33 protein-coding genes are annotated in these 49,133 nt (G+C 57.7%); 16 read left to right on the top strand and 17 right to left on the bottom strand.

Features of this window, described 5'->3' with window-relative positions; translation table 11 throughout:
• Positions 1-159: 159 nt before the first annotated feature.
• Entirely contained in the window at positions 160-1,761 is a 1,602-nt protein-coding gene (locus NHH03_RS10310) for an arylsulfatase (protein ID WP_315861442.1), read from the bottom strand.
• A gap of 202 nt (positions 1,762-1,963) precedes the next feature.
• On the bottom strand, positions 1,964-3,262 hold the full coding sequence (locus tag NHH03_RS10305) for an outer membrane protein assembly factor BamB family protein (RefSeq protein ID WP_253155870.1): 1,299 nt from the start codon (positions 3,260-3,262) through the stop codon (positions 1,964-1,966).
• A 118-nt stretch (positions 3,263-3,380) separates the two neighbouring features.
• On the opposite strand from NHH03_RS10305, the gene NHH03_RS10300 reads away from it, so the two are divergent.
• Positions 3,381-5,039: a ThuA domain-containing protein gene (locus tag NHH03_RS10300; protein WP_253155868.1), complete on the top strand. Its 1,659-nt coding sequence runs from the start codon at positions 3,381-3,383 to the stop codon at positions 5,037-5,039.
• Between the two features lies 1 nt (position 5,040).
• On the opposite strand, the gene NHH03_RS10295 is transcribed toward NHH03_RS10300, so the two are convergent.
• The 5 genes from NHH03_RS10295 to murQ form a co-directional block, all read right to left on the bottom strand.
• Entirely contained in the window at positions 5,041-7,542 is a 2,502-nt protein-coding gene (locus NHH03_RS10295) for a serine/threonine-protein kinase (RefSeq protein ID WP_253155866.1), read from the bottom strand.
• Positions 7,543-7,590: 48 nt separating this feature from the next.
• Entirely contained in the window at positions 7,591-11,145 is a 3,555-nt protein-coding gene (locus tag NHH03_RS10290; protein WP_253155864.1) for an efflux RND transporter permease subunit, read from the bottom strand.
• 6 nt (positions 11,146-11,151) lie between these two features.
• Complete coding sequence (locus NHH03_RS10285) at positions 11,152-12,480, bottom strand: efflux RND transporter periplasmic adaptor subunit (protein ID WP_253155862.1); 1,329 nt, start codon at positions 12,478-12,480, stop codon at positions 11,152-11,154.
• 215 nt (positions 12,481-12,695) lie between these two features.
• A complete protein-coding gene (locus tag NHH03_RS10280; protein ID WP_253155860.1) occupies positions 12,696-13,661 on the bottom strand; it encodes an N-acetylglucosamine kinase in 966 nt (321 codons plus the stop codon).
• On the bottom strand, positions 13,658-14,593 hold the full coding sequence (gene murQ, locus NHH03_RS10275; RefSeq protein WP_253155858.1) for an N-acetylmuramic acid 6-phosphate etherase: 936 nt from the start codon (positions 14,591-14,593) through the stop codon (positions 13,658-13,660). Before murQ ends, NHH03_RS10280 begins: the two co-directional genes overlap by 4 nt.
• 83 nt (positions 14,594-14,676) lie before the next feature.
• Here murQ and NHH03_RS10270 point away from each other — a divergent pair, with 83 nt between their 5' ends.
• Genes NHH03_RS10270 through NHH03_RS10260 form a run of 3 tightly spaced genes read left to right on the top strand, consistent with a single transcriptional unit; the run spans position 14,677 to position 18,505 of the window.
• Entirely contained in the window at positions 14,677-16,170 is a 1,494-nt protein-coding gene (locus NHH03_RS10270) for a sodium:solute symporter (RefSeq protein WP_253155856.1), read from the top strand.
• On the top strand, positions 16,167-17,459 hold the full coding sequence (locus NHH03_RS10265; RefSeq protein ID WP_253155854.1) for an exo-beta-N-acetylmuramidase NamZ family protein: 1,293 nt from the start codon (positions 16,167-16,169) through the stop codon (positions 17,457-17,459). Before NHH03_RS10270 ends, NHH03_RS10265 begins: the two co-directional genes overlap by 4 nt.
• A 50-nt stretch (positions 17,460-17,509) precedes the next feature.
• On the top strand, positions 17,510-18,505 hold the full coding sequence (locus NHH03_RS10260; RefSeq protein WP_253155851.1) for a sugar phosphate isomerase/epimerase family protein: 996 nt from the start codon (positions 17,510-17,512) through the stop codon (positions 18,503-18,505).
• A 643-nt stretch (positions 18,506-19,148) separates the two neighbouring features.
• Here NHH03_RS10260 and NHH03_RS10255 read toward each other — a convergent pair.
• Positions 19,149-19,511 carry a hypothetical protein gene (locus NHH03_RS10255; protein ID WP_253155849.1) on the bottom strand — a complete coding sequence of 121 codons (363 nt, stop codon included), beginning with the start codon at positions 19,509-19,511 and terminating at the stop codon, positions 19,149-19,151.
• Positions 19,512-19,844: 333 nt separating this feature from the next.
• Between NHH03_RS10255 and NHH03_RS10250 the strand changes: the two genes are divergently transcribed.
• A complete protein-coding gene (locus NHH03_RS10250) occupies positions 19,845-21,203 on the top strand; it encodes a TMEM43 family protein (protein ID WP_253155847.1) in 1,359 nt (452 codons plus the stop codon).
• A gap of 41 nt (positions 21,204-21,244) precedes the next feature.
• On the top strand, positions 21,245-23,416 hold the full coding sequence (locus tag NHH03_RS10245; RefSeq protein WP_253155846.1) for a M3 family metallopeptidase: 2,172 nt from the start codon (positions 21,245-21,247) through the stop codon (positions 23,414-23,416).
• A gap of 209 nt (positions 23,417-23,625) precedes the next feature.
• On the opposite strand, the gene rnc is transcribed toward NHH03_RS10245, so the two are convergent.
• On the bottom strand, positions 23,626-24,543 hold the full coding sequence (rnc, locus tag NHH03_RS10240) for a ribonuclease III (protein ID WP_390895553.1): 918 nt from the start codon (positions 24,541-24,543) through the stop codon (positions 23,626-23,628).
• A 462-nt stretch (positions 24,544-25,005) separates the two neighbouring features.
• Between rnc and NHH03_RS10235 the strand changes: the two genes are divergently transcribed.
• Entirely contained in the window at positions 25,006-27,108 is a 2,103-nt protein-coding gene (locus NHH03_RS10235) for an RNA polymerase sigma factor (protein ID WP_253155845.1), read from the top strand.
• A 157-nt stretch (positions 27,109-27,265) separates the two neighbouring features.
• On the opposite strand, the gene NHH03_RS10230 is transcribed toward NHH03_RS10235, so the two are convergent.
• Positions 27,266-28,543 carry a hypothetical protein gene (locus NHH03_RS10230; protein WP_253155843.1) on the bottom strand — a complete coding sequence of 426 codons (1,278 nt, stop codon included), beginning with the start codon at positions 28,541-28,543 and terminating at the stop codon, positions 27,266-27,268.
• Between the two features lie 169 nt (positions 28,544-28,712).
• On the opposite strand from NHH03_RS10230, the gene NHH03_RS10225 reads away from it, so the two are divergent.
• Positions 28,713-29,072, top strand: coding sequence for a hypothetical protein (locus NHH03_RS10225; RefSeq protein WP_253155842.1), 360 nt, complete (start codon positions 28,713-28,715; stop codon positions 29,070-29,072).
• Complete coding sequence (locus NHH03_RS10220; RefSeq protein ID WP_253155840.1) at positions 29,069-29,932, top strand: hypothetical protein; 864 nt, start codon at positions 29,069-29,071, stop codon at positions 29,930-29,932. The genes NHH03_RS10225 and NHH03_RS10220 overlap by 4 nt, the downstream gene beginning before the upstream one ends.
• 4 nt (positions 29,933-29,936) lie before the next feature.
• Here the strand turns inward: NHH03_RS10220 and NHH03_RS10215 are convergent, their stop codons facing one another.
• The 5 genes from NHH03_RS10215 to mnmA form a co-directional block, all read right to left on the bottom strand.
• A complete protein-coding gene (locus tag NHH03_RS10215; protein ID WP_253155838.1) occupies positions 29,937-30,824 on the bottom strand; it encodes an NAD(+)/NADH kinase in 888 nt (295 codons plus the stop codon).
• A gap of 123 nt (positions 30,825-30,947) precedes the next feature.
• Positions 30,948-32,873, bottom strand: coding sequence for a 1-deoxy-D-xylulose-5-phosphate synthase (gene dxs, locus NHH03_RS10210; RefSeq protein WP_253155837.1), 1,926 nt, complete (start codon positions 32,871-32,873; stop codon positions 30,948-30,950).
• A 28-nt stretch (positions 32,874-32,901) separates the two neighbouring features.
• On the bottom strand, positions 32,902-33,873 hold the full coding sequence (locus tag NHH03_RS10205) for a polyprenyl synthetase family protein (protein ID WP_253155835.1): 972 nt from the start codon (positions 33,871-33,873) through the stop codon (positions 32,902-32,904).
• A gap of 182 nt (positions 33,874-34,055) precedes the next feature.
• A complete protein-coding gene (xseB, locus tag NHH03_RS10200) occupies positions 34,056-34,442 on the bottom strand; it encodes an exodeoxyribonuclease VII small subunit (protein ID WP_253155833.1) in 387 nt (128 codons plus the stop codon).
• 84 nt (positions 34,443-34,526) lie between these two features.
• Positions 34,527-35,693, bottom strand: coding sequence for a tRNA 2-thiouridine(34) synthase MnmA (gene mnmA / locus NHH03_RS10195; protein ID WP_253155831.1), 1,167 nt, complete (start codon positions 35,691-35,693; stop codon positions 34,527-34,529).
• 72 nt (positions 35,694-35,765) lie between these two features.
• On the opposite strand from mnmA, the gene prfB reads away from it, so the two are divergent.
• Positions 35,766-36,887: a peptide chain release factor 2 gene (prfB, locus tag NHH03_RS10190; RefSeq protein ID WP_390895552.1), complete on the top strand. Its 1,122-nt coding sequence runs from the start codon at positions 35,766-35,768 to the stop codon at positions 36,885-36,887.
• A 14-nt stretch (positions 36,888-36,901) separates the two neighbouring features.
• Here the strand turns inward: prfB and NHH03_RS10185 are convergent, their stop codons facing one another.
• Together NHH03_RS10185 and NHH03_RS10180 are read right to left on the bottom strand one after the other, a co-directional pair.
• Positions 36,902-37,234, bottom strand: coding sequence for a hypothetical protein (locus NHH03_RS10185; protein ID WP_253155829.1), 333 nt, complete (start codon positions 37,232-37,234; stop codon positions 36,902-36,904).
• Between the two features lie 323 nt (positions 37,235-37,557).
• Positions 37,558-39,450 (bottom strand): SLC13 family permease, encoded by a 1,893-nt coding sequence (locus tag NHH03_RS10180; RefSeq protein ID WP_315861441.1) that lies wholly within the window; start codon positions 39,448-39,450, stop codon positions 37,558-37,560.
• A 153-nt stretch (positions 39,451-39,603) separates the two neighbouring features.
• Between NHH03_RS10180 and NHH03_RS10175 the strand changes: the two genes are divergently transcribed.
• The 6 genes from NHH03_RS10175 (at position 39,604) to NHH03_RS10150 (ending at position 49,021) form a co-directional block, all read left to right on the top strand.
• Positions 39,604-40,329 carry a two-component system sensor histidine kinase NtrB gene (locus NHH03_RS10175; RefSeq protein ID WP_253155828.1) on the top strand — a complete coding sequence of 242 codons (726 nt, stop codon included), beginning with the start codon at positions 39,604-39,606 and terminating at the stop codon, positions 40,327-40,329.
• A 7-nt stretch (positions 40,330-40,336) separates the two neighbouring features.
• On the top strand, positions 40,337-43,855 hold the full coding sequence (locus NHH03_RS10170; protein WP_253155826.1) for an ABC transporter permease: 3,519 nt from the start codon (positions 40,337-40,339) through the stop codon (positions 43,853-43,855).
• Complete coding sequence (locus tag NHH03_RS10165; protein WP_253155825.1) at positions 43,852-44,598, top strand: lipoate--protein ligase family protein; 747 nt, start codon at positions 43,852-43,854, stop codon at positions 44,596-44,598. Before NHH03_RS10170 ends, NHH03_RS10165 begins: the two co-directional genes overlap by 4 nt.
• 353 nt (positions 44,599-44,951) lie before the next feature.
• Positions 44,952-46,859, top strand: coding sequence for an efflux RND transporter periplasmic adaptor subunit (locus NHH03_RS10160; protein ID WP_390895551.1), 1,908 nt, complete (start codon positions 44,952-44,954; stop codon positions 46,857-46,859).
• Positions 46,860-46,872: 13 nt separating this feature from the next.
• A complete protein-coding gene (locus NHH03_RS10155; RefSeq protein WP_253155823.1) occupies positions 46,873-47,688 on the top strand; it encodes an ABC transporter ATP-binding protein in 816 nt (271 codons plus the stop codon).
• Position 47,689: 1 nt separating this feature from the next.
• Entirely contained in the window at positions 47,690-49,021 is a 1,332-nt protein-coding gene (locus NHH03_RS10150; protein WP_253155821.1) for an ABC transporter permease, read from the top strand.
• Positions 49,022-49,133: the final 112 nt, after the last annotated feature.

Here is a 49,133-nt window from a genome sequence, read left to right as displayed (position 1 = left end):
TCAACCTCACCCTGAAAACCCGCCCTATTGAGCCGTGAGCGAAGCTGGACGACCTGCAAGCGGGCGAGTGAATTGCAAATGCGCTGGCTTCAAAACTGACGCGTCGGGTTACCAACAACCAATGCCACACGCATCAACCTGCGAGCACCCGATCCTTCTCTATTTCTTGTTCTTCAAGAACTCGTACATGTTGAATCGGACGGGAAAGCGAACGCCGGTTTCGGTGGCCCAGGTCTCCCATTGCTTGATCATCTCTGCACGCCGCTGAGGCTGCTGTTGAGACAAATCATGCAGTTCGGTCCGGTCGTTGGACAGGTCGTACAGTTCCCAGGGGTGCTCGTACTCGCGGACCAATTTCCATTGTCCGTCGCGGACCGCCGCGTTGCCTTCGTGTTCCCAAAACAACGGTTCGCTATGGATCGGTTCTCGGACGCCTGAGAGCAGTGGCACGATCGATTTGCCTTGACAGGCGGGCACGCTGTCTGGGTAGCTGCCCCCGGACAGATCGATCAACGTCGTCATGAAGTCCTGCAAGTAGGCCGGTTGCTGGATCAGCGTGCCGCGGTCCTGAGCCGCGATTCCGCGTGGCCAATGTGCGATCATCGGCGTGCAAGCACCGCCTTCGTGGACATAGTGTTTGTACTTGCGATACGGCGTGTTGCAGGCGCCGGCCCAATGCATCCCGATTCGGACTCCGTCAACAGTTTCCAGCGGTGGGTTCTTGACCATCGCCTCGCCACCCTTGCCAAACGGTCCGCCCTCTTGGCAGGCACCATTGTCTGACAGAAAGAAAATCACGGTGTCGTCAAACTGGTCGATCGATTTCAGATGGTCGACCAATTTGCCGATGTTCTGATCGATTGAATCCACGCACCCGGCATAGGCTGCCATCACGGCGTCCAAGCGGTCACGCTGTTTCTGCGGGAGGCTGTCCCACTTGGGGCCCGGATGCGGCGCTGGTTGAGTGCCCTCGGCCAGGATCCCCAGTTCACGCTGGCGGCGGTTGCGCGCTTCGATCAACTGATCCCAGCCGCCCTGGTACTTGCCACGATACTTTTGAAAGTCCTCCCACTTGGCGTTCAGTGGCCAGTGCGGCGCATTGTAGGCCAGGTACAGAAAGAAGGGCTGGTCCTCCTGTTGGACGGCTTCGTCGATGTATCCGATGGCTTTGTCGGTGAACGTGTCCGTTGCATAAAAGTCATCCGGCACCTCAGTGGCTTGTTCGCCTTCGGTCAGGCCGCGGTCGCCGCCGGGTTTGAAATAATTGATCGCGCCGCTGATGCATCCGTAGTAACGATCGAACCCTCGTTGCAGCGGCCAGCAAGCTTTGTTTTCAGCTCCCAAGTGCCATTTACCGGTCATCAGCGTTTGATAGCCCGCTGATTTCAAGACGCTAGCGATCGTTGTGCAGTTGTCGTTCAAATAGCCTTGGTAGGGGCCTTCAAATCCGAGGGGTTTCCCCGGTGATGCCGTCATGTGACCGATGCCGACTTGGTGCGGCTGCAGACCTGTGATCAGACTGGCACGTGTTGGACAACAACGTCCCTGGTTGTAGAACTGCGTGAATCGCAAACCGCCGGCGGCCAAGGCATCAATATTTGGTGTTTCAATCTCGCCGCCATAACATCCCAAATCGGAATAACCCATGTCGTCCACCAGCACGATGATGACGTTCGGGCGGGTTCCAGAGAGTCTATTCGCGGCGCAGGCGTGGTCGCTGTGGCACGCCGTGAAACCGCAGGCAACAAGTGCAGCGGCCACAAGCAATGGGCGGCAAGGGAGGAATCGAAACAAGGTGGCGCTCCGGTAGGCAACGTGAATGAGAAAGGAGGGGGATTGTCGCTTTGAGATTCGCAGCGGGGCAAGGCATTGTCATGGCCAACCGATCGCAATTCCACCTTATTCGGTGGAAATGAATGATTGCTGAGTTTCTTTACTTAGCCGATTGATTTCCGTCGGATCGCTAGCGAATCGCCAGCAGGTATTCTTGACGATGGCCGACTTGTTTGGCCACACGCAGATACAGGGTGTCGTCGACAAACACAGGGGACGCAAAAATTTCGTCACCCAGTTTGCTTTGGCCGCGATCCTTGTAACCGTCGGGTGAAGCGGCGAAAGCAAATCCGTTTCCGGTTTCACTGAACACATACAGGGTGTCACCAACCAACAGCGGGGAACTGCTGTATTTGCCACCGAGTCGTTGACGCCACATCAGTTCCCCATCGCGACATCGCCAGCAAAACGCCACGCCGCTATCTGCGACGGCAAACAACAATCCGTCGTGAGCCAGCAACGATTGCTCGTAACATTTGCTTGAATTGGACCAGCGCTCGGAACGCTTGCCATCGTCCGTCGTTCCGTTGGCCGCGATGCAAACGGTTTTATTTCCTGGGTAGCCGCCGCTGGCAAAGACCAGGTCGTTGTCCCAAACCATCGTGCCACAGGTCGCCATCGTCGCAGCGCCGTCGACTTTCCATAGCATCGTTCCATCATCGGGCGAGTAGGCGGCGACCATCTCGCCACCACTCAGTAACAGTTGGTCCCGCTGGGCAATGTTGGCAACGATCGGAGACGAAAAACTGGTTTTGCCAGGGCGTTTCACTTTCCAAATCGGTTTGCCAGTTCGGCGATCGACGGCTGCCAAAAACGATTGACCATCGAAGTCGGCGTTGATGATGACGCTGTCGCGGTAAACCAACGGCGAAGCGGCATAGCCGTATTTGTATTGGTTGGGGTGATAGCGACCGATGTTCTGTTGCCAGATGATTTTGCCCGTGGTCGATAGTTTGGTCAGCCAAATCGCATCCGAGTTATAAAACGCGGCAAACAACCCTTCGCCGTCATAGGCCAGTGTCGGAGACGCCTCGGTATTGTTGCGATGGTTATCGCCAGGGATGCCGCCGTCGTGCACGACTTGCGTCCAGTCCGGTTTGCCGTCGCGGCGGAAGGCCAACACCGACTGGGTGCCGGCGGTTTTGTCCGCCGTCGTCAAATAGATCGAATCGTCCACCACGATCGGCGAGCTATGCCCACGACCCGGGACCTCAACTGACCAAGCGACGTTCTGGTCGGCGATGCCCGCCGGCGGGGTGGCGCCCGCGGCGGCGGTGTTTTTCCCATCTGGCCCGCGCCAGCCCCACCACTGCCTCGGGCCCGAACCGGCCGCGGACGCTCTGCCAGCCAGCGCGGCGGTGGATAGCGACGCACCGGCAATCATTGCCGCGCGGCGATTGAAGCAATGGGTTTCTGTTGATCGTGCCATGTGGAGTTTCCTGCGGATGCCGTGGCAATCGTATTCGAGTATGGCCATGCTGGGATCGGTTAGACTGGGAATCCCTTCCTGGTCCTCCGTCCCGCCGCCAACCCACTTTGATTCTGTGATGAAATCGCTTTTTTTCCTTTTGGGAATTCTGTCGGCTTTGGCCGGAAGCTCAAGTGGTCTGCTCTGGGCTCAATCGATTGAACTCGAGCTGCGATCCCAACAGCCCACCGCGGCAGATTCTAACCGATTTCATCGTCTGACTCGCGACGAGCAGTGGGTCCCGGCACAGACGGCGGTGATCGTGTGTGACATGTGGGATGCCCATCATTGTCTGAATGCGGTGCGACGAGTCACTCAATTGGCACCTCGGATGAATGCCTTTTGTGAACTTCTGCGCGACCAAGGGGTGACGATCATTCACGCACCAAGTGGTTGTATGGATGCCTATCGCAACCATCCCGCGCGTCTGCGGATCGAACGGGTCGCGGCGGCCAAATCACAGCCCGATCAAATCGATGATTGGTGTGATCAAATCCCCAGCGAGGAAGTCGCCGCCTATCCGATCGATCAATCCGACGGCGGAGAAGACGACGATCCCGAGCAGCATCAGCAATGGGCCGAGCGATTGGCCGCAATCGGCCGCAACCCCAAAGCACCTTGGCAGCAGCAAACCGACGTCATTCGGATTGACCCACAGCGAGATTACATCAGCGACAGCGGCAGTGAGATTTGGAGCGTTTTAGATGCCAATCAAATTCGCAATGTGATTCTGGTCGGCGTGCACACCAACATGTGTGTCCTTGGTCGTCCCTTTGGTTTGCGACGTCTGGCTGCGGCAGGAAAAAACGTGGTTCTGGCACGGGATTTAACCGACACAATGTACAACCCTGGTGCCTGGCCCTACGCCAATCATTTCACGGGTACCGATTTGATCATCAACCATGTCGAGCGCTATGTCTGTCCGACGATCACCAGTGATCAGGTCCTAGGTGACCAGCCCTTTCGTTTTGCCGGTGACCAGCGCACGCGATTGTTGATGCTAATCGCGGAAGACGAATACGAAACCCAACGCACATTGCCGGCATTTGCCGCGACCCATTTGAGCCAACACTTCAGCGTCGATGTGGCTTGGGGAAGTGACAGCGAGCGAAATGAAATGGTGGGGGTGCAGCAGTTGGCCGCTGCGGATGCATTGTTGGTCAGTGTCCGTCGTCGCGCGCTGCCGGCGGCGGACCTAGCCTTGATTCGTCAGTTCATTGCCGAGGGAAAACCCGTGATCGGAATTCGCACGGCCAGTCATGCGTTTTCGTTGCGGGGCAAGGAACCGCCAGCGGGGACTGCGGTTTGGCCGACGTTTGACGGCGACGTGTTCGGCGGAAACTACAGCAACCATTTTGGCAATTCATTGCAAACGAATGTTCTGCCGCTCGCTGATGGTGCCGAACATCCGATCTTGGACGCCACTGATGTGGTAGCGATCAAACCCGCCGGGTCGCTCTACAAGGTGACCCCGTTGGCCGCCGGGACACGTGTATTGTTTTCCGGGCAAGTCGATGGAAACGACGCCCAACCGCTGGCGTGGACGTTTGTTCGCAATGATGGCGGCCGTTCTTTCTACACCTCGCTCGGTCACCCCGGCGATTTTCGCCAACCGGAATTCCAGGCGCTCTTAGCGGCCGGGATTCATTGGGCATGCGGGCGACCGGCTGAATCGCTGGACCATATCAATCGACAAAGCAAACGCTACGCTGCGGGCGGCGGCAAGCAACGCAATTGAATCAGCGAGGCTCTAAAATGCGGGTTACGATTCCGATTCGGGCTCGCTCGCCGGTGGAACCGAGTTGGACGCGGGTGGCAAAAAACGTTTTGCCGTCACCGATTTCCATCAACTTGGAATCGGCCGTGTAGAAATCTTTGAGTTGCGGGATCTCTTGTGTGATTTGTTCTTCGTTGACCAAATCCGTGATCTTGCCATTCTCATAGCGCATCACTGTGATGCCGTTGGCGTCGGTGATGCGAACGTCGACGTTTTCGCGTGCCTCGGCAGAGAGCAACTGTTCCAGGCGATGACGCAGATCAAGTTCGATGACGTTGATTCCAAAGAACTCACCGTCGCTGTCATGCACCGCGCTGATCCCGCTGAGTACCAATGGCGAGCGGTGGTTGGTCGGTACATCGGGAGCAATTTGGTCGTTCGTGACCAGCACCACCACGCCGGGACGCATCGCTTCGAGCAATTCGAAATTGGCTTCCGAGTCGTCACTGGGACTGGAAATCAGTAGTTGTTTTCGAGGGACCTGCATGGTTCGCTGGCCGGCTGCAATTCGCTCGGTGCGGACCAATTCCCGATACGAGAAATCCGGTTGGCGAATGCAACTGGTCATCATCAAGTAGGACGGGTTGGCGTTGAGCAAACCGGCAAACAAATCGCCTTGACGCCGCAGCCACTGTTTGGGGCTGAGCAATCGGAGTTCCGCTTCGTACAACCCGTCTGCGCCGGCGCTGTCGGCTGGTTGATCGATTGACTGGCTGGATTGGTTTTCAGCCGCCGGGCGATCTGGTGTGGCATCCGAGGCGGTCAGCCCGCGCTGGGACTGTGTGATCGCTTGCATCAGCGGCAATTCGGTGATGAACCGCAGGTCGCGCTCCAACTCGTTGGCTTCTAATTTCAAGTGGATCTGCAGGTCACGGGCGGATTCTTTCACCGACGCGTAGCGCGCGTCGATCAGCGATTGACGTCCCTGACGCGCCGCAAACGCCACGATCAGTCCGGCGACGACAACCAACGAGATCAACAGCATCAGCGATTGTGCCAGTGTCGGGTGATTGGCCATCCACCGACTCAAACGACGTTTCATCGGAGCTTCATAGGCGGTCACCGGAGTGCCAGCCATGTAGCGTTGGACGTCTTCGGCCAATTCGGTGGCTGTCTCGTACCGCAAGTAGCGTTTTGTCGACAGCGCTTTCAAACAGATCGCGTTGAGTTCTGGTGACACGCTCGGGCGCACGGTCTGGGGTGCCGGCACGGGTTGGGAAACGATTCGCGACAGGATTTCGGTGGCGGCGACGTGTGTGTTCAATGACTCGACGGTCGATTGGTGCGGACCGACGCCGGTCAAAATGGCGTACAAAATACCGCCCAGGCCGTAGATGTCCGTCAGCTCGTCGACTTCGTCCAGTCGACCAGCGGCCTGTTCGGGTGCCATGTACAGCGGCGTCCCGATCACACGGGCGGCGGCCAGTGAACCGGTGCTGTGCAGATCGGCCGGTTCGGTGCGTCCGTTGACGTTGTACACGCCCGTTTCGTCATTGACTTTGGCCAGTCCCCAGTCCAATAAGGTGACTTTATCGAATCGGTCCAACGCAATATTGGCGGGTTTCAAATCGCGATGGATTACACGTCGGGAATGGGCGTGTCCTACCGACTGGCAGATGCTGACGAACGCTGTCAACATCCGGTGCAGTGCCATCGGGTCATCGTTGCCCAAACCACGTCGCTCGTGGTATTCGGACAATGCGTCTTGCAGTGTCTTGCGTCCCAGGAAACGCATCACATAAAACACCTTGCCCGTCGTTTCATCGCGACCATATTGATAGATCGGCACGATGCCGGGATGTTCCAACCGGCCCGTGATTTCGGCTTCACGGCGAAAGTGTTCCAGCGCGACATCATCCGGGGCGATGTCACGATTGATCTCTTTGATCGCGACATATCGCTGCAGATTCTCGTCACGCGCCAACCACACCACGCCCAGCCCGCCCTGCCCCAGTTTGCGCAGCAGCGTGTATCTGGCGTCGACTTGACGGTCCTGGACCTCGATTCCCTGCATCATGCTGGAATCTGCGATCCCCAGCAACTTGGCCAGCCGGCCGTCTGGATCCAAATCCACCAGCCACTTTGTGCTGTCGGTCGCAGCGGAACCGTTGGTCGCGGTGCGGTCGGCCAACCGGGTCAACAGACTTTGCGCGGATTGTTCGATCTCGTTGGCTTTTTGAATCGAAAGCAGCCCACAGGCGACGATGTGATCTGCCAAGCTCGCCGCACCAAATGCTGTCCAGCTTTTGGCGACGGCAGCCAAACGACGCTCGGTCACCCAACCGGTTCGCAGCAGCGCCGCGGCAAACGCCAAATCGCATTCTTGCTTGGAAACCGTGTGGGTGCCGATCTTCACCACCGGCTGCGATTCCAATTCCTCCTGCAGCAGTGTGGCGTCTAGTTCGGCGGACATCCGCGGCTCCGGCGTGGGCCGGGTGTGCGGATCGGTGGCGGGTTCACTCATTCGGCAGAGGGGGGGCAAGCTGGCGGCACGATCAGAGTTTGGTTGGACTCAATATAGTCCCTGGATTTCCTTCGTCGCGTCAACTTTTTCGTCCGGGTCCAGATCAGCGAGCAGACTGCTCGGGCGCGGCGGATTCAACGCAGCCTGGTCCGATAATTGCGATTGGCTATCCCAGGACGTGGGACGCATCGTCGCGGCGGGACTGAGGAACGCTTTTAGATCCATCAGCAAAACGAACACAACCGGGACCAACACCAACGTGAAACAGGTCGAGACGATCATCCCCCCCAGGAAAACGACCCCCAGTCCGCGATAAAGTTCACTCCCGGCACCCGGAAACAGCACCAGCGGCAGCAAACCCAACACAGTGGTCAGCGTCGTGATGCAAATCGGCCGAATCCGCGTCCGCACGCTTTCCGGAACCGCTTGGATCGGTTTCAAGTTCTCTTCACGCATGTGCACCAGCGATTGATGGACAATCAAGATCGCATTATTGACCACCGTCCCGATCAAGATGATGAATCCCAGCATGGTTAGCACGTCGAGTGATTGGGTGACAAAAAAGTTCAACACCCAAAGTCCGATGATGCCACCAACAGCACCTAGTGGCACGCTAAAGATCACGACCAGCGGATACAGCCAGGATTCAAACAGAGCCGCCATCAACAGGTAGGTGATCAATAACGCCAGCAGAAAGTTGAACTGCAACGCGTCCCACGCCTCTCGCAATTTATCCGCCGTCCCTGAAAGCGCAACAAAGTACTCGCTGCCGATCATGCCCTCGTCGATCAGTGGGCCAATGATTTCGCCGTTGACCAGTTCCATCGCGGCTTCCAATGGCATCTCCGGTGGCGGGCTGACCTGCACGGTGATTGCCCGCAATCGTTCGCGGCGTTGGATCTGTTCCGGCCCGCTGCCGTAACTCATATCGGCCACCGCCATCAACGGCACGACTTCACCATCGCCGGTTGCCAACGGAAGCGACATTAAATCCTGGGGTTCGATACTGCCATTGTCTCTGCCTTTGATCGTCATGTCGATCTTTTCGCCACCGACGAAGTAGTCGCCGGCATAGGCACCGTCGACCAGTGCGTTGACCACGTATCCCAAATCGGTCGTGTCGATTCCCATTTCCGAGGAAGCCAACAATCGAGGCTTCAAATGAATTTCGGGGCTGGCGAGTTCCAGACTGGGTTCGGCGGAGGCTTGGCCGCCGGGCATCAAGCGATCGACATCGTCCAAAACACGTGCGGCGATCTCCACCATGCGTTCCAGTTCTGGACCCGAGATTTCGATATCGATCGTCCGCCCGCTCGTGAGTCCGCGTCCGAACAGGCTGGACTGGGCACCGATCACACGAACACCCGGCAACCCTCTGCCAGCGCTGCGAACCAATGGGATCAGTTCCGCGGCGCGTGAGTCGTCGCGGGCGCGGAATCCCATGAACAGACTGCGATCACGGATCGAGCAAAAATAATAATCAATCGCGGGAGCGTCGGACCCGTCGGTCGGTCCACTGTCCTGGTCGATGTCCCAGTACGGACGCAGGCGTTCTTCGACGGTGGCACCGATGTCGGACAATTCGTCCAGGTTGTAACCCGGCGGCAACGAAAAACGTGCGAAAACGAAGTTTCGATTTCCGGTTGGCAAGTACTCGACTTTCGGCCACAGCAAGTAACTGATTCCGATCGAGGCTGTGGTCATCAACAATGCCACCGCGATCGAGCGCAGCCGTGACCCAAGAATCCAAGTGTTTAAACCAACGATCGCGTTGACCAAGCCGGATGCCGCCCCCTGGACCAGTCGCTCCAGGGGGCCTGATTTCGACTGCGCTTTCTGTGGACGCAGAAACAGTCGCGAGGCGGCGGTGGGGATCACCGTGAACGAAACCAGCAGGGAAAACGCGATCCCGCAACTGATCGCCAACGCGATGTCACGAAACAATTGCCCGGCGGTCGCCTGGACAAAAATCACAGGCAAGAACACGGCGATCGTGGTCAGGGTCGAAGCAACGATGGCGCCGGCGACTTCGCTGACACCGCGTGTGGAAGCAACAAAAGCGGATTCGCCCAGTTGCCGACGACGGGTGATGTTCTCCAAGACCACGACGGCGTTGTCGACCAACATCCCCACGGCAAACGCCATTCCGGCCAGTGAAATCACGTTCAGCGATCGGCCCAACAAAGTCATGCACAAGAACGCGCCGGCGATACTGATAGGGATGGCTACCGCAGCAACCAACGCCCCCCGTGCGACGCGAAATCCGAACCCAAAAATCAATGCCATGGTGGCCAGGTAAAACCAAGGCGAAACATACACCGATGCGACCGCGGTCGCCGCGATCACCACACTGGCCAGCATCGTGGTGCGTCCAAAGTGCAAGAACAACATCAAAACGATGATGGTCGCCGCACTGCCGATCAGCATGTTTTGGACGACCAAGTCGATCGACGATTCGATGTATTCGGTTTCGTCGTAGTATTGAAATAACTCCAGGCCTTCGCGAGCCAAAAAGCCTTCGTTCAATTCAAGCTCTGCGGCGCGCAATCCCTTCATCACCTCCAAAACATTTGCTCCAGTGACACGACTGACGCTGATCCCAATGCTTTCGGTGCCATAGCGACGGGAAATGCTGTCGCGATCCTTGTAACCCAGTTTGACTTCGGCGACATCGCCGATGTAGACACGGGTGTTGCCGTCAGAAACCAACAGTTGGCGGGCGACTTGTTGGGGATCGCGAAACTGACCCAGCGTGCGGATCACCCAACTGCGTTTGCCTTGGAAAATGTCTCCGGCGGTGGTGTCGCTGTTCTGGCGATTCAGCGCGTCTCGGACTTGGCCGATGGTGATTTGCCGCGTCGCCAGTTTTTCCGGATCGACGATCACCTGCAACTCTTCTTCACGGCCGCCCCGCGTTTCGGCATCCGACACGCCACCGACACGTTCCAGTCTCGGTTCGACAAAGTTCTCCGAAAACTTGCGCAGTTTTTCCAGGTTGATCGGCGGTGGACGCAGCGTTTCCAATTCAGGGTGCTCGGCCAAATGTTCGTCCAAACAGTTATTCAGTCGGAACACGCGGAGTGCCGAATTACTGGCCTGCTTGGCCGGTTCCAACAGTTCGGCGATCGCCGGGTTGGCGGATTGGAACGACGCGATTTGCTCGGTTCCAGGGGGGCGTGGGGTGAGTGCAAATCGAGCGATCGGGCGGTCGCCGACATCGGACGCTTCGATCACCGGTTCGCCGGCGTCCAGGGGATACTCGCGAACCTGTTGCAGACGTGTGTTGACCCGCGCCATTGCGTCATCAATGTTGGTTCCGATTTCGAATTCCAGCGTGATTTCGGCGTTGGAAACGCTGCAGTTGCTGGACAGTTTGACCAGCCCTTCGACGCCCTGCAGTTGTTCCTCTTGCTCGAGCACGATTTCACGCTCGATTTCCTGGGGGCTGGCCCCGGGCCAATTCGTTTCGATGGTTAGCACCGGGTTTTGAACCTCGGGCACCAATTGTTTGGGGATCATTCCCAGCGATAGGGTTCCGAACAACGCCGCCAGAATTGCACCGACGTAGACTTTGACCGGATTGCGGATCAGTGTTTCAAACATTGCGTCTCAGCCGTCAACGACGGTGACCTCCACGGTTTGACCGGGGGTCAATCCCTCGTTGCCACGGGTGACGACCAGTTCGTCGGGTTGCAATTGGCCGGTGACTGAAATCGATCCACCGTCGGCGATACCCAGTCGAACGGGCACTCGACGCACGGTTCCAGTGCGTGTGTTTTGCGAGGCGGTCGGTTGGTCATTGAAGTCAACGACGTACACCGACTGTTGCACCTGTTCCAAGACGATCGCGTCGGTCGGCACAAAGGTGGATTCGAGTTGCGGTCCGACGGGCAAGTGGATTTTGACCACCATCCCGGACATCAAAATGGGAATGTCGTCGTCGATTCGGTTTTCAACGCGGATCAAAATCGGAAACGTTCGTGCCCGCGTGTCGGCCGACGGGACGATGCGTTCGAGCGTACCGAGCAGCAATTCCTGTGGTCGTTCGGAGCATTCAATGCGAATTGATTGGCCGGGTTTCAGCGACACGATTTGGGCTGCAGGCACAGCGACTTCAACCTGCACGGTGTCCAGTTCGATCAAATCGATCACCGGTGCGCCGGCTGTGATCCAGGCACCGGCTTCGGTGTATTCAGCAGTGATGTATCCATCGAACGGTGCGATCACGGTGTGCTTTTGCAATCGATCTTCTAACAATCGAACCTGTTCGCGTTGTAGGTCCACACTCGCCTGGGCCTGGGCAACTTGTTCGGCGCGCGGCCCGGCGACCAAACGTTGGTGGGCGATCGTCTCGGCCAGCAACAGCTTTTTCGACGAATCCGCTTCGGCGATCGCCACATCGACTTCGTCGGCCGACGCGGCGCGGGATTCGATTAACCGTTCGATACGTTGCAATTGGCTGGACGAGCGCAGCGCGATGGCGGCGGCGGCTTCCATACGCGCCTTGGCTTCGGCGATGTCTTCATCACGCGATCCGGTTTCCAGTTCGGCCAATTGATGCTGGACCAAACGAAGCTGGGCTTTGGCGGCTTCCAATTCAATCTTGACGACCTCGGTTTGTAGCTGAGCGATCGAATCGCCAGCTTCCAGTCGGGCACCTCGTTTGAGCGTCAATTCACGGACGCGTCCGGCCAGTGCGCAACCGATTGTCGTTTTGCGGCTTGGCGTGACCGTGCCCAGCAATTGGTACGACGAATTGGATTGCCCCACACGAATTCGCGCGGCGGTCACCGGTGGCAGTTCGTCTTGTGCCGCTGTCACCGAGCACAGGCAGCATGCCATCAGCAGGGACACCATCAGCGGCGATTGGGCGCGTCGGTTGGGAATGGCAGCGTTGAATCGGCCGAGCGGCGGCGGGGCAGGACGCAGTGCAATCATGCGATGGATGTCCCCATCGATTCGCAGTGACTGCGGCCGACGAGACAGATTTTGGAGGGATTGGGTGGGACTGGCGGGACGTGCATCTTAATCAACCGCGCCCGCCGCGACCACGTTCTGCGGAAACCATGGCCGGCAAAATGACAGCTTCGTTGATGACGCGAAAACCGCTGCATCCCGGGCAAACGGTTGCGATCGATCGCCGGTCGTTCGCTTTATTCGGCGCCGGCGATGCGAATCGCCCCTGCCACCGGTGTGCTGACCACCGCCATTTTTTCTGCTAGGTCCGGTAGCTTTTCAGCCAATCGTTGCCGCAGCAGCGGTTGATGCACCAGGACGCCTCCACCGAGTGCCAGAATCGGTGACAGCCCCGAATCTTCGGAGCCGAAATTCAGTCGTGGGGCCAGTGAATGAACCATCGCAGAGAGTCCTTCGACGGCTTGGTCAACAATCCCCGAAGCGACCGCGTCCTCGGACGCCGCAGCGAACACGACTTCGCTCAATCGCGCCACGGCGCCACGGTCGGTCGATCCACCGTAAATACTTTCAATTAGCTGAGATGATTTTTCGATCTTCAGCCATTGGCACAGCGCGTCTAGCAACACGGTGCGCTCGCCACGTCCATCGGCAAATTTTGCTGCCGCGGTCAGGCCGGCAACTCCGATCGCGTACCCGCTGCCTTCATCGCCAAACAAATACCCCCACCCGCCGCAGCGATCGGTCAGCCCGTCAACACCGCGTCCCCAGGCATAGGATCCCGTCCCACAAATCAACGCGATGCCGACCTGCTGTGGCGATGCGGCTGCCAGGATCGGTTGGGCATCATCGGTCACCGCCAGGCTAGCCGGATTGAAACGTGTCTGAGCCCAATCGGTCATCTGTTGTTTTTCACGCTCCCGACCCACACCGGCGACCGACAAACACAGTTTGATTTGACAGGGTTGGGTCGCATGGTCCAGCCGGATGCCGGCGTCAACCAAAGCGTTCTGAATCGCTTGTTCGATCGCTCGGCATGCCGTGTCAAACCCGTTCGCAGTGGGATTGGCCGGACCGCTGGATCCCCGTCCCAATGGTTGTGGGTGAATCAGTTCCAACGCATCGGCTTCATCGACGACCCAAGCGGTGGTCTTGCTGCCGCCGGCATCAACGCCGATCAAAAGGGTCCGCGAAAATTCAGTCATGGTTGATTACGAGGTAAGTGGGACGCAATGGCCGGTCGCAATTGGCCACCGAATTGTTTTAAAAGAGCGCGGGCCGAATCGGGGCTGACGTCACGCAGCACCGCAACGACGGTCGTTTTTAATTCGCCCGAACATTGATCAAGTGCCTCCGCAGCCTGGGCGCGGTCGAGTCCGGTTAGCTGCGAAACCAAACGGATGCTGCGTGCCAGCAGTTTTGAATTCGACGCTCGCAGATCGACCATCAAATTGCCATAGGTCTTTCCCAGTCGAACCATCGTGCCGGTGGTCAACATGTTCAAGACCAATTTGGTGGCTGTGCCGGCTTTCATGCGTGTCGAACCGCTAATCAGTTCCGGACCGACGATCGGGGTGATCATCAGCCTGGCAACGTCGGCCATCGGCGAGTCCGCGTTGCAGGCCAGGCCGATCGGGTAGGCTCCCACATCGGCCGCATGTCGCAGGGCTCCGATCACGTAAGGCGTGCGACCACTGGTGGCGATTCCGACCAGCACGTCTTGATCGCACAACTCGATCGCCGCCAGATCCGTGACGGCCTGTTGCGGATCATCCTCGGCGCCTTCGATCGCTTGCCGCAGCGCCGAATCACCGCCGGCAATCAATCCGACGACCATTTCCGGCGGTGTGCTGAAAGTCGGTGGGCATTCAGAGGCGTCCAGTACACCCAATCGACCCGACGTTCCGGCGCCGATGTAGACCAATCGGCCGCCTTGGCGGAGTCGGTCGGTGATGACGTCGATGGCCGCAGCAATTGCATCGGACTCCGCCTCGACCGCGGCCGCGATCAAGGCGTCGTCGGCATTGATCAAACGGACGATTTCGAGCGTCGACAGGGTATCGATTTGTCGGGACCGTGGATTCGACGCCTCGGTGGTTAGCTGGTCGATCTCGGGTTCAGCTGGCTGGTGGGACATTGCGTGGGTTCGTCAGGGCGACGGCAAGTTGTGTTAACATTCCTCGATCACTTCGGCACAAGCATAGACGGTAGGTGGCTTCGTTGGCAGTTGAACTCGGATGGATCGATGGGCTGGTGCTGGTTGGATTGCTGGGGGTGGCGATCGCGATCGGTTTCATCACCGGTCGCAAGAACACGACGACCGAGTCGTATCTATTGGGCAGTCGTTCACTGCCCTGGTGGGCGATCTTGGGATCGATCGTTGCGACCGAGACCAGCACGGCGACCGTGCTCAGTTTGCCCGGCGTCGGCTACGGTGAAACCGGGATGCGTTGGTTGCAGATCGCGTTGGGGTTCGTGCTTGGTCGAACCATTGTCGTGATGGTGTTTTTGCCCTTGTATTTCGACGGCAAATTGATGTCGGCCTACCAGGTGCTCGAAAAACGGCTCGGCAGCAAGGTCAAATCGTTCGCCTCGTTGTTGTTTCTCGTCACCCGGAATTTGGGCGACGGGTTGAGGTTGTATCTGGCGGGCGCCGTTTTGGAAGCGGTCTTTCATTGGCCGTTTGTGCAGTGCGTCGTCGTGGTCGGCAGCGTCACGATTCTGTACACCTTCTTTGGCGGGCTGCGATCCGTGATTTGGAATGATTGCATCCAGTTTGTGATCTACGTGATCGGTGGCATTGCCGCGGTTGCAATTTTGATTCATCTGATACCCGGCGGGTGGTCAGAGATTTGGTCGTTTGCCGGTCGCACCGACCGGTCGGTGTTGTTCAATCCCGAATTTTCGCTGTCGAATCCCTACAACCTTTGGGCGGGGCTGATCGGCGGTGCGGTGTTGACGATCGGCACCCACGGCACCGATCACATGATGGTGCAGCGTTACTTGAGCGCCCGGTCCCAGCAGGACGCCGGACGCGCGGTGTTCCTCAGTTCGATTGTGGTCGTGGTGCAGTTCGCCTTGTTTTTGTGGATTGGCGTCCAGTTGGCTTGTTTTTACTCGCACTATCCGCTGACCGATTCGATCAAACCGGACAAAGTGTTTGCCCATTTCATCGTCGATCACTTCCCCAAAAATGTCGGGCTGATCGGATTGATGTTGGCGGCGATCCTGGCCGCCGCCATGTCGACGCTGTCCAGTTCACTCAGTGCATCGGTGTCCGCGCTGGTCAACGATTTTTATGTGCCGTTGAAACGTCAGCCGGTCAGCGATCGCCAGTTGTTGCGGGTCTCGCGCTGGATGACCGTCGGTTTTGGCGTCCTGCAAATCGCGGTCAGTATCTGGGCCAATACACTGGACGAATCGGTGATCAACAATGCGTTGAAAATCGCTGGTTTTTCGGCAGGGATTCTGTTGGGGCTGTTTGCGTTGGGGATTGCTCGCCGACGCGCCAGTCAAACGGCTGTGTTGATTGGTGCGGTTGCCGGCATCGTCGTCTTGGTCACGGTATCATTTATCCTGAAGACCCCCGAGGGAGCCGATCGAGTGGCTTGGCCATGGTTGGCATTGATCGGTTCGACCACCACCTTCGCCGTCGGCTCATTGGCCGGGTTTGTTTTTCCACGTCACGCACGCAGTTCGCTGAATTCCCCATGAAGTTGTTTTTCTTTGCGTCCGCGGATATTGCCAAGTATGTGCTGCGAGTTGGCCTGGTGCTGCTCGCTTGCTGGGGTGTCAATTTGCCGGCGTTTGTTGGAACCGGAGCGGCTGGCACGGCAGTGGGACAAGAGCCATCGGTGCAACCGTCGTTGCCTGTCGTTTTGGCCGGTATCGATGTGCTTCGCCGCGATGGGTTTGGAATGCTGCGGGGGCAACGTGTCGGATTGATCACCAATCAGACCGGTCGCTGTCGTGATGGCACAAGCACGGCGCAGTTGTTGGCGGAATCGGACCAGGTTCAATTGACGGCGCTGTTTAGTCCCGAGCATGGGTTTAGAGGTGAACTGGATGTTGCGGCGATTGGTAACAGCACCGACACACAAACAGGCGTCGAGATTTTTAGCCTGTACGGCAAGACGCGGCGACCAACGGCCGAGATGCTGGACCAAATCGATGTCTTGGTGTTCGACATCCAGGATATCGGAGCACGGTTTTACACCTACATCTCGACGATGGGTGAAGCCATGCAGGCCGCCGATGAGCATGGCAAACGTTTTGTGGTCTTGGATCGGCCGAATCCGATCACCGGACAAACCGTTTCCGGTCCGATGTTAGACGACGGACAAGAGTCTTTTGTTGGGTTTCATTCGTTGCCAATCCGACACGCCATGACGATCGGTGAACTGGCAAAACTGTTTCATGCCGAGTTGGGTTTAACGTGCCCGTTGGATGTGGTGCAGTGCGATGGTTGGCGACGGCAAATGTGGTGGGACCAAACGGGGCTGTTATGGATCAACCCATCGCCGAACATGCGAAACCTGACCCAAGCGATGCTGTATCCGGGCGTCGGAATGTTGGAAACCACGAATCTTTCTGTGGGGCGCGGAACCGACACGCCGTTTGAAGTGATTGGTGCCCCTTGGATCGATCCACTGACGTTTGCAGCGGAGTTGAAGCAATGCAAACTGTCTGGCGTGACCGTTGTGCCGATTCGTTTCACACCCGACGCGAGCCGCTACCGCGATGAATCCTGTGGGGGTGTGAATTTGATCGTCACCGATCGTGAACAGTTTGATCCGTTGCGACTGGGGGTCGCGCTGGCGGTCACACTGCAGAAACGATACGGCCAGCAATGGAACGCTGGCGATGCGATGCGGCTATTGGGTAGCCGTCCCACGTTGGATGCCATTGAATCCGGGCAGTCTGTCGACCAGGTGATGTCCATCACGCGAGCCGGCGTCGACGAATTTTTGACCCGTCGTTCGGGCCATTTGATCTACGATTGAGATCAAGGTCGTTTCTTTTCTGTTTGAACCTATAACCCTGTGGAATTCCGATGAGCGACTCTATGGATCAACCAACGGATCGGACTTTGGGGCAATCGATCGGCCGACGTCAGTTTGTAGCAGGCGCGTTGGCTGCGTCTGCAGCGGTTGGCTGTGGCACTCGTTCACTGCTCGCGGCAGAACCGGACCAGCTCCAATCAAAGGCGATCAAACGTCATCCCAATCGAATCGCCGTTTCCACCTATTCCTACTGGCGCTACCGCGATGACAGCAAGCTAACGATTGAGCAGTGTGTCGATCTGGCCGGCGAAGCGGGATTTGACGGTGTCGAAATCTTGCATGTGCAAATGCAAAGTGAATCCAACGCAACGCTGCAACGGATCAAACAGCGAGCCTTTCGCGCCGGGATGGATTTGTGTGGTTTCTCCACGCACCAATCTTTCGTTTTCCCCGACGCCGACACTCGCCAGGAAAATGTCGACCACACGATTCATTGCATCGAACTCGCTTATGCGTTGGGCATTCCCACGATCCGCGTCAACACTGGGCGTTGGGGGACCTCCAAAGACTTTGACGAACTCATGGCCAACAAAGGCATCGAGCCACGCTTGGACGGTTACAGCGACGAAGACGGATTCGCTTGGGTGCGAGAAGGACTGGAGAAATGTTTGCCGATCGCGGAGAAGTGCGGTGTGGTGCTGGGGCTGGAGAACCACTGGGGCTTGGGACGCACCGCCGCTGGCGTGCTGCGGTTGATCAATGAAATTGATTCGCCTTGGTTGCGCGCGACGTTGGACACCGGCAATTTCTTAGAGAACCAATATCAGCAGTACCAACAGTTGGCACCCGAAGCGGTTTTTGTACAGGCCAAGACCTACTACGGCGGCGGCACATGGTACACGCTGGAAATCGACTACGACCGAGTGGCAAAAATCCTGGCCGATGTCGGCTACCAAGGCTACATCTCTCTGGAATTCGAAGGCAAGGAATCACACGAAACCGCCATCCCCAAAAGCCTCGACATGCTGCGTCACGCCTTCGCCTGAAAAAAGGGGAAAGGGGTTTTATTGGTGCGACTTGGAGATGACAGAAGAATGGTGGGGGGGCAGGAATATCTTTCTGTCTTCATTGTTCAGGTCTCGTTCCACCTTCCGAATTTGTTGCGTCGTTTGTAGAGGATCCATTCACCGTCCCGACGGCAATGGATTCTATCCGTTGTTTTTCGGTGCGCAGCACCACATGAGCAGGTGAATACCACTGTGTCGTCCGCTGTCGATTCAAATTTGCCGTTGTTGGCTCCGTTCCCGCAGTTAGAGCAAGGCGGGAAATAGGGAAACAGATACGCTAAGAACGACCAAATCCCAAAGAAGACACTGAGCACGACTGACGGAAACGCAATCGCTCCGACGAGTCCCCAGAGGTTGCCGGCTGGTGATCCAATCTCCCAGCCCAACAAGATCAAAGCGAACAACACGAAGTAAATCGCAAGATTAATTACAGTCATCAATGCCCCAAAAAAGGGGAAAGGGGTTTTATTAGTGCTGATCGGAGAATGGATTGCCGCGGACGGTGCCTGGGGTGGGGGCGGCGGCTTTGGGATCCCAGGTCGGTTTTTTGATTCGGTAGGTTCGCATTTCACCGTTGCCTTGTTTGCTGGATGAAATGGCCCCAAAAAAGGGGAAAGGGGTTTTATTGGTGCTGATCGGAGAATGGATTGCCGCGGACGGTGCCTGGGGTGGGGGCGGCGGCTTTGGGATCCCAGGTCGGTTTTTTGATTCGGTAGGTTCGCATTTCACCGTTGCCTTGTTTGCTGGATGAAATGATACCGAGACCTTGGTAGCTTTCGTATTCGCGGCCCGGGATCCGGTCCGGTAGGTCGGGCGTCGCCGAATTGAATGTCGCACTTGATGCATTCCGGTCACCAGCGTCTGCCAGGTCGTCGGACGTCGATTCGGGCGCTGATTCCACCGGGGGCACAGTGAGGACAATCGCGGTGCCAAAGCAAGCGGACAGCGTAAACAAGATGAACATGACGGCGAGGACACGGAGCATGGGGTGGGACCCTAAGTCGCAAGCAAGTTGAAAGCACCGATGGTCGAAAGTTCCGGCGCGGTGGTGGGGACTGATTGCATGCAGGCCCTGAAAGCTGTGTACGTTGCCATGGGGGGCGGGGCCGAGTGGGCAATCGAACAACTGTCGTAGAATCCGAGTGAGTGTTCCAACTGTGCCGCTTTTGCCAATCCGGCGGATGCAGTCCGAGAGGTCGGAATGATCGAAAATTGTCGCCCCGATCGGCACCCCCTCGTCCAGCCTTTCGCCCAAAACTGCTAGAGTAGCGGCCAGAATTGACCCTTCGTTGAGATTTCTTTTGGGGAGAAAGTTCAGATGGGGACTTATGTCTCAGAACAGTCTTGGTTTGGACGCATCGGCGGCGCGATCAAAGGCATCTTGTTTGGCGGACTGTTGATCCTGGTTTCGGTTCCGCTGCTGTTCTGGAACGAGGGCCGGGCGGTGCGGACCGCGAAAGGACTGAAGGAAGGCGCCAAGGTCGTCATCGACATTCAACCCGATCAGATCGATCCGGCCAACGAGGGCAAATTGGTGCATGCCGGGGGCACGGTTCAAACCGGGGACCTGCTCCGCGACGAAGCGTTTGGGTTGGAATACAACGGTATCCGGCTGACCCGACATGTAGAGATGTACCAGTGGGTCGAAGACAAACAGACCGACCGAGAGAAGAAATTGGGCGGCGGGACGCGAACCACGACCACGTACAGTTATCACAAAGACTGGGCGCCCGGTGTGATTTCATCCGACGGATTTGACGAAGCAGCAACCCATCAAAACCCCACCCAGGCTTTGTTTTCTAAACGCGTCCAGCAAGCTCAAGACGTGAATTTGGGGCAATTCCGTTTGCCCGATTCACTGATCAATATGATCTCGGGAAATGAGTCCGTTGAACTGGACGAATCAAATGTCCCAGCCGAATACGCCCGTGCCGCCTCGATCCGCAAGGATGGCCCCGGCGGCCAGTCTCGCATCTATCTTTCTGCGAACCTGGCACCGCCGCAGTCCGGTCTGAGCGGCGGCAATTCACAGCGGTTCGATCCAGCGGTAACCAAGCAGCAGGACGGTGAGAAGAAACCGTTGTTTGAATTGGTCGATCCGGAAGTCGGGACACCCAACAGCCTGATGACCGAAGGATCCATTGGCGCGGAACCGTCCCCGTCTGGGGCACCGCAAATCGGCGACACGCGAATCTGGTTCACGGCGACACCGGTCCAGACGGTCAGTTTAATGAGCCAGCAAAGCGGTGAGACGTTCAGCCCTTATCAAACAAAATTCGGGACCACAATCAATGTGCTGCGCGACGGCACACTCAGTGCGGCGGAAATGATTGCCCAGGAGGTATCGGCCAATCGCGTCATGACTTGGATGTTGCGTGGGGGCGGTTCGCTGGTGATGTTTATTGGTTTGTCCATGTTGTTGCGACCGTTGGTGGTACTGGCAGATGTGCTGCCGATCGCCGGATCACTGGTCGGATTTGGGACGGCGATCGTTGCCGGACTGTTGACGATCGCAGGGGCGTTGACTGTGATCGGGATCGCCTGGATTTTTTACCGTCCACTGCTAGGAATATCATTGCTGGCCGTGGCCGCCGTTGCCTTGTACCTGATTTACAAACGCAATCGGGCCAAACGCGGCAGCCAACCCGAAATGTTGACCGACATGGATTTGGCATGACCGTTTTTTCAAGCTGTTCGATTCACCACCACTGACCCATCATGATCCAGAAAATCGCTGCGAACTTGTTCTGCGGGACACTTGTATTGACCGCCGGCTTGCTGAATGCCCAGGAGAGTGCCCTGGAAAGCGAAACTTCCACACGCAAGGAGCAAAATACGATGACCGATTCGGTTTTATTGAAGCCATGGACGGGCCCCTATGGAGGCGTTCCTCCCTGGGACAAAGTTCGTCCCGAAGAAATGGTTGCCGCGTTCGACGCCGCGATCGAAATGACCACCGATGAGATCCAAGCCATCGCCGACAATCCCGAACCGGCGACGTTCGAGAACACAGTGGTCGCGATGGAAAATTCCGGCCGCGCGCTCGATCGTCTCGATGCCATCTTTGGTGTCTACGCATCCAATTTGAATCTGGGCCCCGTCCCGGACATCGAACGTGTGGTCGCTCCCAAACTGTCCGCTCACTCGGACAGTATTTATCAGAATGAAAAACTTTTCGCGCGGCTTAAAGCGATTTATGACAGTGACGCCAAATCCTCACTGACCGTCGCCCAACGGCGGTTGATCGATGATTTGTACAAGACCTTCGTGCGTCGTGGGTCGCAACTGAATTCCAGAGACAAGGCGCGATTGTCACAGATCAACAGTCAATTGGCGCGGTTGTTTACGGATTTCAGTCAGAACGTTTTGGAAGACGAAAAAGGCTATGTCACTTGGGTCGACAGCCAAGCCGATTTGGCCGGTTTGCCGACCAGTGTCATTGCCGCGATGAAACGGGCGGCGATCGAACGCGAGAAACCGGATCAGTGGGCCGTCACCAACACTCGATCGTCGATGGATCCGTTTCTAACCTACGCCCAGAATCGCCCGCTGCGTGAACAGGTTTGGCGGACCTATTACAACCGCTGTGACAACGGGGACGATCACGACAACAACGCGTTGATCACCGAAATCCTAGGGCTGCGCCGTGAACGCGCCAAATTGTTGGGTTATCCCACGCATGCGCATTGGCGATTGGAACCGACGATGGCCAAGACCCCCGAAGCGACCGAAGAACTGATGAACAAGGTTTGGTCCAAAGCGGTCGCGCGGGTTCACGAGGAAGTCGCCGACATGCAACAGATCGCGGATCAAGAAACTGATGGCAAAGTCACGATCGAACCTTGGGATTACCGTTTCTACGCAGAAAAGGTGCGCAAGGCGAAATACGATCTGGATCTTGGCGAAGTCAAACCGTATCTGCAAATGGAAAAGCTGCGTGAAGGCATGTTCTGGGTGGCAGGGGAATTGTTCGGGTTGACCTTTGAGCCCGCGACTGACGTTCCGGTGTTTCATCCCGACGTCCGTGTCTGGCAGGTTCGCGATCGTGACGGCCAGCCCGCTGGGCTGTGGTATTTTGATCCCTATGCCCGCGCCGGCAAACGTAGTGGCGCTTGGATGACGGCCTATCGTGTTCAAGAAAACATGGGGCAACCGCGAACACCGATCGTTTCCAATAATTCGAACTTCATCCCCGGTGGCGAAGACGAAACGGTACTGATCTCGTGGGACGACGCGGTCACCTTGTTTCACGAATTTGGGCATGCGTTGCACGGTCTGTGCTCGGACGTCAAATACCCGTCACAGGCCGGGACGGCTGTCGCCCGCGACTACGTGGAGTTCCCGTCGCAATTATTGGAGCATTGGTTGGACACGCCCGAAGTGATGCAGAAGTATTGTTTGCATCATGAGACCGGCGAGCCATTGCCGCAGGAGTTGATTGATAAGATCAAAAAGGCATCGACGTTCAACCAGGGGTTTGCGACCGTCGAATACTTGGCCAGCGCGATCATGGATATGAAATTGCATACCAGTGACCAAACCCAAATTGATCCCGATACTTTTGAACGCCAGACGTTGGAAGAGATCGGCATGCCTGCGGAATTACCGATGCGTCACCGCACGCCACATTTCTCGCATATCTTCAGTAGCGACAGTTATTCCGCCGGCTATTACAGCTACCTGTGGGCGGATGCATTGACCGCTGATGCGGCCGAAGCCTTTGAGGAAGCCGGGTCGTTTTACGATCCCGCACTGTCCAAAAGCCTGTACGAGAATGTCTTCAAAGTCGGTGACACGATTGATGCGGCCGATGGCTTTCGGGCGTTCCGTGGGCGTGACGTCGACACCGGGGCGCTGCTGCGCAAACGAGGGTTTAGCGCCCAGGAGTAGCTTTGCATTCGCTCGCCCGCGGGAGAGGCGATTGAATTGATCCTCGAAGGTAAATAAGCGTGGGAAGGGTAACCCGACGCGTCAGCGAGGGATCCCGTTAAAACCCTAAATCCCTCGCTCACGCGTCGGGTTGTGATGAAAAGCGCATCTTCAATACTGACGCGTCGGGTTGGGATAAAACGCAATTTCAAAAATCACGCTCCGCTGGTTCATTCTGGCGGAGCGGGTTCCGGGGGTTCGTCCAACGGATAGGGCAGCGGTTCGTCGTTCATTTGTGCTAGCGCGTTAGCGGCTGCCTTTTGTTCCGCTTCTTTCTTGTTGGTGCCCCAGGCGGCGATGTATTCCTGGCCGTCGATGACGGCGCTGATTAAGAATGATTTGCGGTGGTCCGGACCGCTTTCACCTTTCATCCGATACATCGGCGTACAAGCGATGTCGCGCTGGGCGCGTTGCTGCAGCGTGGATTTGTAGTTGGTCGATCCTTGGCTTTTGACCGCCAATTCAACTTCGGCTTTCAGCCAGTGTTTCAGTCGCTCGCGGACGATGTCATTGCCGCCGTCCAAGAACAGTGCCGCCACGATTGATTCAAACACATCACTGACCAGCGATCTGGGATAGCTGCGATTGCGAGTCACACCGCGGCCGACGATCAAGCACTCGTCGAGCCCGATTTTGCAGGCCACTTTGCCACAGGTGCGGCGACTGACCACGGCGGATTTAATCTTCGTCAAATCGCCTTCGTTGTAATCTGGATAGTCGTCGTACAGCCAAGCGCACACGACGAACCCCAAGACCGCATCGCCCAGAAACTCCAGGCGTTCATTGCTGGCCAAACGATGTGACGCACCGGAGGCATGGGTCAAGGCCGATCGCAGCAGGTCCTGGTCACGGAATTGGTAGTCGATCAATTGCTCGCACCGAGCCAATTTTTCGGTGTGGTCTAATTCACCGGCTTCGTTCCGCGGAGACGCAACCAAACGCACGTCGTCACCGGTGCCGGGCGGTTCATAAAAAAGATCTCGCGGCAGATCTGGCGGTGAATCGGCGTTGGCAGCGAAATCGCTCTGGGCCGAGTCAAAGGCTGAATTGCCGGTGTCGTCCGCGTCGGGATCAGATGGGGTGGACAAAAGAATTGTGTTTCAATGAGTCAGGCGTTGGAAAAGACCGCGCCAAACTGCACCACCTCGGCTGCGCCAGAGCGACAGAACATCGCTGCTGGGGAAAAACGCAGGTAAGGAAACGTGACATCTTGAGGATAGTGAAAACACTCCGCGCCCTGCGAATACGCAGTCGGGAGAACCTCTCTGGTCGGACTCTCAGGCCATCACGACAGGTTGTTTTCAGTGACCGTGGATGTCACACGCCGGCGATCGGGTCATGGCGATTTGCATGGTGGCAAAAAGTGCCGTGGACCCGACCGCCGGTGTGCGACGCGATGCTGCTACGTTAGCAGTTGCTCGCGTCCAGGGGTAGTCTGATCGGCAGAAAACACCTAGGTCCGTCGACGGCGTGTGCGCGAACGCTATCAAAGAAATTCTGGTTTTTCGCGCGCACTTTGACCGTTTGGTCTCACTAACATTCCAAATGCCATGAAAACAATGACCAATCAAGACGAAACGGGCGACAGCGATTTGGCCGACGACGCCGGGCAGCTTGCCTCGCTACGGACATTCAACGACGCCGAATTACTGGATGCTTGGGCGCGTGATCGCTGCTCCGATGCCTTTGCCGTTCTCGTCCAGCGACACTCGCTGATGGTGCTGACGGTGTGTCGTCGGAAATGCCGCACCCTCGCCGACGCCGACGATGCCTATCAAAGCACGTTTTTAATGCTGGCCAGAAGCAGCGGGAAAATCAGACGTCCCGAATGCTTGGCCGGATGGTTGCATCGGGTCGCACAGCGCGCCGCCTACGCGACTCTCTCTCGCCATCAACTTCCCTCTGAAAGCACGGCCGAACCGGTGACGATCGACGACGACCCACTGGGAAACATCACGCGCCAGCACGATGCAATTGTGTTGGATGAGGAACTCGCCTCGTTACCGGAACAGTACCGCGCTGCGCTGGTGATGCAACTGTACGAGGGGAGTTCGCTACAGGGGATGGCCGATCACTTTCAAACCACACTGGGGTCGGTTCGCGGTCGCCTACAACGTGGGAAACGATTGTTGGCCGATCGACTTCGCCGCCGTGGTGTGGTGCCGGTGCTGGCACTCGCCGCTGCCGGATCGACGACCGTCAGCGCCGGCGAGGCATCTGCGGCCGGCGCGTCGCTGCTGGCCACCATCGGCTCCGGGCCACTGCCCACACCTCCTCTGTCGGATCAACTTCTCCACCCCCTTCTCGCTTCAGGAAACCGAATCATGAATCCTTGGAATTTAGTTGTCGGCGTATCAACCGCCGCCGCGCTCGCGGCGCTGCTGGTTTTGCCCGGACTGGACGTCGCTGATGCATCCAACAACGGGTCTGATAGGATCACCGTTGAAACTCCGTTTGTCACGCAAGCGGTGGCACCGGTCATTCAAACCGATGCAACAGCCAACACCGCGGCTTCCACCGCTGGGCAACCTGCCGCAGGGAATGTCGCCGCAGGGAATCTCGCAGTGCAGCCGCCAAATGTTGGCACTGCTGCGTCCGGTGGCATTGAACGTGTCATCTTGCAGCGCCGCTATCGCCCGGCGACTGCGGAAGGGCCGTTGGCCGAGTCGTTGCAAATGAAACTCGACATGCCGATTGACATGGTGATCAACAACTCGCTTTCCAATATCGACAGCGAACTGGAAAAGGCACTTGGCCTGCCAGTGATTTTAGATGAACGAGCGATTCAATACGCCGAGCTCGACCCGTCAGCCATGATCACTCATTCCTCTCAGGCCCAGCCCCTGCGGACCGCCCTGCGGAAACTGCTGTCACCGCTGGGATTGAAAGCCACCATCGAAAGCGAAGGGTTGGTGATTACCACTGACCACCATGCGCTCGTGCACCATGGTATCGGAACCAGCAAATGGTTAAACGCCGATGACCAGATGATGCGTCAAAGTGAAATGACGCTTGCAAAACCAGTCAACTTCGACTTTGACCAGACACCGCTGCGTGAAGCGATCGCGAGCATCAGTCAGAAGCTGGAAATACCGATTGTGATCGACGCTCGTGGATTGGAAGAAATCGGGATCGATTCCGAAATTCCGGTTACGTACAAGCTGGGTGAGTTACCGGCTCGAGATCTGTTCCCGCAGATGTTGCGCAATTTGGATTTGACGCTAGCGGTGATCAACAACGTGTATACCGTGACCACACGAGAGGCGGCGGAGGACAGTCTGCTGCGGCGGATCTATTGGCTGGAGGGATTAACGCTGGCCGGCGACTACGATTCGTTGATGAGTCTGATCGAAACCTCGATTACGCCGGATACCTGGGAATCGTTGGGCGGTAATTCCACGATGGCACCGTTTCCAGGCGCTCGCCCGTCGCTCATTATTTCCACGACCTTGGACGTCCATCGCGACATTGAAAAACTGATTGAAACGCTCCGCGAGAATTCGTTTGCGGTTGACCCGGTTTCCGAAGAGGTGGAGGTGTCGGTGCCCGCCAGAGGGCCTTCCGGATTTGGTGGCGGCGGCGGAGGGGGAGGGTTCGGCGGAGGATTTGGCAGCGGTGGAGGGATGGGCGGCGGTGGCGGCGGATTCTTTTAAGTGGCGGTTGCTTTCATCTTCCGATGCGTGAGCTGTGAAGCCAGCGATTTTGCATCCGACATCAATTTTTCCTAACCGGACGCGTAAGCGAGGGATTCGGTCAATCGCGAAAATCCCTCGCTTACGCGTCGGGGGGTGCATGTCAGGGATTGTAGATTCAGGCGGCGATAGCGGCGGATTGGTTTGCCTTGCGCAGTCGGCTGGAGCCGCGACGGCCTGCCAGGTAGCGGGCGAGTCGATCGTCGTCGCTGAGCGAAGCGGCTCGGATTTGCAGGATCGCCTCGGCACCGGCCGGATTGTTCCAAAACATCTCCGAACCCTTCGTCCGAAAGTTAATCTCTTTGACCGCTGATTCCATCCACGCACTGGTCGTCGGCAGACCCTCGCAACGATAACGAGCGTAATGCATCCGATCGCGGTTGTTGGTTAAGTAGCCGATAATCTGCCGAAGTTGTTCCCTCGGATCGTCCTCATCAGCATCAGCATCAGCCGCAGCGGCGCCCAAGCCTGATCGATGGACGGAAAGCTCCGCGATCACATCGGCAACGTTACCCTGCCACGTCATCGTCATCCAACGCGTATAGCTCTCCCACGCCGCGTCACCCTTGCCACGGCAAGCGAGCGATGCGCGGTGAAGGTAGGTCACGGCGTGAATGAAATCGAGAATCCCAACATAGTCTCCAAAGTGCTCTTGGTGGATCTTCCAGTTGCAGCTCAAGCCATCACCAACAAAGGCTCGCCGCGGAGCTTGATCAAACTTTCGGCGACTCGCTTCACGCCGCATCTGAACGCCGAACTCCTTCGATTTTCGCATGCTTGAAATCAGCGTCCGATGGACCTTTTGAGGTTTGTGTTTGGCGTGCTGACGCTTGCCATTCCGCTTCGATGCCGAGTTCTTGGCCTCTGGCAGAGACTGATTGCGACCAGTGTTTTCTTTGGTTTTCGCGGTCTCGCACAGCTTGGCAACATGGTTGCGATCAAGAAAGCACGCAGGCGGTTTCGGCTCGGGATCAGCATCCGATGTTTCGCTCGTCGCGCTGACGAAGATCGCGTTCTTGGTTTCGTGCCAGCCTTGGCCGTCCAAATGAACTCCGGGGCCGCAACCGGTTTTGCGAGTGCGAATCCGCCCGCCGTCACAACTGACCACCGCGAGCAGTGGTGTGACGACTTCGCCCTCGAGCACGCCCTTCCAGTCCTGCTGGGCGACCGACGCCAACTCGTTGCCGACTTCCAAGCAGATTCGCTCGATAGTGTTGGGGGAGACCTTCAATCCGTTGACACGTTCCATCAGCAGCGAGGCTCGCTTGAACGACCGTGTCTCCCCGTTGATGAAGATCAATTGGCGTTTGAAGCCCGGTGTCGATTGCCGGCTATCGAATCCCATTTGGATCCGCTGAGGGGAAAAAAGACCGTCGACATCGACGGCAATGGGCAACCGGTTCGGCCAGTTCGATGGGGCCGTCCATTGAGGCGACCGAGCGGGGTTCGATCTCGACTTTGCACTGTTTCTTGCAGTCGGGGCAATACACCCGCCCGAGCCTCTGAAGGGCGACCTCACGAGCCCGTTCTTCCTGGATCGCTCGACTGAATCGCTGTCCGAGTTGGTGAGCGGGCAATTCAATCTGATCGAAGTGGGGGACCTGCTCGCCTTGCTCAAGGGCTTGAATTTCCGCCGCAACGCGTGCGGCTTCTTGGAGATGATGTTCGAGTTTTTCTTTCAGCTGCACTTCGTTCGCGTCCATGCGATTGACTCCGAGGATTACCAGGTCACCGACAAAGACCGCAGTTTAACCGAAGAACCTGAAAAACTCCTATTGAGTATTTCGCCAGACTCAGAGTCCCCGCAAAAGCTGACATGCACCCCGCGTCGGGTTGCGAAGAAAACATCTCTTGCAGCGGATTTGGTTTTCTGCGAGTTTCACGGTCCATTTCACCCGTTTTGTGTAGGGAGACCGGAATCGTGAATCGCTTGATTTTGACCGTCGCTTGTGTCGTTGTTGCTCCGTTGTTTGCCGGCACGGCCCGCAGCGAAGAGGGGCAAACCTATTTGCTCCGCTACTCGCTCCAGAACGGCCAGCGGCTAAATTACGAAGTCACGCACGTCGCCAAAACGAAGACACGGATCCGGGGCGACGAAGAAATTTCGCAGGTTCATACGGTTAGCAAGCGACATTGGGATGTCGCCGCCGCCAGCGATGATTCGATGACGTTTGATCACGTTGTCGATGCGGTGGAAATGACACAGCAGCAAGGTGAAAAAGACGAGATCCGCTGGTCCAGCGAATCCGGTGACGAAGCGCCACGTGAATTCTCCAAAGTCGCTGAGCGGATCGGACGCAAGCTATCGACCGTTTCGATCAACGCCCGCGGTCAGGAAACCGACCGAGAAAACAATGGCGGCACGAATGCCTCGCTGGGCATGGGGTCGCTGACCCTGGCATTGCCCGAGGAACCGATCGCGATCGGCGCTTCCTGGGCGGTCCCGCGCGAAATCAAAACCCGTACCGAAGACGGGTTGGTCAAACCGATCAAGATTCGTGAACTGTACACATTGGAAAAAGTCAAAGCCGGTGTGGCAACGATTTCGATTCAGAGTGAACCGTTGACTCCGATCGATGCCGCTTCCGTCCGCGCTCAAGTTGTTCAGCAACTTAGCAACGGAGAAATCAAGTTTGATCTCGATGCCGGTCACATGATCAGCAAAGAACTTCAATGGGACGAAACCGTCGTCGGTTTCCAAGGCCCCAACAGCTTGATGGAATATCGCGCTCGAATGAACGAGGAATTGATCGACAACATCGTCCGCACCGCACGTCGCCAATAGCCAGCTACAGCGAACCGCCCCAGCCGAGTTTTTCGCGGAGGGTGCGGTAGTCGTTTTGTCCGGGCACCGACAGCATTTCAAAGGCGCTGGCGGCGCGTCTTACACGCACCCGGTCGCCCGGCATGACTTGGCTGAGGATACGACCGTCGACGACGATGCCCGTCGAATCGTAGGGCTCGCTGACGGTCAACTCGAACACGGTGTCGGCCGAATCAACCAGCGGCCGATAGGTCAACGTGTGAGGACTGATCGGCGAGATCACGACGGCTTGCAAATTGCGTCGCAGGATCGGGCCGCCTGCCGACAGGTTGTGCGCCGTCGAACCGACCGGCGTGGCGATGATCAATCCGTCACAGCGATAGCGGGTGGCCAAATTGCCATCGGCAAACAAGTCGATGTCGAGGATCTGATACGGTGGACCGCCCAACACGGCGACTTCGTTGAGCGCCAGTTGTTCGGCCACGGTTGCTCCATCACGGATCACGCTGACTTCCAACATCAGGTGTTCGATGACTTCAAAGATGCCGCTGCAGACACGGGGCCAGACTTCCAGAAAGTCATCGGGCGAGAGCGCGGCTAGAAATCCGAGGTTGCCACAATTGATTCCTAGCACCGGAATTTGCCTGCCGGCCAGTTGCCGCGCGGTCTGCAAAATCGACCCGTCGCCGCCGAGCACCAGCACCAAATCGATGTCGGGATCATCGAAGTCGTATTCGAACTCATAATCCTCGGCAACGATCTCCGCATGTTGGGCGATCGTCGGCCGCAATCGGATGGATTCTCGACGGACCCGTTGGCGATCCGGAGCTCCCAGGATGACCACGCGAGGAGTGTCGCGGTCACCGCTGGGCCAAGTGCGTTTGCGAGAAACTTCTGCGGCGTCGTGATTCATTTCGGGCCGCGCCCAGAGACAGGAGTGAAGTGCCAAGTGGGAAACAGCGTCGCTGCCGATTCCAATTTGATCACTGTAGCTGGATCAGGAGTAATCCGGGGCAACCGAGCAACAGATTGGTGTTTAAAAGGTGGACGAAGTTGCCAAAGCGGCTTCGCGGCAGCGGTCCGCGATGGCGTTGGGGCTAAGCCCGTTTTGGTCCAGCAAATCATTTCGGTCACCGTGTTCGACGAAATGGTCGGGCAGACCTAGGATTTGAACATTGCGAGTGTCCAGTCGTTGCTCGGTGGCAGACTCCAGGAACGCCGACCCGAATCCACCCATCATCGCGTTTTCCTCGACCGTCAGCACGAAGCGGCCCGTTTCGACGGACTGGCGAACCATGTCGGTGTCGATCGGTTTGACGAAGCGGGCATTGATGACGGTCACATCCAGTTCGCCGGACAGCAGTTCGGCCGCGGCCAAAGCGTTTTCCAGCATTGCGCCAAATGCGACGATCGTGCCGTCGCTTCCGCTGCGAATGGTCTCGCTTTTGCCGATCTCGATATCCGCGATCCCAGTGTCACGCTGCAACGCGGATGCTTTCGGATAACGAATGCTGCAGGGGTGATTATGCGCCAATGCGGTTCGCAGCATCATGCCCAGTTCCTCTGCATAGCCGGGGGCCATCACCACCATGTTGGGGAACATTCGCATGTAGCCGACGTCATAGATCCCGTGGTGGGTCGGCCCGTCGGGGCCGGTCAATCCGGCGCGATCCAGCAGGAACACAACCGGCAGGTCCTGTAGCGAAACCTCTTGGAAAATCTGGTCGTAACTGCGCTGCAGGAACGTGCTGTAGATATCAACGATCGGTCGCGCGCCGGATTTGCATTGACCCGCGGCGAAGGCGACCGCGTGCGATTCGCAAATGCCGACGTCAAAGAACTGCTTGGGGAATTTTTCCCGAACCGGTTCCAGTTTGTTGCCTTGGCACATCGCCGCGGTGATCACAGACACCTTTTCGTCAGCCGCGAGCGCTTCGCTGATCGCATTGCGGGCATGGACGGTGAAAGCCGGCAATCCATCGCTGCTGCGCGTGACCGGTCTGCCGTCTTGATCTTCAAATGCCGGCGGGGTGTGAAAGAACACTGGGTCGGCGGCAGCAGGTTTGTAGCCGTGCCCTTTTTCGGTCACCACATGCAGCAGTACCGGCCCGCTCATCTCGCGGACCATCGCCAGATACTTGCGCATCAGCCCGATGTCATGCCCATCGATCGGACCGACGTAGCGAATGTTGAGTTCCTCGAACAGCATGCCGCCCAGCAAGCCGGCTTTCACGCCCTCTTTCATCTGAGCCAAGAACCGTTCGGCGGGATCACCGAACATCGGAATCTGTTCCAGCAATTTACCTACTTCGCTTTTCAATCCCGTGTAGTAGGGATTACTGCGCAGGCGGTCCAGGTATCCGGCGACGGCGCCGACGCGGGGGCAGATCGACATTTTGTTGTCGTTCAAGACGATGGTCAGGTCGTCTTCCAATTCGCCGGCGTTGTTCAGAGCTTCGAACACGATGCCACTGGGGAATGCTCCGTCACCGATCACAGCAACCGTGCGGCGATCCGCTTGGCCGACCATCAGATCACCGCTGCGCAGCCCGACTGCGGTGCTGACGCTGCAACCGGCGTGACCGGTCATGAACAGGTCGTATTCGCTTTCGGCCGGATTGGGATAGCCCATCAATCCGCCTTGGGTGCGGATCGAGGGGAATTCCGCATAGCGTCCGGTGACCAATTTATGCGGATAGATTTGGTGACCGGTGTCCCAGATCAATCGATCGGTGCGAAAATCGAATTCACTGTGCAGGGCCAGGCACAATTCAACGACACCCAGGTTGGATGCAAAGTGGGCGGTGCGTGTGGCCAACAGATTGCACAGCACGTCACGGATTTCAGCGGCTGTGGCGTCCAGTTGATCCGGCGAGAAATTCCGCAACCCGGTGGCATCGGTCAAGCTAGCCAGGAGCGGATGTTTCGGCTCGTTCAATTCGTCGTCCTGTGTGTCGGTCATCGTCGCTGCGTCGTCCCTTCCAACCACTCTAGTGCGAGCGTTGGAGTACATAGTGAGCTAGCTGGTTCAATCGCCCTGCGGCGGAGCCAAACGGGGTCGTGTGTTGTTGTGCCGATTCGATCAACTCGGCGGCTCGGACACGGGCTTGGTCGATGCCCATCAAACCGGGATAAGTCAATTTGCCACGTCCGGCGTCTTTGCCGACACGCTTTCCCATTCGGGTTTCGTCTGCGGTGTGATCTAGTAAATCGTCAACGACTTGGAACGCGAGTCCGATGTCCGCGGCATAAGCCGCCAGTGCGGCGCGTTGTGAATCGCTCGCATCGCTCAGCACAGCGCCCAAGTCCAGTGAAGCGGCAAACAGGGCACCGGTCTTTCGCCGATGAATCGACTCCAGAAATTCCAGCGCCCGATGCGTACCACCCCAACGCTGGATCAGTTCGACGTCGGATTCAATCGGATTGGATTGAATACGGTTTGACGCCGCGACCTGTTCATCGGCACCCTCGACGTCGCTGCTGTCGGTCTGAGGCGGCGGTCCGGATTCGGCGGCCAAATCGTCTGCCTGACCACCGACCAAGTGTTCGGGGCCGGCGGCGGTGGCCAGGATCTGTACGGCTTGAGCGGCGCGGGCTGGGTCAGTGACGTGCCGGCACAGGTGGGCGATCGCCAGCGGTTGCAGCGCGTCGCCGGCCAGGATCGCGGTGGCTTCATCAAACTCAATGTGAACGGTGGGCCGCCCGCGGCGCAAATCGTCATCGTCCATCGCCGGCAAATCGTCGTGGATCAACGAGTAGGCGTGGATCATTTCGACGGCCACTGCCCCAGGCATGGCGGCCGCGTGAGTGCCCCCGCAAGCCTCGGCAGCCATCAGCACCAGCGCCGGACGGAGCCGTTTGCCGGGTGCCAAAACAGCGTAGCGGATGGCGTCGCCCAATCGTTGCGGGCATCCCGGGCCGAACTGGCAGGCCTGCTGGAGTGCCTGTTCAATCGAAGGCAACAAATCACTGAGCGCAGCCGTTATCGCAGCGGATTTCGCCGGCGGCTGCGCACCCGCTGTTGAGGCGGCGTCAGAGCGTTTTGGCGCAGATTCCAGCGTTTCAGGGCGGTCGGTTGGCAAAGCAGGCAAATCGGACACGGGCAACGAGAGTGGGGATCGGATCAACACCGATATGATAGAGTCTAAAAAAGCCCGTCCGATTCGTCCACGTCGTTAATCGGGGGGGAGGGCGTCTTTGGCACCCTTTTTGCCCGTGTCTTTCCACTAGTGTCGCCTTTGGGACGACTACTGCGGATCCCGGTCTCGACGGGCTCCACCGATGGGGTGCCGTCTTCGTCGACCGCGGTCAACACCGCAATTTTTCGCTCGGCTTGCTCGAGCACCTGGTGGCACTGCTTGATCTTTTGAATTCCACGCTCGTATTGAACCAGCGAATCGGACAGCCCCAATGCGCCACTTTCGAGTTGCTCGACCACCTGTTCGACCTCCGCCAAGGCGGCTTCGAAATCCACTTCGCGAGCGTCTTTCTGGTCGGACTTGTCCGCATCCGTTCGCTTTTTCTTTGCCATCTGTCTCGCTCGCTGAGGATTCGTCGCGGTAGGGGAATCAAGCGTTAGTGTTAAAGCCGGTGCCGTGTTTCGCAACCCAGGCCCTCAGACATCCGTCGCCGATTCAATCCAGCCGCCACCCAGGACTTGAGTGCCGTGATAGACCACCGCGGCTTGGCCCGGTGCGACGGCGTCGACGGGATCGTCAAACACGACCGAAAACGATTCCGGCGCTGTCGGGTCGACGTGCACCCGCGCCGGTTCGGGGGAGCCGTTGTAGCGGATCTGAACCGATAGTGGCGAAGCGGGGTGCGATGTGTCTTGTAGCGTTGCCAATTGCGCCGGATCGATCAACCAGTTGGCATCAGCGGCGATCAATTGGTTGCGCGCGAGGGCCGCTTTATCACCTAGCACGACGCGATTGGTGTCCGGTTCGATGCGGACGACAAAGTGAGGTGTTCCCAGCGCGATCCCCAGTCCTTTGCGTTGTCCGACGGTGAAGGCTTCAAAGCCGTTGTGCTGGCCGACGACGGCGCCATCGGTGGTGACAAATTCGCCGGCCGTGGTGCCGACCAATTCCGGTCGCCGGGATTTGACAAAATCGCTGTGGTGGCCTTGGGTGACGAAACAGATTTCTTGGCTGTCGCGTTTGCCCGCCACGCCCAGGTCCAGCCCGGCGGCGATGCGGCGGATTTCGGTTTTTTCGAAATCACCGACCGGCAACATCATCCGTGGCAAACGATCGGGGCGGATCCCAAACAGCGCATACGATTGGTCTTTGTGACCGTCCAAACCGCGGTGCAGCGTGCCGTTGATCATCCGCGCATAGTGTCCGGTGGCGACAAAGTCGGCTTGCACGCCGTCGGCATAGTCAAATAGCCGCCCGAATTTGATCCAGTGGTTGCATTTGACGCAGGGGTTGGGGGTACGGCCGTTCAAGTAGTCATCGACAAAATAGTCAACGATGCGGCGAAAGTCGGCTTGCAAATCCAAGGCGTAAAAGGGGATACCGAACTTGGCAGCCACGCGTTTGGCGTCGGCGGCATCACTGGCGGTGCAGCAGCCCTGTTTGTGATCGGCCCGGCCTGGCAGCAGCCCCCCTAATACGGGCAGCGATGCATCCGCCTGACCGGGTTGAACCTGGCAGACTTCGCTGGATTCTTCGCCGTGCCGCATGAACACGCCGATCACCTCGTGCCCGGCATCCACCAACAGGTGTGCCGCGACACTGGAATCGACTCCGCCACTCATCGCCAGAACCACGCGTGCCATGTATAGTTTTTAACCTGAATTTTCTTTTCGGACCAAATATTCGTCGTAGTGACGAAAAGGATGTGATCACTGATGGACGCGGAATTGGTTCAGCGCAGTGAAACGATCAAAAAACGTCTGAAACAGCTCGCCGAGTCGCTGGACTACCAGGGCAAAGCGAAGCAAATCAAACAAATCGAAGCCCAGATGGCCGAGCCCGGCTTTTGGGATGATAACGAATCGGCACAAATCACCGTCGGCAAATTAAAGGCTTTGAAGGTCATTGTCGGCCCGATGAACGAATTGTCCAGCAGCGTTGGGGATTTGAGCGCGCTGATGGAGATGGCCGATGAGGATGAATCGATCGCCGAAGAGGTCGCCGGCGAGCTCGAACGGCTGGAAAACATCCTCGACGAATTGGAGCTAAAAGCCCTGCTGAGTGGCCCCAATGACGGCGCCGGAGCAATTTTGACGATCAACGCCCGCGACGGCGGCACCGACGCCAATGACTGGGCCGACATCATGCTGCGGATGTACTCGGCCTGGGCCGTCGGCCAAGATTACAAAATCGAGTTGCTCGATCGACACGACAACGAAGAAGCCGGCATCAACAGCGCCTCGATCGCCATTCGCGGCCCGATGGCCTATGGCTATCTCAAAGGCGAACAAGGAATGCACCGGCTGGTTCGGATCAGCCCGTTCAATAGCGAAGGCAAACGCCAAACCAGTTTTGCCGCCGTCAACGTTTCACCGGAAATCGACGATTCGATCGAGATCGATATCCAAGAAAAAGACGTCCGCGAAGACCGTTATCGGGCCGGTGGCGCTGGCGGACAGCACGTCAACAAAACCGACAGCGCGATTCGGTTGACCCACTTTCCGACCAACACCGTCGTGCAGTGCCAGAACGAGCGTAGCCAGCACCAAAACCGGGCGACCGCCTGGAAAATGCTGCGAGCCAAAATGGCGCGTCTGGAAGAGGAAAAACGCGAGGCCGAGGAAGCCAAAAAGTACATGACCCAGGCCCGAACCGGATTCGGCAGCCAAATTCGCAATTACTTTTTGCACCCCGACCAACGCGTTAAAGATGCCCGCACTGGTCACTACGTGGGCAATTTCAACAGCGTCATCGATGGCAGCGAGTTGCAGGGCTTCTTGGATTCGTTTCTGCGTTGGCGGGCCGGCGGCGCTGTCGCAGTTGGCGACGACGATTGATCCCGGCATGCCCGTTAGGCGGCCGTCACGCCTTCGTGCAGCATCCGCTGCAATCGATCCAGCGCTGAAAACATGTCGTTCCACTCGCGAACGACATCCATCGTCGACAACGTGCGGGTGTCACCGGCGTCAAATCCGAGCTGGCTGACACGAACGACTTGGTCCATCACACGCACGCCGGCTGCCGCAGCCGATTCAGTTTTGGAAGTCGGCGTCGTTTGGTCATTGTCATCCACCGGCAGCACCTGCTGCATCGCTTGGTGAACCGCCCATAAAGCCGCTTTGCGACTCGATTCGGCTTCGACGGTGGTTCGTAGTGTGCCAGATTGAACGTAATACTTAGCCATATCCATTGCCTATTGGGGATTCAAAGTGGGTGGGGCAAACCCCAGGAATCCTGTCTTCCTTGGGTACTAGATACATCGCCGCCCCGCTGACACGTTCGGTCCCTCGCTGGCCGGTGAGCTGAAGTTGGGCTGTCGCCTAACAGATTGTTTTTTGGTAACCCGAAGCGTGAGAGAGGGATCCCGTTAACTGGCTAAATCCCTCGCTCACGCGTCGGGTTACCATAAAAGCGCAACTTCAAAACTGACGCGTCGGTTTACGGTAAGAGCGCTGGCTTCAAAACGCATGTTCGTTCGAGATGGGGCGCCAATTGCGGTGTTGTCCGTTAGTTGGCAATCGGGGCGAACGGAAACGCCCAGGGGATCACCGTCATGGCGACGGCAAACACGATCAACGACAATGGCAATCCGAACCGGAAGTAGTCGCTGACCCGATAGCCGCCAACGGTGTACACCATCAAATTCGTTTGATAGCCGAACGGGGTCAGGAAACTGGCCGAGGCGGCGATCATGACCGCGATGACAAACGGCAGTTCATCCACCCCCAGTGCTTCGGCCGAGCCGACCGCGACGGTCAACATGATCAGTGCCGCGGCGGTATTGGTGATCATCTCGGTGCACAGCATCGTGACCAGATAGACCAGCGCCAGTGACAGGTAGGGATTTCCCTGTGCCAAACCGATCAGTGATGTCGCCATGCTGTCAGCGGCTCCGCTTTGATGCAGGGCTTTGCCGATACCGATTGTCGCACCGATCACGATCAGGATTCGCCAATCGATGGCGCGGCGGGCTTCGTTGCTGGTGCAACAACGAAACAGGATCATTGCGATCGCGGCAGCCATCGCGGCGGACAGGATCGATGTGATATTGAACGCGGCAATCAGCACCATGCCGACCATGATCACGATGGCATGCCAGGCCCGATCGTGGCGGCGAATCGAATCGGACGCGACGCGGCTGACCAGATAAAAGTCTCTCAGTTCTTTCGCGCGGTGCAGAAACGATGGCGAGGCTTCTAGCAACAGCACGTCACCGGTTTCCAAACGCACGTCGCCGATTTTGCCTGACAGTCGACGGTCGCCGCGGGCCACTGCGACCACCGCGGCGTTGTAATTGCTGCGGAACCGGCCCTCGCGAATCGTCTTGCCCAACAGCGAGCAACGGGAGCTGACCACGGCTTCGATCAGCGTTCGCCGCCAAGCCGGAATCTCCAATTTTCGGCCCTGGTCATCGGGTGTTAACAAGCCACGGATTTTTCGCAGATCGACAACCGTGTCCAACGCACCGACCAGGATCAATGCGTCATCGGCCTGTAACCGTTCGGTCGGTTTGCCGGGGACCACACTGCCGCCACGTTGGATTTCTGCCAAGTACAACCCAGGCAGACTTCGCAGCCCGGCGTCTTCGATGGTTTTGCCGACCAACGGACCATTCGGGTCGACCTGCATTTCGACGGTGTATTTTTTGGGATCGTCGCTGACACTGACAGCGGGCCGACGCGACGGGATCAATTTTTCCGAGCACAGCACCATGTAGGCGACCCCCAGGATCGCAGCCGGGATGCCGACCCATGCCGGTGCAAAAAATCCGATCGCATGCCCACCATGTGCCGCGTACTCTTCGCGGACGATCAGATTGGTACTGGTGCCCATCACGGTGCACATGCCGCCAAGGATCGCGGCATAGGAAAGCGGCAACAGCAGCCGACTGGGGCTGGCTCCGACACGTTTGCAAACATCGTCGACGATCGGCATCAGTGCCGCGACGACGGGTGTGTTGTTCAAAAAGCCACTGACCGCTGCGACCGGCAATAAAATTCGCAGCTGGGCATCACGGAACGTTTTGGCTTGATCTAAAAACCAGCCGGTGGCCAATTTATTTCCGCCGGTCATCTCCAATCCCGACACGACGGCGAACAACAGCCCGATCGTCAACAAGCCTTGGTTGCCAAATCCCGCCACCGCGGCTGCCGGATCCGGCAGTGAGGGGCTGCCGGTCAGGTCTTGGACGACCACCAGCAACGCCAGAAACGCCATCGACAACAGATCCGTCGGGCCGAGCCGAAATGCCAAACTCACTAGCAAGCCGGCGGCGACGGCGAGCGAAAACCAGGCTTCCCAGATCATGATTGGCGGCTTTATGGAAAAGGCGAGAGAGCAAATCGGGCGGAATCGCAGAAACAGGACGACCGGCAAACCATAATCACTCGCAGCCGTCATGATCAGGCGTCGACCCGCTGGGCTCAGCTGTGCTGGCTGCCGCAGCACGGGCTGCCGCAGCGTGGGGCGACTATCTGATCGCCCCAGCATCGTTACAATCCTAGCTGACACCGCCCAAGGACTCCACGTTCGCTCCGCCGACTGCGTTGCACCATGACCGCCAACGACAACCCCTCCGCGATCGACGCTCTCCGAGAACAATACGAAGAACTCGCCGAGCTAGCAGGTTCTCTGGCGCATGAGATCAAAAATCCGTTGTCGGTGATTCACATGAATATCGACTTGCTCAGCGAAGATCTGGTCGATTGGAACAGTCCCGAGAGTCGCCGCTCGCTGGAACGCGTGAATATTGTCCGTGAACAATGCGAACGGATGCAGGGTTTGCTAAGGGATTTCTTGCGCTACGCGCGGCTTCGCGATATCGATCTGGTGTCGGGATCCCTGAACGATCAGATCGACACGGTCTTGCGTGCCTACAACGCCGAAGCGTCGATGCGTGGCGTGGAGATCAAGCGTTACCTGGACAGCGACCTGCCGTCGATCGCATTACACAGCGACTCACTGCAAGCCGCACTGATGAATCTGGTCAAAAATGCGCTCGAAGCGACAGGCAAAGGCGGGCAGTTGTTGGCACGCACCTACACTACCCAAACCAGTGTCGCGCTGGATTTGATCGACAGCGGACGCGGTGTCGACAACAACACCATCATGCACATGTTCGAACCGTTCTACACCACCAAAGACGGTGGCAGTGGGCTCGGATTACCGACGGCGCGCAAGATCATCGAAGCCCATGGCGGACGCATCAGCGTGCAAAGCGAAGTCGGCCGCGGAACGAAATTCACGCTGGAATTCCCCATTCTGAAACGACTCGGTTGATTCATTTATGTCAGCATCGCCCTCACCGACATCGCCTGGTTTGACGGTCGGCCGCATGGTCGCCGCGGGCGTTCGCTACAACTGGCGGACGTCACTGGCCGTCGCCTTGGGCGTGGCGATCGCAACCTCCGTCATCGTCGGCGCGCTGTTGGTCGGCGACTCGATGCGCGGCAGTCTGCGGGGGTTGACCATTGAACGACTCGGGAAGATCGATTCGGTCGTCGCGCCGGGCGGATTCTTTGCCAGCGATAGGGCTTCGGAAACGCTGGGGGTCGACGCCAACGACCTGGCGACCATCGTGTTGTTCGATCACGCGGTCATCGAAACCCGCAGTGAATCCGGGGTGCGGCGTTCGGGAGCCGTGCAAACCATCGGCTGTGACGAAGCGTTCTGGAAAATGGATGTCTCCGGGATCGCCCCGTCGGCCATGCCTGACCAGCAGTCGATCGTACTCACCGAATCATTGGCCACAGAGTTGGGTGTCCAGATCGGCGATCTGGTGACGGTGCGTTTGCCGGCCGAACAAGCCGTGCCGGCCGACAGTCCGTTGGGACGCAAGGATTTGCAAACCGAAGGCATTCCCCGGTTAAAGGTTCTCGACATTCTGCCCGATCGCGGCTTGGCACGGTTCTCGCTGGCACCGACCCAATCGGCTCCCAAGAACGTCTTTCTGTCGCGGGAATTGGTCGCTTCGGTGCTTGATCGTGAGGGCCAATCGAACGTGGCATTGTCGTCGGTTCCCATCGACCCCCAGCGTTTGCAAATCGAATTGGACGATTTGGGGATCAAGCTGCAGCGAGAAACCCAGCAGTTCGACGGCGAAACGATCTTTGATTACTACAGTGTCACCAGCGATCGATTGCTGTTGGATGAAACCGCGGTCGCAGCGATCACCGCTGCGCTGCCAGCTGGTTCAGTCACGGCGGCGATGACCTATTTGGCAAACGCGATTGAACAGGTCGATGACCAGGGCAACGTGATCGCCACGGTGCCCTACAGCACGATCACCGCGATGGATTCATCGCCCCAGTTGCCTTTGAATTTTGATCGTGACGACGCGGCTGACGACGGGGCAACCGACGTGGTTCCGATCGTCCTGAACTCTTGGGCGGCGGACCGACTGCAGGCCACCGCGGGAACACGGTTGACCATCGCCTATTACGAACCGGAAGTCAAAAACGGGAAAGAAGTTGAACGGACCTTTTCCGCGGTCGTGACCGATGTGGTTCCGATCACCGAGCCGGCCAAACGTTATTTCCGCCGCCGCCCGGCGGAGTTTGACAAGCCGCCGACACGCTACAACGACCCGCATCTGACGCCCAGTGTCCCCGGGGTCACCGACCAAGATTCGATGAGCGATTGGGATCTGCCATTTGAACTGACACGCGAGATTCCACGCGCCGACGATGATTACTGGAAGAACCACCGTCTGACCCCCAAAGCCTTTATCCCGTTGGCCGAGGGGCAGCGTTTGTTCGGCAGCCGATTCGGCAAAACCACCGGGCTGCGAATCGATCCGGATGTGGTCGCAGACGAACAACAGTTACAGCAAACCTTGATCACAGCGACGAAACCGTTGTTGCCAGAACTGGGATGGAGCGTCCGTTCGATTCGTCAGTCTCAACTGACCGCTTCCCAGGGCACCACGCCGTTTGACGGGCTGTTTCTGGCGCTCAGTTGTTTTGTGATTTTTTCAGCGGTGATGTTGATCGCCATGTTGTTCCGTTTAGGACTGACCGCCCGCAGCCAAGAGTTGGGGACGATGATGGCGATGGGGTTGCAGCGCCGACAGGTCAGCCGCATGTTTCTTGGCGAAGGGCTGATCATCGCGGCAATCGGAATGATTCTGGGGGTGATCGGCGGGATCGCTTATGCGGTGTTGGTGTTGGCGGCGCTGCGGACATTTTGGATCGGCGCGGTCACCGTTCCTTTTTTGACCTTTCACGCCAGCCCGCTCAGTTTGATCGGTGGTGCGGTCGCCGGCATGTTGATTGGGATCGGCACGCTGGCGTGGACAATGCGATCGATGCTGAAGAACCAGGTCGTCGATTTGTTGGGACGTCGTAGCAACGATGACAGGCAATCAATCGCGACGGCAACGACGGACGATGGCGATGCTGGGGCAGCTGCTTCGCAGCGCATCGGTTGGCTAGCGAATTGGCCTGGTCGGATCGGGCTGGGACTGTTCGGGTTAGCGATTGCAGCGGGCGTCGGTGGCGCGCTCTCGGGCGGGCAAACCGCGGCCGGGGGATTTGTCGGCGGCGGCATGCTGTTGCTGGTGGCAATCCTGATGGTCGTCTACGAGACACTGCGTCAATCTCGTCAGGCGTCGGACCAGCTCGGCAGTTACTCGTTGGGCAAGTTGGCTCGCAGCAATTCCACACGCGCGCCACTGCGCAGCACACTGACGATCGGATTGATGGCAACGGCATCTTTCTTGATCGTGGCGATTACAGCGTTTCGTTTGCAGCCGACCGACGAGGGGACCGGCGGATTTGACTTGATCGCCCAAGCGGCTCAGCCGTTGTACGAAGACCTGTCCGACCCAGGGGTGCAATCAGGCCTGTTGGGCGTCGATGCCAAGCGCTTTTCCGCCGCCACCGTGGTTTCGCTGCGCGTTCGCAGCGGGCAAGACGCCAGCTGTAACAACCTCTATCAAGCCACCGAACCGACGGTGTTGGGGGTGCCAGCGAGGGCCGCGGCCGAACTGGGGCGGTTTCGGTTTTATGCCGCCGGCGATCCGCCAGCTGCGGATCAAAATGCATGGGCATTGTTAGATCGCAAAGCCAGCGGAGCGGCCGACGATCCGATTCCAATGATCGTGGACCAGAACACCGCGATGTGGAGTTTGAAGATGATCCAGGGTGTCGGCGAGCGGAAAGCGTTCGTCTATGACAATCAAACGTTGCACTTCGAAGTCGTCGGGTTGTTGGAAAATTCGTTGCTGCAAGGCCGACTGATGATCGGCGAAAGCAATTTCGAAAAAGCATTTCCAGCGATCAGTGGCTACCAATTGGTTTTGATCGACGCGCCGGGCGACGACGTCGATTCAATTGCCCAATCGTTGGAGACTCGGTTGAGTGATGTGGGATTGGATGTGGCGGATGCCGGCGATGTGCTGAGCGGAATGATGGCGGTGCAAAACACTTATTTGCGAACATTCCAAAGTCTGGGTGGGTTGGGGTTGTTGTTGGGAACCGTCGGACTGGCCGTCGCACAGCTCCGAAACGTATTGGAACGTCGTAGCGAGTTGGCTGTGATGCGGGCGATCGGATTCACCAAGCAACGATTGGCGGCGATGGTGATGGGGGAAACTGCCACGCTGTTGTTGATGGGCGTCGGTTGTGGCGTCGTGTGTGCAGTGATCGCGGTGTTGCCCCATGCGTTGTCGAGCGGAATTCGCCCACCGATCATCGAACCGATTCTGTTGGTCTTGGGGATCGTCGTGTTTGGGTTGTTGGCCGGCTTGATTGCTGCGGGAAAAGTCGTGCGAATGCACTTGCTGGATTCACTGAGGGGCTCGTGATCAGAATCAGATTAGACCGCAGCGCCGACCAGCCTTGGTCTCCGGCGCGGCAATTGGCGCTAGACGAAGCTTTGTTGAACGCGGCTCAAGCCGGCCAAATCGGATCCAGTTTTCGCACTTGGGAATTGCATCAGCCGAGCGTGGTTTTGGGCCGCTCGTCGAAGTTGCGGATCGAAACCGACCCTGACTTCTGTAAACGCAACGGCATCGACATCTATCGTCGCTGCAGCGGCGGGGCGTCGATCGTCGGCGGTCCGGGTTGTCTGATGTACAGCGTGGTGTTGGCGATCAGCGACCACCCCCAAACCGGCAAGATCGATGGGGCGCACACGTTCGTCATGCAACGGGTGCTCGCAGCGGCACGTTGCCAATTGCCGGGCATCGAAATGCAAGGGATCTGTGATTTGACCTGGAACAATCAAAAGTTTTCCGGCAATGCATTGCGGATCACGCGCAGCCATGTGCTGTATCACGGCACGATCCTGTATGCCGCCGATCTGGCGTTAATCGCGGCCTGCCTGGCGACCGCCCCGCGACAGCCCGATTACCGACAGGGCCGCGACCACAGCGATTTTGTCACCAATGCGCCGCTGGAACCCCAACGATTCGCTGTCGATTTAGCGGCCGAGTTTCAGGTCGATGACGGCCCGTTGGCGACCGCGGTGCAGGCCGATCTGCTGCGTGCGGTCGACGAATTACAGCGTGATCGTTATGGCTGTCAAAATTGGCGTGATCGCCACTGAAGCGCGTCATCATCGCGGAAAAATCGTCCAAGATTGCGTCGTGATTTTTCTGTGTCTGGATTGTCGCCGTAGTAAACTGCACCGTTGCAGCAGGTTTGATCAAAAAAACCGGAATTCGATCGGCAGTTTGCCCATCGTTGCTGGGTTTTGATCCCCCGCAGCCACGACGGTTGGCCGATGAATCACGGTGGCTCAAGCCTGGAAACAGGGTGGAAGGACCGATGGGTGCCGACGAAAACGCCTGCTGCAACGAAACTTTCCCCCCGGATCATGGTTTGAACTGGTTGGTCGCCTTTCTCGCCCAGAGCGGCCCAAAGCGCCGGATCCCGCCCTCCAATCGCCTGTCTTTTTCCATGAATACGTCCCCCCCTTGTGCTGTGATGCCGTTTGGATCACATCGCCCGTCTCGTCGAAATCGTCAGGGAGGCACTTTTGGCGCCCTGATCGCATGCCTGTTGATTGCCGGCGTGTTGGGCACGGTCGGGTACCTGTACTTTTTTGACAACGGCGACGAAATCGACACCAGCGGCTTGATCACCCAAGCGGTCAGTCGCGGCCCCTTTGACCACATCGTGTTGGAACAGGGTGAAATCGAGAGTAGTAGTAACATCGAGGTGCTGTGCCAAGTGAAATCGCGTGGCAGTGGTACCGGTGGGACATCGATTTTGTGGGTGATCGACGAGGGCACGCGGGTCCAAGAGGGTGACAAACTGGTCGAACTCGACGCGTCACAGCTCGAACAAACGCTCAACGAAGACCAGATCAGCGTGATCGCGGCGGAAGCCAATGTGACCACCGCCAAGGCTGCGGTCGAACAGGCCGTCATCGCCCGCCAGGAATACCTGGAAGGCGTCTATATGACAGAGGAGCGGACGATTCTGAGTGCGAAACTGGTCGCCGAACAGGATTTGGTCATCGCCCAGCGGGCACTCGAAAGCAGTCAACGCTTGGTCGCCAAAGGGCTGATCAAATCGCTGCAACTGGACGCCGATCGATTCGCCCTTGCCAATGCACGAAACCAATTGGAAGCCGCCAATGGGCAACTGCGAGTGCTACAGAACCTCACCCGTAAAAAAATGTTGGTGCAGTTCGATAGCGATATCGAATCCGCACAGGCTCAATTGACTGCCTATCAGAGTGAGTTGAAAGAGCAACAAGCCCAGCTGGCTGAAACGAAACAACAGATCGCAAACTGTCTAATCGTGGCACCAGCGGCGGGAGTGGTCGTGCACGCCAACCGCTATAGCAGCCGCGGGGGAAATGCCGAGTTTGTCGTCGAAGCCGGTGCCACCGTGCGTGAACGACAGGAGCTGATTCGGCTGCCTGATCCCAGCAAAATGCAGGTCAAATGCAATATCAATGAATCCCGAATCACGTTGGTCAGCCCGGGTATGGCGGTGAAGATCGGCGTTGGGTCGCTGCCAGGTTTGGCGCTGCGAGGGCGCGTCACAAAAGTCAACCGGTATGCCGAGCCGAGCAGTTTCTTTAGCTCGTCGATCAAAGAATACGCCGTTTCGATTGATATCCTGAATCCACCCGAAGAAATTCGAACGGGGATGACCGCCGAGGTGCAGATCTTTGTCGAACAACTGGCCAACGCGCTGCAGATGCCGATTCAAGGTTTATATGAGCACGGCGGCAAAATGTACTCGCTGGTTCAAGAGGGCCCACAATCGTTTCGCACCGCCGAGGTCGAAATCGGTGCCACCAACGACACCATGGTCACGATCAAAGACGGTGTGAAAGAAGGCGACGTGGTGGTGTTGAACCTGCGTGAGCACCTGTCGTTGCTAGATCTGCCCGAGGTCGAATCGGTTGATAACAGTGAAATGCGTGACATCGCGGAAACCGCCCCCATTCTTGATGGGGACGAACGACCCGATCGCGGCCCAAGGATCCCCGGTGAAGAACGCGGCGAAGAAAGCGGTCGCAATCGTGGTGGCCCCGAGGGTGAAGGTGGGCCTGATGGTGAACGTGGACCGCGCGGCGAGCGTGGACCCCGTGGTGAGCGTGGTCCCGGGGATGGGCCTCCCGGCGGACCGGGTGGAGTCGGAGGTGGTGGTCGCCCCAACCCCGCTGCGATTGCTACCCGAATGATGGAAAATGCGGATCGCGACAGCGACGGAAAAATTTCCGCAGAAGAAATGAGTTCGGTCGACGCGGGGATGAAAGATCGTTTGGCTGAGGCCGATAGCGATGGTGATGGAACGGTGACGAAAGCCGAATTGATGACGATGCTGAAATCACGAATGGGGGGCTGAGTGAACTATGTCGATGACCGACGCCTATCGCTCTGCCGAGCCCAATTCTGATTCCTCCAGTACGACACCGAAACGACTGGCGACTTCGATCCGGAAACTTCAAAAGCACTATGTGCTCAAAAGTGAAACGGTCAAAGCGCTGCGTGGGGTTTCGTTTGATGTCCCCGAAGGCGACTACGTTGCCATCATGGGACCGTCCGGTAGCGGTAAAAGTACCCTGCTGAACCTGTTGGGATGCTTAGACAAACCGACCAAAGGATCGTTGATGTTGGGCGATGACGACATCGCTTCGATGACCGACGACCAATTGGCTGATATCCGATCGCAACGGATCGGATTTGTGTTTCAGTCGTATAACTTGATCCAGCAACTGAGTGTGGTTGAGAACATTCAGGTGCCGCTGTATTACCAGGGCAACATCGGGCCCAAAGAACGCGCCCGATCGATCGCATTGGCCGAACGCGTCGGGTTGGGTGAGCGCCTGGACCATCGCCCTTCCCAGCTTTCCGGTGGCCAGCAACAGCGGGTGGCGATCGCCCGTTCGCTAGTGAACGATCCCTATTTTGTCCTGGCGGACGAACCGACCGGGAACCTGGACTCGGTCACCACCGAAGAAATCTTGACGATCTTTGACGAACTCAACCAAGAGGGGCGAACGATCATCTTGGTGACGCACGAAGATTTTGTCGCCGACCGTGCCAAGCGAGTGGTCCGTCTGAAAGACGGCAAGCTTCACCGAGACGACGTCAATGCCCCGGCGGATCGTGAACGTGCGCGAGAAATGCAGCGAAAGGCTGTCGAAGAACTATTGAAAGAAGGCGATCGATAACATGCTGTGGCTGCGTACCCTGCGATTGGGCGTCAAGAGTCTGGCTTTGCACCCGTTGCGAAGTGCGCTGACGATGCTCGGTATTCTGATCGGCGTCTGGGCCGTGATTGTATTGACGGCGATCAGCCAAGGCGCCAGTGATCAGGTGCAAAAGCAGATCGAGTCGCTGGGTGCCAACACCATCATTGTCCGCAGCCAAAAACCGCCCGAAGAAAAATTGGCGGGTTCGCGATCTGTCCAATACGGATTGTTGCGCAACGACCTGGAAACCATTTTGGCCAGCGTTCCGACGATCGAAACGGCGATCCCGATCCGCGAAATTCGCCGCCAATTCACCTATCGCGATCGCATCGTTGATGGTCGATTGGTCGGTTGCACACCAGGCTATGCCGATGTCAATGCATTGGCGATCCGAGATCGTGGCGGACGTTTCTTGAGCGATGCCGATTGTGTCCGCAGCGACACCGTGTGCGTGATCTCAGCCGGTGTGGCGGAACGATTGTTTCCCTATGAAGACCCGATCGGCAAACGCGTCTACATCCCCGAAAGCAAGGATTACTACAAAGTCATCGGCGTCTTGGAAGATCGCAACCCTTCGGCCGCGATCGGTGGGTCCCTGGATTCCCAAGATTTCTCGTCGGATGTTTATGTACCGATCCAAACGATTCGCAAACGCGTCGGCGATACCATCGTCACCCGCCGCAGCGGACAGTTTCAAGTCGAAATCATGGAACTCAACCAGATCACGTTGCAGGTCGGCAGTGTCGATGAAGTTCGCTCGAGTGCAAAGATGATCGAATCATTGCTGGATCGAAACCACAAAGACGCCGGCGATGTGGCTGTGGTTGTCCCCTTGGAATTGCTCGAACAGGCACGCAATCTGCGAATGATGTTCCTGGGGATTGGGATTTTAATCGCCTGCATCTCGCTGATCGTCGGCGGGATCGGAATCATGAACATCATGTTGGCTAGCGTGACCGAACGGACACGCGAGATCGGGATTCGTCGCGCTCTGGGCGCCAAACGGGCTGACATCGTCCGCCAGTTCTTGGTGGAGACGTTGGTGCTCAGTTTCTGTGGTGCGGCGCTTGGTATCATGCTCGGCTTCTTAGGGCCGTTGATGTACGAAGGGCTGATCTATGTGGTCCGTGAAGGGTTTCCCGACAAATTTGCAGCGCTTCCGGACGCCATCCGCGAAGCCAAACCGTCCATCGTTTACGAAACCATCCCGTTGGCGGTCATCATTGCGATCACCGTCGGATTGGTCAGCGGTTTGTATCCTGCGATTCGCGCTGCCCGCATGAATCCGATCGACGCATTGCGACACGAATAGGCCTGGCTTGGCGGCTGACCCGAGCCCTGCGAACAAGCTCGTGCAGTAACGGGCTGTTGATCGAATCTTTGAAGGATCAACGACCGTGGGAATGGTAACCCGACGCGTCAGT

Source organism: Stieleria tagensis, from assembly GCF_024129865.1.
Lineage (GTDB): Bacteria > Planctomycetota > Planctomycetia > Pirellulales > Pirellulaceae > Stieleria > Stieleria tagensis.
This window is presented reverse-complemented; position numbering and strand designations above follow the sequence as displayed.

Bases quoted from the DNA above. Each gene is read 5' to 3' on its own strand.
- NHH03_RS10305 (WP_253155870.1), bottom strand. From the start codon at position 3,262: ATGGCACGATCAACAGAAACCCATTGCTTCAATCGCCGCGCGGCAATG.
- NHH03_RS10300 (WP_253155868.1), top strand. From the start codon at position 3,381: ATGAAATCGCTTTTTTTCCTTTTGGGAATTCTGTCGGCTTTGGCCGGA.
- NHH03_RS10295 (WP_253155866.1), bottom strand. From the start codon at position 7,542: ATGAGTGAACCCGCCACCGATCCGCACACCCGGCCCACGCCGGAGCCG.
- NHH03_RS10290 (WP_253155864.1), bottom strand. From the start codon at position 11,145: ATGTTTGAAACACTGATCCGCAATCCGGTCAAAGTCTACGTCGGTGCA.
- NHH03_RS10285 (WP_253155862.1), bottom strand. From the start codon at position 12,480: ATGATTGCACTGCGTCCTGCCCCGCCGCCGCTCGGCCGATTCAACGCT.
- NHH03_RS10280 (WP_253155860.1), bottom strand. From the start codon at position 13,661: ATGACTGAATTTTCGCGGACCCTTTTGATCGGCGTTGATGCCGGCGGC.
- murQ (WP_253155858.1), bottom strand. From the start codon at position 14,593: ATGTCCCACCAGCCAGCTGAACCCGAGATCGACCAGCTAACCACCGAG.
- NHH03_RS10265 (WP_253155854.1), top strand. From the start codon at position 16,167: ATGAAGTTGTTTTTCTTTGCGTCCGCGGATATTGCCAAGTATGTGCTG.
- NHH03_RS10260 (WP_253155851.1), top strand. From the start codon at position 17,510: ATGAGCGACTCTATGGATCAACCAACGGATCGGACTTTGGGGCAATCG.
- NHH03_RS10255 (WP_253155849.1), bottom strand. From the start codon at position 19,511: ATGCTCCGTGTCCTCGCCGTCATGTTCATCTTGTTTACGCTGTCCGCT.
- NHH03_RS10250 (WP_253155847.1), top strand. From the start codon at position 19,845: ATGGGGACTTATGTCTCAGAACAGTCTTGGTTTGGACGCATCGGCGGC.
- NHH03_RS10245 (WP_253155846.1), top strand. From the start codon at position 21,245: ATGATCCAGAAAATCGCTGCGAACTTGTTCTGCGGGACACTTGTATTG.
- NHH03_RS10235 (WP_253155845.1), top strand. From the start codon at position 25,006: ATGAAAACAATGACCAATCAAGACGAAACGGGCGACAGCGATTTGGCC.
- NHH03_RS10215 (WP_253155838.1), bottom strand. From the start codon at position 30,824: ATGAATCACGACGCCGCAGAAGTTTCTCGCAAACGCACTTGGCCCAGC.
- dxs (WP_253155837.1), bottom strand. From the start codon at position 32,873: ATGACCGACACACAGGACGACGAATTGAACGAGCCGAAACATCCGCTC.
- xseB (WP_253155833.1), bottom strand. From the start codon at position 34,442: ATGGCAAAGAAAAAGCGAACGGATGCGGACAAGTCCGACCAGAAAGAC.
- mnmA (WP_253155831.1), bottom strand. From the start codon at position 35,693: ATGGCACGCGTGGTTCTGGCGATGAGTGGCGGAGTCGATTCCAGTGTC.
- prfB (WP_390895552.1), top strand. From the start codon at position 35,766: ATGGACGCGGAATTGGTTCAGCGCAGTGAAACGATCAAAAAACGTCTG.
- NHH03_RS10185 (WP_253155829.1), bottom strand. From the start codon at position 37,234: ATGGCTAAGTATTACGTTCAATCTGGCACACTACGAACCACCGTCGAA.
- NHH03_RS10180 (WP_315861441.1), bottom strand. From the start codon at position 39,450: ATGACGGCTGCGAGTGATTATGGTTTGCCGGTCGTCCTGTTTCTGCGA.
- NHH03_RS10175 (WP_253155828.1), top strand. From the start codon at position 39,604: ATGACCGCCAACGACAACCCCTCCGCGATCGACGCTCTCCGAGAACAA.
- NHH03_RS10170 (WP_253155826.1), top strand. From the start codon at position 40,337: ATGTCAGCATCGCCCTCACCGACATCGCCTGGTTTGACGGTCGGCCGC.
- NHH03_RS10160 (WP_390895551.1), top strand. From the start codon at position 44,952: ATGAATACGTCCCCCCCTTGTGCTGTGATGCCGTTTGGATCACATCGC.
- NHH03_RS10155 (WP_253155823.1), top strand. From the start codon at position 46,873: ATGACCGACGCCTATCGCTCTGCCGAGCCCAATTCTGATTCCTCCAGT.
- NHH03_RS10150 (WP_253155821.1), top strand. From the start codon at position 47,690: ATGCTGTGGCTGCGTACCCTGCGATTGGGCGTCAAGAGTCTGGCTTTG.